Here is a 43,621-nt window from a genome sequence, read left to right on the forward strand (position 1 = left end):
GACCTCGCGTCTCCCACCCCGCCGCACCGAGCCCGTACTGGCTGTCGTTGGCAAGCTGTAGCGCCTGGTCTTCTGATGTGAAACGCGTGACCACCAGCACCGGGCCGAAAATCTCTTCGCGACTTAGAGACGCATTGGGCTCTACGTCGACAAAGATGGTCGGGCCGATGGCCGCAGTCAGTTCAGCGTTACGACCATCCAGCAGCAGTTGCCCTTTGCTTTCGCCTTCACGAATAAAGGTGTGTACCGAGTCGGCATGAGCGCAGTCGATTAAGGTGCCCATCGTGGTTGCAGGATCAAGTGGATGCCCCGGCTGCCAGTTTTGCGCCTGCTGTTTTAACAGGGCTAAAAACTCATCGGCGATGCTCTCTTCCAGCAATAAACGGGTTCCGGCGATGCACACCTGCCCCTGGTTGTAGAAGATGCCTGCGGCGGTCGCGCTTGCCGCCTGTTGCAAATCCGGGCAGTCAGCAAAAACGATGTTGGCGCTTTTACCACCTGCTTCCAGCCAGACGCGTTTCATGTTGCTGTCGCCTGCGTCTTTCAGCAGTTGTTTACCGGTACGCGTGGAGCCGGTAAAGGCGATGGCATCGATATCGTTATGACGAGAAAGCGCCTGCCCCGCCTCATGACCAAAACCAGTTACTACGTTCAGCACGCCATCCGGCAGACCTGCTTCTTTCGCCAGCCCCGCAAGGCGAATCGCACTGAGCGGTGATTTTTCAGACGGCTTCAGGACAACGCTGTTACCTGCCGCCAGCGCCGGGCCGAGTTTCCAGCAGGTCAGCAACAGCGGGAAGTTCCACGGGACGATGGCGGCAATTACGCCGACCGGTTCGCGCACAATCATCGCCAGCTCATGGCTACTGGTGGTCGCCACTTCGCCATACACTTTATCGATCGCTTCGGCGTACCAGCGAATGGCGCGCGCCGCGCCGGGAATATCATCACGCAGGCTGTGACGAATCGGTTTGCCGGTATCGAGCGTTTCCAGCAACGCCAGTTCTTCGGCGTTGGCTTCCATTAAATCGGCGAGTTTATTCAACACCGCTTTGCGTTTTGCCGGGACGGCCTGCGACCAGTCGCCGCGTTCAAATACGCTGCGTGCCGCACTCACTGCGCGGTCGATATCGGCGCTTTTACCGCGCGCAATATTCGCTAGCGGCGCCTGGGTGACCGGATCAACGGTTTCGAAGGTTTCGTTTTCCGCCGCAGCGGTATATTCACCGTTAATAAATAAGCGGGTTTCAATGGCGAGACTTAACGCTTTATCCTGCCAGTAAGCCAGATGATGAAAATTCATTATGACTCCTGTTTCACGTCTATCAGATATATGCAGTTTGTGAACGTCAGGGCGCAGAGATCCCCGGGCGATGAACCCGTTTATTTCCGGCGACATTCCTTATATACACTTCATCCTTCAAGCCGCCTCTGCCTTGGCTGCGTTCGCTCCCCCGAATTACTTACCTGAGTAAGCTCATCGGGATTCGCTCACTTGCCGCCTTGATGCAACTTGAATGATTTTGTGTATAGATTGCCGGGCGCATTGCGCTTACCCGGCTTACAGAGCTAAAAGATTAAAACGTGGTGGGTGTATGGGCGCTGATAATTCGGCAAATGCCTGCCGACGTATTGCTGAAACTGTGCGGGATGCCGGTATTAATGGCATAACTTTGCCCCGCGACGAGGTGGTAATCCTGACCATTAATCGTCAGAACAATTTCACCTTCCAGTACAGTGCCTATTTCCTCACCCTGATGCTTAATTCTTTCCCCAGTGGTTGTGCCCGGCTGGTAAGTTTCAAAGATCATCGCCAGCGTGCGATTCGGGTTACCGTTATGAACCAGCTTCATTGACACACCCTGACTGCCCATTTCAATTAAGTCGTCCTGATTAATGACGACCTGCGGCTCATCAGGTTTTTCCGGCTCGGAAAAGAATTCCGAGAGTGACAGTCCATACACCTTCAGCAGCTTTTGCAGCGTACTGATGGCAGGGCTGACTTTATCCTGTTCTATCGTACTGATAGCACTGTGAGTCAGCCCGGAGAGTTCGGCGGCACGACGTTGTGAAAGCCCCTGCTGCTGGCGGATTTCCGACAAGCGTTTTCCTGGCGCCAGTCCCTCATCACTCATATTTGCATTTCCTTAAACTGTAGTGGTCAGAGTCGCTGTTTTTCAGCGATATGATGCTGACAAGCGGTGATAAAGCCCTCGAACAATATACGCGAAAGCGCGTACTCGCTACTGTTCCATTCCGGGTGCCACTGTACGCCCAGCGCGAAAGGATGATTGATGACGCTAACCGCCTCAACTAAGCCATCCGGCGAGCGAGCTTCAACACGCAACCGTGGGCTAACAACCTTCGCCCCTTGTCCATGCAGAGAGTTTACCCAAAAGTTGCTACATTCAGGTAACAGCGCAGACAGTAATCCCCCCTCTTCAACCTGAACTTCATGCGACGGCGCATATTGCTGCTCCACCGGCAGTTCGGGATCTTCCCGATGTTCCAGCAATTCAGGCTGTTCGCACAGCTTGCGATGCAACGAACCTCCGGTTGCCACCACCAGTTCCTGTAAACCCCGGCAGATGGCGAAAATGGGGATGCGCCTTTCGAGTGCGGCATTAATTAACGCCATGCTCAGAAGATCACGCCCGGGATCGGCGTCAGGCTCATCGCCGTTTTCACCATATAGGTGCGGCTGCACATTGCTGGGACTACCAGGAAGATAAATGCCATCGAGTTTCGGCAAAAGTTCTTCAAGTAACGACGGTTCCGCCAGCGCATGTGGTAGCGCAATTGGCAAGCCGCCTGCGTGGATGATGGCATTCAGGTACTTTTCTTGCAGAGTCTGGGTCGCATGACCCTTAAGCCTGTTCCTGCACATTACGACACCGATAACCGGATTGTTCATTATATTTTCCATGCTCAATCTCACAAAGTGGACTAAATTATCGCCACTACTGCGCTTTAAATGACCTTTATGTTCAATATTTTTTCAATCTAGCAGTGAGTTTTCTTTTTTGCAAACTCAATTTAACATTTGACAAACATTTAGTTTGCATACAGATTCGAAGAGTGGTCATTATATTTTACGCTCTGATAACGAGTGGAAAACAAAACCAAAGGCGAAGAATCATGGAAACCAATATCGTTGAAGTAGAGAACTTTGTTCAGCAGTCAGAAGAGAGGCGGGGTAGCGCCTTTACGCAGGAAGTGAAACGCTATCTGGAACACTACCCGAATACGCAATATGTTGATGTTTTACTTACCGATCTTAATGGCTGTTTTCGTGGAAAACGCGTCCCCTTCTCCAGCCTGAAAAAACTGGAGAAAGGATGCTACTTCCCGGCTTCGGTGTTTGCGATGGATATTCTGGGCAATGTGGTAGAAGAAGCAGGGCTAGGTCAAGAAATGGGCGAGCCAGATCGTACCTGTGTCCCTATTCTCGGTTCTTTAACCCCTTCTGCCGCCGATCCTGAGTTTATTGGTCAAATGCTTCTGACCATGGTCGATGAAGATGGCGCTCCCTTTGACGTTGAGCCGAGGAATGTACTCAACCGCCTGTGGCAACAGCTACGCCAGCGCGGATTGTTCCCGGTCGTAGCGGTAGAGCTGGAGTTCTATTTACTGGATCGCCAGCGCGACGCCGAAGGGTATCTGCAACCGCCCTGTGCGCCAGGTACCGATGACCGCAATACCCAAAGCCAGGTCTACTCTGTCGATAACCTCAACCACTTCGCCGATGTGCTCAATGATATTGATGAACTGGCGCAATTACAGCTGATTCCGGCAGATGGTGCGGTCGCCGAGGCTTCGCCAGGCCAGTTTGAAATCAACCTTTACCATACCGATAACGTGCTGGAAGCCTGCGATGATGCATTAGCCCTTAAACGCCTGGTGCGCTTGATGGCGGAAAAGCATAAGATGCACGCCACTTTTATGGCGAAGCCGTATGAAGAACACGCGGGCAGCGGGATGCATATCCATATTAGTATGCAAAATAATCGTGGAGAGAACGTGCTAGCTGACGCGGAAGGCGAAGATTCGCCGCTACTGAAAAAGATGCTCGCCGGGATGATAGATCTGATGCCGTCATCAATGGCATTGCTGGCGCCGAACGTGAACTCATATCGCCGCTTCCAGCCGGGCATGTATGTGCCGACGCAGGCATCGTGGGGTCATAACAACCGTACCGTTGCCCTGCGTATTCCGTGTGGCGATCGTCATAACCACCGTGTGGAGTATCGCGTGGCGGGTGCCGATGCCAACCCGTATCTAGTGATGGCGGCGATTTTTGCCGGTATTCTGCACGGTCTTGATAATGAGCTGCCGTTGCAGGAAGAAGTCGAAGGTAACGGGCTGGAACAGGAAGGCTTACCCTTCCCGATTCGCCAGAGCGATGCCCTGTGGGAGTTTATCGAGAACGATCACCTGCGCCACTATTTAGGCGAGCGTTTCTGTCATGTGTATCACGCCTGTAAAAATGATGAGCTGTTGCAGTTTGAGCGCCTCATCACAGAAACAGAAATTGAGTGGATGTTGAAAAACGCATAGTGCCCCCTTGCGGGGGTTGCCTCATCGGCCTGAGCGGAGCCAGGCCTGACATTTGCTGGTAATCCAGACATTTCCCGGATGTCGCGTTATGGAGCGCAGGCGGCAACGGGCTTCCGTTAACGATTAAGACTGTGACGAGGAAATGAGATGATGCCGATGATGAAATTCCCGCATGGCGAGGGAGGCTGCGTATGCGCTCCCCCTGCGACTGACCGGACTCCGCCCCCTTTGCTTCCCCTGCTAAACAGGTTTGATTTCAGGTCGACGCGACCGCAAACCCGATTACGCAGTGGAGGCAACGATTATGGCTATTAATTCACCGCTGGACATTGCTGCACAACCGGGCAAAACCCGCCTGCGAAAATCACTGAAATTGTGGCAGGTGGTGATGATGGGTCTGGCCTATCTCACGCCGATGACCGTGTTCGATACCTTTGGCATTGTCTCCGGTATCAGCGACGGCCACGTTCCGGCGTCCTACCTGCTGGCGCTGGCTGGCGTGCTGTTTACCGCGATCAGCTACGGCAAACTGGTTCGCCAGTTCCCGGAAGCTGGCTCGGCCTATACCTACGCGCAAAAGTCGATTAACCCACACGTCGGTTTTATGGTCGGCTGGTCATCGCTGCTGGATTATCTTTTTTTACCGATGATCAACGTCTTGTTGGCGAAAATCTATCTCTCCGCCCTCTTCCCGGAAGTGCCGCCGTGGGTGTGGGTGGTAACCTTCGTCGCCATTTTAACCGCCGCGAATCTGAAGAGCGTCAACCTGGTCGCTAACTTCAATACCCTGTTTGTACTGGTGCAGATCTCCATCATGGTGGTGTTCATCTTCCTGGTGGTTCAGGGGCTACATAAAGGGGAAGGTGTCGGCACCGTCTGGTCGCTACAGCCGTTTATCAGTGAGAACGCGCATCTGATTCCGATTATTACCGGGGCGACGATCGTGTGCTTCTCGTTTCTTGGTTTTGATGCGGTGACCACGCTTTCAGAAGAGACGCCGGACGCCGCGCGCGTGATCCCGAAAGCCATCTTCCTGACGGCGGTTTACGGTGGCGTTATATTTATTGCCGCGTCGTTCTTTATGCAACTGTTCTTCCCGGATATCAGCCGCTTTAAAGACCCGGATGCCGCGCTGCCGGAGATTGCACTGTACGTCGGCGGCAAGCTGTTCCAGTCGATTTTCCTCTGCACCACGTTTGTGAACACATTAGCGTCTGGCCTGGCTTCACATGCCAGCGTGTCGCGTCTGCTGTATGTGATGGGGCGTGACAATGTGTTTCCAGAGCGCGTGTTTGGCTATGTGCACCCGAAATGGCGCACCCCGGCGCTGAACGTCATTATGGTCGGGATTGTCGCGTTGTCGGCGCTGTTCTTTGATTTAGTCACCGCTACAGCATTGATTAACTTCGGCGCGTTGGTGGCATTTACCTTCGTCAATTTGTCGGTGTTTAATCATTTCTGGCGGCGTAAAGGAATGAATAAAAGCTGGAAGGATCACTTTCACTATTTGCTGATGCCGCTGGTTGGCGCGCTGACGGTAGGCGTGTTGTGGGTTAACCTGGAGTCAACTTCACTGACGCTCGGTCTGGTTTGGGCCTCGTTAGGCGGCGCATATTTGTGGTATCTGATCCGCCGCTATCGCAAAGTGCCGTTGTATGAAGGTGACAGAACACCAGTGAGCGAGACGTAATGTGTTGGATGCGCTGCGTATTGCCCTGCCTGTTGGCAATACGCAGCGCCATTATCCATAAAAAGATGTATGACCCGGATCACGAGTGCTATCATCCGCCCCTGTGCTTAACGCATTAACCCCAGGGCAAATAATGAACCACGATATCCCACTAAAATATTTTGATATTGCCGATGAGTACGCGACCGAATGCGCAGAACCTGTCGCAGAAGCTGAACGCACGCCACTGGCTCACTACTTCCAGTTACTGCTCACCCGTTTGATGAATAATGAAGAGATCAGCGAAGAAGCTCAGCATGACATGGCCGCTGAAGCGGGGATCAATCCCGCACGCATTGATGAGATCGCAGAGTTTTTGAATCAATGGGGTAATGAGTAATCCTTTATTAAGGCCAGTTCGAGCTGGCTTCTTACGAGCAAGTCAAACGGCACCTCGCTAAGTAGTTCTGTGAGTTATAGTTATAAGAAATCACGGGTACGAATGTTGAACAGATGGCGACGCCACATGTGCAACAACCAACCATACTGCCCTCATTGCGACCCCTGAACACAAACGGTAATGGCAAATGTCATTAAATATTAGTAAGATAGCCTCTTTACATAAAATCCCTTAATATTATGCGCCAGGTATTATCGTCTCTTTTGGTGATTGCTGGACTTGTGAGTGGTCAGGCAATCGCCGCGCCTGAACCCACCCCGCACGCTGATATCCGCGACAGCGGTTTTGTCTATTGCGTCAGCGGACAGGTCAACACCTTTAACCCATCCAAAGCGAGCAGTGGGTTAATTGTCGATACCCTTGCCGCCCAGTTTTATGATCGACTACTGGATGTCGATCCTTATACTTATCGTCTGATGCCGGAACTTGCCGAAAGCTGGGAAGTGCTCGACAACGGCGCGACCTATCGCTTCCACCTGCGTCGCGATGTCCCGTTTCAAAAAACCGACTGGTTTACGCCTACTCGCAAAATGAATGCCGACGATGTGGTGTTTACCTTCCAGCGAATTTTTGACCGTAACAACCCGTGGCATAACGTCAACGGGAGCAACTTTCCCTATTTCGACAGCCTGCAATTTGCTGATAACGTGAAAAGCGTCCGCAAGCTGGATAATCATACCGTTGAGTTCCGTCTGGCCCAGCCGGATGCTTCTTTTTTATGGCATCTGGCGACCCATTATGCGTCAGTAATGTCTGCCGAATATGCGCAGAAATTAGAGAAAGAAGATCGTCAGGAACAACTCGACCGCCAACCCGTAGGCACCGGGCCGTATAAACTGTCGGAAAATCGCACGGGGCAATATATTCGCCTGCAACGTCATGATGAGTTCTGGCGAGGCAAACCGTTGATGCCGCAGGTGGTGGTGGATTTAGGCTCTGGTGGCACCGGACGTCTGTCGAAACTATTGACCGGTGAATGTGATGTTCTGGCCTGGCCTGCTGCCAGCCAGCTATCCATTTTGCGCGACGACCCGCGTTTGCGTTTAACGCTGCGTCCAGGGATGAACGTCGCCTATCTGGCATTTAACACCGCCAAACCGCCGCTAAATAATCCGGCTGTCCGTCATGCGCTGGCACTGGCGATTAATAACCAACGCCTGATGCAATCTATCTATTACGGTACGGCTGAAACGGCGGCCTCTATTTTACCGCGCGCCTCGTGGGCTTATGACAACGAGGCTAAAATTACCGAATACAATCCGGCGAAATCACGCGAACAGTTAAAGGCATTGGGGCTGGAAAACTTAACGCTGAAACTGTGGGTGCCAACACGTTCGCAGGCGTGGAACCCCAGTCCGCTGAAAACTGCCGAACTGATTCAGGCGGATATGGCACAGGTCGGCGTGAAAGTGGTGATTGTGCCGGTAGAAGGTCGTTTTCAGGAGGCGCGGTTGATGGATATGAGCCATGATCTGACGTTATCCGGTTGGGCGACGGACAGTAATGACCCGGACAGTTTCTTCCGTCCGCTACTGAGCTGCGCGGCAATTCATTCGCAGACCAACCTCGCCCACTGGTGCGACCCGAAATTCGACAACGTGTTGCGTAAGGCGCTCTCTTCGCAGCAACTGGCGGCGCGTATTGAAGCCTATGACGAAGCGCAAAGTATTCTGGCGCAGGAGTTACCCATTCTGCCGCTGGCCTCATCATTACGCTTGCAGGCCTATCGGTACGATATCAAAGGGCTGGTTCTTAGCCCATTTGGTAATGCCTCCTTCGCTGGTGTATACCGCGAAAAGCAAGAGGTGAAAAAACCATGATTATCTTCACCTTACGCCGCGTTTTATTATTGATCGTGACCCTGTTCCTGCTGACTTTTGTTGGCTTCAGTTTGAGCTATTTCACGCCACATGCGCCGTTACAAGGCGCTTCACTGGGGAATGCCTGGGTATTCTGGTTTAATGGCCTGATTCACTGGGATTTTGGCGTTTCCAGCATTAACGGACAGCCGATAGCCGAACAGTTAAAAGAGGTTTTTCCGGCAACGATTGAGCTATGCATCCTCGCTTTCGGCTTTGCGTTGATTGTCGGCATCCCGGTTGGCATGATTGCCGGGATTACGCGCCATAAGTGGCAAGATAACTTGATCAATGCCATCGCGTTGCTGGGCTTTTCAATCCCGGTTTTCTGGCTGGCGCTTCTGCTGACGCTGTTTTGTTCGCTGACGCTGGGCTGGCTGCCCGTTTCAGGGCGATTCGATTTGCTGTATGAAGTGAAACCTGTTACCGGCTTTGCGTTGATTGATGCCTGGCTTTCGGACTCTCCGTGGCGGGATGAAATGATCATGAGCGCAATACGCCATATGGTATTGCCGGTCATCACCCTGTCGGTTGCGCCAACAACTGAAGTGATCCGATTGATGCGTATCAGCACTATCGAAGTGTATGACCAGAACTATGTGAAAGCGGCGGCGACCCGTGGTTTGTCACGCTTTACTATTTTGCGTCGCCATGTGCTGCATAACGCGCTCCCCCCCGTCATCCCTCGTTTGGGCTTGCAATTTTCCACCATGCTGACGCTGGCGATGATCACCGAAATGGTCTTTAGCTGGCCTGGTTTGGGGCGCTGGTTAATTAACGCCATTCGCCAACAAGATTACGCAGCGATTTCCGCCGGTGTGATGGTGTGTGGCTCGCTGGTCATTATTATTAACGTGATTTCTGATATTTTGGGTGCTATGGCTAACCCTCTGAAACATAAGGAATGGTATGCCTTACGATAGCGTATACAGCGAGAAGCGCCCACCGGGCACGCTGCGTACCGCCTGGCGCAAATTCTATGGTGATGCCGCTGCAATGGTCGGCCTGTACGGCTGCGCGGGGCTGGCTGTGCTGTGTATTTTTGGCGGCTGGTTTGCGCCTTACGGCATTGACCAGCAATTTCTCGGTTATCAATTGTTGCCACCGTCATGGTCTCGCTATGGCGAAGTCTCTTTCTTCCTGGGGACTGACGACCTCGGACGCGACGTTTTAAGCCGTTTATTGAGCGGCGCTGCGCCTACCGTTGGCGGCGCATTTGTGGTGACACTTGCTGCTACCATCTGTGGTCTGGTGCTCGGCACCTTCGCCGGTGCGACGCATGGTCTACGGTCAGCGGTGCTTAATCATATTCTGGATACCTTACTGGCGATCCCGTCCCTGCTGCTGGCAATTATCGTTGTGGCATTTGCCGGGCCGAGTTTGTCTCACGCGATGTTTGCTGTCTGGCTGGCGCTGCTGCCGCGTATGGTGCGTTCGGTCTACAGCATGGTGCATGATGAACTGGAAAAAGAGTACGTTATCGCTGCTCGCCTGGATGGGGCAACGACGCTGAATATTCTCTGGTTTGCCGTACTGCCAAACATCACCGCTGGACTGGTCACTGAGATCACCCGCGCACTGTCAATGGCAATTCTTGATATTGCCGCGCTGGGCTTTCTTGATCTCGGCGCGCAACTCCCCTCTCCTGAATGGGGAGCGATGCTCGGCGATGCACTGGAACTGATTTATGTCGCCCCGTGGACCGTCATGCTTCCTGGGGCGGCAATTATGATCAGCGTGTTGTTGGTTAACCTCCTTGGTGATGGTGTGCGTCGTGCAATTATTGCGGGGGTGGAATAATGCCGTTACTGGATATTCGTAACCTGACCATTGAATTTAAAACCGGTGATGAGTGGGTTAAAGCCGTTGACCGCGTGAGTATGACCTTAACCGAAGGCGAAATCCGGGGCCTTGTTGGTGAATCCGGCTCCGGCAAAAGTTTGATTGCGAAAGCGATTTGTGGCGTCAATAAAGATAACTGGCGTGTTACCGCTGACCGTATGCGTTTTGATGACATTGATCTGCTGCGTCTTTCCGCGCGCGAACGGCGCAAGCTGGTTGGGCACAACGTGTCGATGATTTTTCAGGAACCACAATCGTGTCTCGACCCTTCTGAACGTGTGGGGCGTCAGTTAATGCAAAACATCCCGGCCTGGACCTATAAAGGCCGTTGGTGGCAGCGTTTTGGCTGGCGCAAACGCCGTGCCATTGAGCTGCTGCACCGCGTGGGGATTAAAGATCACAAAGATGCGATGCGCAGCTTTCCGTATGAGTTGACCGAAGGTGAGTGCCAGAAAGTGATGATTGCCATCGCGCTGGCGAATCAACCACGTCTGCTAATAGCTGACGAACCTACAAACTCAATGGAGCCAACAACACAGGCGCAAATCTTTCGCCTGCTGACGCGTCTCAACCAAAACAGCAATACTACTATTTTGCTTATCAGCCATGACTTACAAATGCTTAGCCAATGGGCGGATAAAATCAACGTGCTTTATTGTGGTCAGACAGTGGAAACCGCGCCAAGTAAGGAGCTGGTGACAATGCCGCATCATCCTTACACCCAGGCGCTGATCCGCGCGATACCGGATTTCGGCAGCGCGATGCCGCATAAAAGTCGCCTCAATACGCTGCCTGGTGCAATCCCGCTTCTGGAACAATTACCCATTGGTTGTCGTCTGGGGCCACGTTGCCCATATGCACAACGAGAATGTATAGTGACGCCGCGCCTGACGGGCGCGAAAAATCATCTCTATGCCTGTCATTTCCCGCTGAATATGGAGAAAGAGTGAGATGATCGAAACGCTGCTCGAAGTGCGTAATTTAAGCAAAACGTTCCGCTACCGAACTGGCTGGTTTCGTCGTCAGACCGTAGAAGCCGTAAAACCCTTGAGCTTTACGCTACGTGAACGCCAGACGCTGGCGATTATTGGTGAAAACGGCTCCGGTAAATCGACGCTGGCGAAAATGCTGGCAGGAATGATTGAGCCAACCAGCGGCGAGTTATTGATTGACGATCATCCGCTGCATTTTGGCGATTACTCCTTCCGCAGCCAGCGGATTCGCATGATTTTTCAGGATCCATCGACCTCGTTGAATCCGCGTCAGCGTATCTCGCAGATCCTTGATTTTCCTCTGCGTTTGAACACCGATCTGGAACCTGAACAGCGCCGCAAACAGATTATTGAAACAATGCGTATGGTCGGGCTGCTACCGGATCACGTCAGTTACTATCCGCATATGCTGGCACCAGGGCAAAAACAACGTCTGGGTCTGGCGCGCGCGCTGATATTGCGCCCAAAAGTTATTATCGCGGATGAAGCTCTCGCCTCGCTGGATATGTCGATGCGTTCGCAGTTGATTAATCTGATGCTGGAGCTACAAGAGAAACAGGGCATTTCTTATATTTATGTTACCCAACATATCGGGATGATGAAGCATATCAGCGACCAGGTTCTGGTCATGCATCAGGGTGAAGTGGTCGAGCGCGGTAGTACGGCTGACGTGCTGGCATCGCCGCTACATGAACTCACCAAACGGCTCATTTCCGGGCACTTTGGCGAAGCGTTGACGGCGGATGCGTGGCGCAAAGATCGTTGATTTTCTGAACCCGCCTTCCAGATAATTCACCTCATTCTGACAAGGGATTAAATCTTGTCAGAATGAGTGGATGGATAAAATAAAATCAAATGCGCGTTATTTAAGACGCAATCTCACCCCGCAGGAACGAAAGCTCTGGCGATATCTTCGCAGCCGACGTTTTGGTGATTTCAAATTTCGCCGTCAACATCCGGTGGGGAGCTACATTCTCGATTTTGCCTGCTGCTCGGCGCGTGTAGTAGTTGAGCTGGATGGTGGGCTGCATGATTCGACAGTTGCCTATGATACCAGGCGCACACGCTGGCTTGAGTCACAGGGCTGGACCGTGCTGCGTTTCTGGAATAACGAGATTGATTGTAATGAGGAGGCGGTGCTGGAGATTATTCTGCAGGAACTGAGTCGCCTGTCACCCTCACCCCAGCCCTCTCCCTGAAAGGGCGAGGGAGCCGACTGAGTCGGGTAGTTGCTGTGGTGAAAACATGGAGTCGGATGGTGAAGAATATTCGGCAAGGACTGAATCGCCGGTCACCCTCTCCCCAGCCCTCTCCCTGAAAGGGCGAGGAAGCCGACCGAGCCGGGTGGCTGTTGTGGTGAAAATATAGAGGCGGATGATAAAGAATATTCGGCCAGGACTGAACTGCCGGTCACCCTCTCCCTGAAAGGACTAGGGGGCTGTATGTGCCTGTTTGTTGCTGGGGTGACAATATTTGCACAATACGATCCCCTCGCCCCTCTGGGGAGAGGGTTAGGGTTAGGGTGAGGGGAAAAGCACCCACCCTGCCCGCGCCCTGCTCCGGTCGGACCTGGCAACTATAGCCACCCACAGCCAGGTTGATTATAATAACCGTTTATCTGTTCGTACTGTTTATTTAAACGACGAATCGCCTGATTTTCAGGCACAACAAGCATCAACAATAAGGATTAAAGCTATGGGTTTTCTTTCCGGTAAGCGCATTCTGGTAACCGGTGTTGCCAGCAAACTGTCCATCGCCTACGGTATCGCTCAGGCGATGCACCGCGAAGGAGCTGAACTGGCATTCACCTACCAGAACGACAAACTGAAAGGCCGCGTAGAAGAATTTGCCGCTCAATTAGGTTCTGACATCGTTCTGCAGTGCGATGTTGCCGAAGATGCCAGCATCGACACCATGTTCGCTGAACTGGGTAAAGTCTGGCCGAAATTTGACGGCTTCGTACACTCTATTGGTTTTGCACCTGGCGATCAGCTGGATGGTGACTATGTTAACGCCGTTACCCGTGAAGGCTTCAAAATTGCCCACGACATCAGCTCTTACAGCTTCGTTGCAATGGCAAAAGCTTGCCGTTCCATGCTGAATCCGGGTTCTGCCCTGCTGACCCTCTCCTACCTGGGCGCCGAACGCGCTATCCCGAACTACAACGTTATGGGTCTGGCAAAAGCGTCTCTGGAAGCGAACGTACGCTATATGGCTAACGCGATGGGTCCGGAAGGTGTGCGTGTTAACGCCATCTCTGCGGGTCCGATCCGTACTCTGGCGGCTTCCGGCATCAAAGACTTCCGTAAAATGCTGGCTCACTGCGAAGCGGTTACACCGATTCGTCGTACCGTTACCATTGAAGATGTAGGTAACTCTGCAGCGTTCCTGTGCTCCGACCTCTCCGCTGGTATCTCCGGTGAAGTCGTTCACGTTGATGGCGGTTTCAGCATCGCTGCCATGAACGAACTGGAACTGAAATAATCGTTCTGTTGGTAAAGATGGGCGGCGTTCTGCCGCCCGATTTCTCTGTTATACCTTTCTGATATTTGTTATCACCGATCCGTCTTTCTCCCCTCCAAACCTTGCGTCAGGATAACGATTTCCTTTACGACCAAGGAGTACCCATGGAACAACGCCACATTACCGGCAAAAGCCACTGGTATCATGAAACGCAATCCAGTACTTCGGAGTATGACGTTTTGCCACTGGTTCCGGGAGCCGCAAAGGTAACCGATCCTTTTCTGCTCGACGTGATCCTTGATGAAGAAACACTTGATCCCTTTCATTCGTGGCTGATCCCGGCGCGTGCTCTTGCTGTAGAGTTCTTCCCCGACCAGCTTGCAGTGACACGCTTACAAACATTCACCGCCTATGAACGCCTGACGACCGCCCTGACGGTTGCCCAGGTCTGCGGCGTCCAGCGGTTATGCAACTACTATTCCGCGCGTCTGACACCGCTTCCCGGGCCAGACTCCTCCAGGGAAAGCAATCATCGGCTGGCGCAAATCACGCAATATGCCCGTCAACTGGCTGGTTCTCCATCTATTATCGACGGTCAGTCCCGCCAGCATCTTAACGATGTCGGGCTTACCGCCTGGGACTGTGTAATTATCAATCAAATCATCGGCTTTGTTGGTTTTCAGGCGCGAGCGATCGCCACATTTCAGGCTTATCTTGAGCACCCGATACGCTGGCTACCCGGTCTGGAAGTGCAAAGCTACGCAGACGGTTCACTTTTTGCTGAAGCATCAACTGGCTGGCGTGCCTGCTACGAAGTGGAGAAATATCCGCAAGAGCGAGAGATGAATGCTCTCCGACAGCTACCATCCGAACTCCGCCAACTGATAGCAATATTGAATCTGCACCCTGCCTCACTTTCACTCTTTGTGACGTTGCTATCCAGTTCCTTGGTAACAACAAAATCCAGCCATCAACTTGCTGCCTTACTCAGTGCACGAATTAACGGGAGCGTTGCCTGTTTCACCTCTTTAATTCATTCAAATGTTGAATATAAAGAAGCAATATGCATTCTGCTTCAGGGCGAAAACGAAATAAACCAATGGGCTGACCGTCATTCTGTTGAGCGCGCTACCGTTCAGGCGATACAATGGCTGACACGAGCACCCGATCGCTTTAGCGCCGCCCAGTTTAGCCCATTACTCGAACATGAAATATCATCAGCTCAGGTTATCAATCTGCTGGTATGGAGCGGGTTTTGTGGTTGGATAAATCGCTTAAAAATCGCGTTGGGTGAAACACATTAACCTTGCTGCGTCAGGCAGAATCGCGTAAAACTGTCAGCCGCTCTAATGGCCACCAAAATAGACAATTATGTTTCAGGACAACCCGCTGCTAGCGCAGCTTAAACAGCAACTGCATTCCCAGACGCCCCGCGCTGAAGGGGTGGTAAAAGCCACTGAAAAAGGCTTTGGCTTCCTGGAAGTCGACGCACAGAAAAGTTATTTCATTCCGCCGCCGCAGATGAAAAAAGTCATGCATGGCGACCGAATTATCGCGGTGATCCACAGTGAAAAAGAACGTGAATCCGCAGAGCCAGAAGAACTGGTTGAACCGTTTCTGACTCGTTTTGTGGGGAAAGTTCAGGGCAAAAATGACCGTCTGGCCATCGTTCCTGATCATCCACTCTTAAAAGACGCCATTCCTTGTCGCGCGGCTCGTGGCCTGACCCATGAGTTTAAAGAAGGCGACTGGGCGGTTGCCGAAATGCGCCGCCATCCGTTGAAAGGCGATCGCTCATTCTATGCGGAACTGACACAATACATCACTTTTGGTGACGACCATTTCGTGCCGTGGTGGGTAACCCTGGCACGCCATAATCTGGAAAAAGAAGCGCCAGACGGTGTCGCTACCGAAATGCTCGATGAAGGTCTGGTACGTGAAGACCTGACTGCACTGGACTTTGTCACCATTGACAGCGCCAGCACGGAAGATATGGATGATGCCCTCTTCGCCAGGGCGCTGCCGGATGACAAACTACAGTTGATTGTGGCGATTGCCGACCCAACCGCGTGGATCGCAGAAGGCAGCAAGCTGGACAAAGCCGCGAAAATTCGTGCGTTCACCAACTATCTGCCAGGCTTCAATATCCCAATGCTGCCACGGGAACTTTCCGACGATCTCTGCTCCCTGCGTGCCAATGAAGTGCGTCCGGTGCTGGCATGTCGGATGACGCTATCCGCTGACGGCACCATTGAAGACGACATCGAATTTTTTGCTGCCACCATCGAATCCAAAGCGAAACTGGTTTATGACCAGGTTTCCGATTGGCTGGAAAACACCGGTGACTGGCAGCCAGAAAGTGATGCGATTGCGGAACAAATCCGCCTGTTAGCGCAAATTTGCCAGCGTCGCGGCGAATGGCGTAATAACCATGCGTTGGTGTTTAAAGATCGCCCGGATTACCGTTTTATTCTGGGTGAAAAAGGTGAAGTGTTGGATATCGTCGCTGAACCGCGTCGTATTGCCAACCGTATCGTCGAAGAAGCGATGATCGCCGCCAACATATGTGCGGCTCGCGTGCTGCGCGATAAGCTCGGTTTCGGTATCTATAACGTGCATATGGGCTTTGATCCGGCAAATGCCGACGCGCTGGCAGCATTACTGAAAACGCACGGCCTACATGTTGACGCCGAAGAAGTGCTCACACTGGACGGCTTCTGCAAACTGCGCCGTGAGCTGGATGCGCAACCGACAGGTTTCCTTGACAGCCGCATTCGCCGTTTTCAGTCTTTTGCAGAAATCAGCACCGAACCTGGCCCTCACTTTGGTCTCGGTCTGGAAGCGTATGCCACCTGGACTTCACCGATTCGTAAGTATGGCGACATGATCAACCATCGTCTGCTGAAAGCGATCATCAAAGGCGAAACAGCGACGCGTCCACAGGATGAGATCACCGTCCAAATGGCAGAGCGTCGCCGCCTCAACCGAATGGCAGAACGTGATGTCGGCGACTGGTTATACGCACGTTTCCTGAAAGATAAAGCCGGAACCGATACCCGTTTTGCGGCGGAAATCGTCGATATCAGCCGTGGCGGTATGCGTGTGCGGCTGGTCGATAACGGCGCAATCGCCTTTATCCCTGCACCATTCTTACACGCCGTGCGCGATGAACTGGTTTGCAGTCAGGAAAACGGCACCGTACAAATTAAAGGTGAAACGGTTTACAAGGTAACCGACGTTATCGACGTCACCATCGCAGAAGTACGCATGGAAACCCGTAGTATTATTGCGCGCCCGGTCGCGTAATCCCCTTTCACGGCCCGTTCATTACGGATGGGCCGTTTGCTTTTCCCCCTCCCTTCGCCTTCGTTTTATCTCAGCAGATTTTTTTTAATGACTTCCGTTTGAAAACTGGCGTTTTCCCAAAACTGGATTACAAATAAATATATAAATAAAACAATACGTTTAGCCGACATTAATTTCATGTAAGTCATGTTGAACCTTTCATTTAATGGTGAGCTTCGCCGTTAACCGTAGGGTATGCATCATGAAAACCGTTAGGGAGTCCACAACGTTGTACAACTTTCTCGGCTCGCACAACCCATACTGGCGGTTGTCGGAAAACAGTGATGTTTTGCGCTTTTCCACCACTGAAACAACAGAACCTGAACGTACTCTGCAGTTATCTGCCGAACAGGCTGCTCGTATCCGGGAAATGACGGTCATCACCTCCAGCCTGATGATGAGCCTGACAGTCGATGAGAGCGACCTTTCTGTCCATCTGGTGGGACGAAAAATCAATAAGCGCGAATGGGGTGGCAACGCGTCGGCATGGCATGACACACCAGCGGTTGCTCGTGATTTATCACACGGACTTTCCTTTGCTGAACAGGTGGTTTCTGAAGCACATTCCGCAATAGTGATTCTGGATAGCCGAGGGAATATCCAGCGTTTTAATCGGTTATGCGAAGAATACACAGGGCTGAAAGAACACGATGTCATTGGGCAAAGTGTGTTTAAATTATTTATGAGTCGCCGTGAAGCCGCGATCTCCCGGCGTAACAACAGCAGTTTTTTTCGTAGTGGCAACGCCTATGAAGTCGAGCGTTGGGTACAGACGCGCAAAGGTCAGCGACTGTTTCTGTTTCGCAACAAATTTGTCCACAGCGGTAGCGGCAAAAATGAGATCTATTTAATTTGTTCCGGCACCGATATCACCGAAGAACGTCACGCCCAGGAACGATTGCGAATCCTGGCTAACACTGACAGCATCACCGGGCTACCGAATCGTAACGCAATGCAGGAATTAATCGACTACGCCATTAATGAGGCCGACGAGGGTAAAGTCGGAGTGGTTTATCTCGATTTAGACAATTTTAAAAAAGTGAACGATGCCTACGGGCATTTGTTTGGCGACCAGCTGTTACGCGAGGTTTCACTGGCTATTTTAAGCTGTCTTGAGCAGGATCAGGTGTTAGCACGTCTTGGCGGCGATGAATTTCTGGTACTCGCACCAAACACCTCGCAAAGTGCCCTGGAAGCAATGGCATCGCGGATTTTGACCCGCCTGCGCCAACCCTTTCGCATCGGTTTAATCGAAGTTTATACCGGCTGTTCAATTGGTATTTCACTTTCACCGCAACATGGCTCAGACAGCGCGGCGATTATTCGCCATGCCGATACGGCAATGTACAGTGCCAAAGAAGGCGGACGAGGACAATTTTGCGTCTTTTCGCCGGAAATGAATCAACGGGTATTCGAATATCTGTGGTTGGATACCAACCTGCGTAAAGCTCTGGAAAACGATCAGTTAGTTATTCACTACCAGCCGAAAATCACCTGGCGGGGTGAAGTACGCAGTCTGGAAGCCCTGGTACGCTGGCAGTCTCCCGAACGTGGCTTAATTCCCCCTCTGGACTTTATTTCCTATGCCGAAGAGTCCGGTCTGATTGTGCCTCTAGGCCGTTGGGTTATTCTCGACGTCGTGCGCCAGGTAGCAAAATGGAGAGATAAAGGCATTAATCTTCGGGTTGCGGTGAATGTCTCAGCACGCCAACTTGCCGATCAAACCATTTTCACTGACCTGAAACAGGTACTCCAGGAACTTAAATTTGAGTATTGCCCTATTGATGTCGAGCTGACTGAAAGCTGTCTGATTGAAAACGATCAGTTGGCGCTTTCCGTTATTCAGCAATTCAGTCAATTAGGCGCACAGGTTCATCTGGATGATTTCGGCACGGGTTACTCTTCTCTTTCCCAACTGGCACGATTCCCCATCGATGCTATAAAACTCGACCAGGTTTTTGTCCGTGATATTCACAAACAGCCAGTCTCGCAGTCGCTGGTACGTGCGATCGTCGCCGTGGCTCAGGCGCTCAATCTTCAGGTGATTGCCGAAGGTGTAGAGAGTGCAAAAGAAGATGCCTTTTTGACCAAAAATGGCATCAATGAGAGACAAGGATTTTTGTTTGCTAAACCGATGCCTGCCGTGGCTTTTGAACGCTGGTATAAACGTTATCTAAAGCGCGCATAAAGAGACGAATATATAAATGTAACAGTATATAATTCCATTACATATCGTATTAATGAATGATAATTAGCCTTTGCCGTTAAACACTTCTCTTTTAGCGGCAATTTTTGCATTATTCATTTTCACTTTTTTGCCTTGAGGATACCCTGATGTCTGAATTTGATGCCCAACGCGTTGCCGAACGTATTGATATTGTGTTAGATATCCTTGTGGCGGGCGATTACCACTCTGCGATCCATAATCTCGAGATACTTAAAGCAGAACTGTTGCGCCAGGTTGCTGCATCTACGCCAGACATCCCGAAGGCACCGTGGGAGATTTAACAATCGTGCTTTCAGGTTTCACTATTTAAGGATGCCCGGCGCGTCAGCATTTTTTATTTAGTATTATAACGTTATAAGAATTACAGCGATGAATTCCCGACAACAAACTATTCTACAGATGGTCATTGAGCAGGGTCAGGTTAGTGTAACCGATCTGGCAAAAGCCACTGGAGTTTCCGAAGTTACCATTCGCCAGGATCTCAACACCCTCGAAAAACTTAGCTATCTACGCCGTGCACATGGCTTTGCTGTTTCGCTTGATAGTGATGACGTCGAAACCCGTATGATGAGTAATTATACGCTGAAGCGTGAACTCGCCGAGTTTGCCGCCTCACTGGTTCAACCGGGTGAAACCATCTTTATCGAGAATGGTAGCAGTAATGCCCTTCTGGCTCGCACATTAGGTGAGCAGAAGAAAAATGTCACCATCATTACGGTCAGCAGCTATATAGCGCATTTACTGAAAGACGCGCCTTGTGAAGTCATTTTACTTGGCGGCGTGTACCAGAAAAAAAGCGAAAGTATGGTTGGCCCACTGACACGTCAGTGCATCCAACAGGTGCATTTCAGTAAGGCATTTATTGGTATCGATGGCTGGCAACCTGAAACTGGATTTACAGGTCGCGACATGATGCGTACCGATGTGGTCAATGCCGTGTTGGAAAAAGAATGCGAAGTCATAGTCCTGACTGACAGTTCTAAGTTTGGTGCCATACACTCTTACTCCATCGGTCCTGTGGAGAGAATCAAGCGTGTTATAACCGATTCGAAGATTCGCGCCAGCGATACGATGCATTTAGAACACAGTAAATTAATCGTTCACGTCGTTGACATGTAATCATTTTCCTTCCCTACGGATGATTTACCCTGACGCAAATCATCCGCTCTAAGATGATTCCTGGTTGATAATTAAGACTATTTACCTGTTATTAACATCCTAAAGTTATAAACTTATTATCAGCGATATAACAGGAAGTCACTATCACCTGCGTGATATAACCCTGCGCGCGAGAGGATTTCACGGAATTATTTTAACGGATGTATTCTGAACTATTATAGTTATAGAGAGCTTACTTCCGTGAATCATAAATTCAGGAGAGAGTATTATGTTTGTAACGAGCAAAAAAATGACCGCAGCTGTTCTGGCAATTACACTGGCAATGTCTCTAAGCGCCTGTTCTAATTGGTCTAAACGAGATCGCAACACCGCAATCGGTGCGGGCGCAGGGGCTTTAGGTGGTGCAGTACTGACTGATGGCAGCACGTTGGGTACATTAGGTGGTGCAGCAGTTGGTGGTATTATCGGTCACCAGGTCGGTAAATAATCGTAAATAAATGTCGATAAGCGACTCGCAATTATAATACGCTTGACTCTGTTCATTACGAAATAACTGAATAGTACACACAGTAAAATAAACGAAAGCCACGGAATATTTCCGTGGCTTTTTTTGTTACCCGCCCGCGAGTTTTACTTTCATTCCTTTCGCTTCAAGGAGTGATTTTAATAAATCACGCTTATCTCCCTGGATTTCGATAATACCGTCTTTTACTGCTCCGCCGCAGCCGCATTTTTTCTTCAGTTCAGCCGCCAGTTTTGCCAGCTCGGTATCATCGAGATCGACTCCGGTGATCAGGCAAACGCCCTTTCCTTTACGTCCACTGGTTTGACGTTGAATGCGTACCACGCCGTCGCCTTTAGGGCGTACAGGGGCCGCTTTTGGCTCATCAATACGTCCGGTTTCCGTTGAGTAAACCAGACGGCTGTTGGAATCACTCATCATGCACTCCGTTGTAATGAGGCGTTGATCGCTTTCAGCGTTTGCGCTGGATCTGCCGATTGCGTTACCGGGCGACCAATCACCATATAATCAACTCCAGCCGCCAACGCCTGTTCTGGCGTCATAATGCGGCGCTGGTCACCAGCGTCACTCCCCTGCGGACGAATGCCCGGCGTAACCAGTTTGAACTCCTGACCGAATACCTGTTTAAAACGCACAGCTTCCTGAGCAGAACACACCACACCATCAAGGCCACATTTTTGCGTCAATGCCGCCAGACGTTCTGCATAATCCGCTGGTGACAGTGTCACGCCAAGATCGGCCAGGTCGCTGGCTTCCATGCTGGTCAATACAGTCACAGCAATTAATAGCGGTGCATCTTTACCAAACGGAACCAGCGCCTCACGTGCTGCGGTCATCATACGTGCCCCACCTGAGGCATGAACGTTCACCATCCACACGCCTAAGTCAGCCGCTGCTGCCACAGCGTGCGCTACGGTGTTGGGAATGTCGTGAAATTTCAGATCGAGGAAAATATCAAAACCGCGATGTTGCAATTCATGCACAAACTGCGGCCCAAACAGCGTAAACATCTCTTTGCCGACTTTCAGACGACAATCACGTGGGTCGATCTTGTCGACAAATGCCAGCGCGGCGTCACGATTATGGTAATCAAGGGCAACAACGACAGGAGAATTCGTAACAGCGCGGGAAGAAGATGAAGCAGTTAACGTCATGACCAGACCTTCTTGATGATGGGCACCGGAAGTGGCGCGAAACAGGTAAACGGCGAGCATTCTACCCGTGGAAATAAAAAATTAACAGTTGCGATTTCTCCCCTGTCAGGCTTTTTTACGCAGGAGTTGCCGAAGCAAAATGTGAGAGTAACAATAAGGATGTTGTAACTAAAGTTGGATTTTTTTTAGAAGTTACAGTCCATCAAGGCCGCGAATGGGTTTAATGGTTGACCAGGCCCGACATGACGGACAATGCCAGTAGAGCGTATATGCGGTAAAACCACACTTCTGGCAACGATAACGCGGCTTACTACGCACCTTCTCACCAACCATGTCACGCAGCACCATCAGGCTCTCTTTAGCGCGCCCTTCTTCTGCTTCATTCAGGTGGTAATCCATTAACTTGTGGAACACGCGCATGGTCGGGTGACGTTGTAGTTGGCGCGTAATATAGACCTGAGCGGCATCACTGCCCTCGCGCGCTTCGATGATGTCTGCAAGCATCAACTCAGCATCGGCACCGGTGTTCTCTTCCACCGCGCGCTGCAGGAACTCTGCCCATTCGGCAGTTTTACCCAGTTGCTGATAGCAGGTTTGCAGCATTTCCAGCGTTTCGCTGACCAGTTCTCTGTCCTGGGAAATGACGCGTTGCAGGCTTTCGACCGCTTTGGCGTATTCTCCTTTCGCCATAAACACACGTCCCATCATGATGGATACGCGGGCGCTGTTTTTATCTGCCGCCGCCCCTTTTCTCAACAAGGTCATAGCGCGATCAAGATCGTCGCTGGCCATATGCTGGAGCGCCAGTTCACAGTAGAAATGGGCAATCTCGACGCGTTGCTTATCTTTGCCCAGCTTCACCAGGCGTTCTGCAACATCAATTGCTTTCTGCCATTCACTGGTAGACTGATAGATTTGTAACAGCTGTTGCAATGCGCCAACACGGAAGTCAGTTTCATCGGTCAGTTGATTAAACATATCTTCCGCGCGATCGTATAAACCCGCCGCCATGTAATCACGCCCCAGTTGTTGAATTGCCAGCAAGCGTTGCTCATAAGTCAACGAGGCACTTTCCATTAAGGTTTGATGAATACGAATCGCGCGATCGACTTCGCCACGCGAACGGAACAGGTTTCCGAGCGTAAGGTGGGCTTCAACGGTGCCGGTGTCCTCTTTGAGCATATCGAGGAACAGATCAACCGCTTTATCCTGTTGATTACTAAGCAGGAAGTTAACACCTGCTACGTAATCGCGTGACAGGCGGTTGGCTTCATCTTGCTTGTTTTGTTGCGCACTTCTGCGGCCCATATACCAGCCATAGGCAGCGGCTACAGGCAAGAGCAGAAACAACAACTCCAGCATAGAAAGTTATTCCTTCGCCACTGACGAATCAGGCGCTACCGTCACGCCAGTCGCAGGTGAAAGCTGGTTTTCCAGTCGCTTTATTTTACGTTCAGCGCGCGCCAGAGAAACACGAACTCGCAGCCAGAACAGGCCACAAATCAACCAACCGATAGCAAAACCCGCAGCAAACAATACCGCCAGCAAAGTAGAGATACGATACTCCCCTTGCGCTAACAGATAATTAAATGTTACCTGTTGATCATTCTGCGCACCTAATGTGACGGAAATCACAAAAATCGCTAACACCAGTAAGAAAATGAGTAAATATTTCACATTACTTCCCGTTATGTGGTTAGAGCGAATAAATTATGGTCAACTTACCGCAATAGCCCTTTAAATTACCATTTTCACGACGTCTGCGAAATGGTAGCCACAATCATTGTTGATGATTTGAGGGTTAAATTCAGAAATTCAACCAGTATTAACTTTCTTGTTCTCGTTGCGCTATCTCACGATTTTCTTCCGGTGGTGGTGTTAATGGCCCACAAATACGTTGTGCAAGCCAGGTTGCTACCGCGACCAGCGCCCACGAAATCAACGTAGCCACCACCAGGTCGCGCGGCCAATGCATCCCAAGCAACAGGCGACTTCCCATGACTCCCGTTGCCCAAACCAGCAAGAGTGCAATGGTTACGGTTCGCCGACGCGGCCATAACAGCCCAATGGCCAGCAGAGCCCAACTGGCAGCAAACATTGTGTGACCAGAAGGAAAGGCAAAACCGGTCTCTTTCTGCCAATGAGTTCGCAAATATTGCGGGATATTTTTCTCTTCAGCCAACTGTTCTTTCACTAAATTTCCGCGCTCTGCACGCTTTAAAGTGTAGAACTCATCAACCGGAATATAATGTGTTTTTTCCAGCCAGATAACAAACGGGCGCGGTTCCTGAACTTTGTCTTTAATCCAGGATTTTACCGCTTGTCCGACCAGGATCGCCGTAGCCAGTATGGTAAACAACATAATTGCCGCTTTGATCCGAAAACGCAGGCACCAAAGGAACCAGCCGAATAAAATCAGATGCGTAATAACGCCCCAGGGCTGAGTGACAGTTTCAGTGACCCAAAAAGCCACCTTTAACACCCCATTCTGCTCTCCTGGTTGCCAACGCCAGCCAGAAATCCATACCGCTACAGGCATGATAAGTAATAGTGCAGCTCCAACTGCGGTACGTCTGGCAATCGAACGCATGGTCTCTCCTTTCTTATAAGTCTCACAATCATAACTGAAAATGCCCTGACCTGGAAAAATTGACAGATTTGTGCCATTCAGTGAACGATCGACGCGTCGTGATTAGGTGAACGCCTTCGCGTTATGGCAAAATAAGCCAATACAGAACCAGCATTATCTGGAGAATTTCATGCAGCTTAAACGTGTGGCAGAAGCCAAACTGCCAACCCCATGGGGCGATTTCCTGATGGTGGGATTTGAAGAACTGGCAACCGGACACGATCATGTCGCGCTAGTCTATGGCGATATTTCCGGGCATACCCCGGTACTTGCGCGCGTCCATTCCGAATGTCTGACCGGTGACGCCCTGTTCAGCTTGCGCTGCGATTGTGGCTTCCAGCTGGAAGCGGCGCTGACGCAAATCGCCGAAGAAGGCCGTGGTATTTTGCTGTATCACCGTCAGGAAGGTCGTAACATTGGCCTGCTGAATAAAATTCGCGCTTACGCATTACAGGATCAAGGTTACGACACCGTAGAGGCTAACCACCAGTTAGGCTTCGCTGCAGATGAGCGCGACTTCACTCTTTGCGCTGATATGTTCAAACTCCTTGGTGTCAATGAAGTCCGTTTGTTAACCAATAACCCGAAAAAAGTCGAAATTCTGTCCGAAGCCGGGATTAATATTGTTGAACGCGTGCCGTTGATTGTTGGTCGTAACCCCAATAACGAACATTATCTCGATACCAAAGCCGAGAAAATGGGGCATTTGCTGAACAAATAACCCACTTACGTTGTAAAGTTAATTTGCTTGCCGGTTATCTGACTTCCGGCAAGCAAATACTCGTTACTTCAACATATTACGAATAACGTAATGCAAAATACCGTCGTTCTGGTAATAGGTTAATTCCGTCGCGGTGTCGATACGACAACGGCACGGCACAACTTCCTGGCTACCATCAGCACGCTTCAGCGTCACCGGAACCGTCGCGCCCGGTTGTAGATTTTGCAGATCGACAATATCAATCTTCTCTTCCCCGGTCAGCCCTAATGTTTTACGCGTCACGCCTTGCGGAAATTCCAGCGGCAGAATGCCCATGCCAATTAAATTCGAGCGGTGAATTCGTTCAAACGATTCGGCAATAACCACCCGGATACCAAGCAGACGCGGACCTTTTGCCGCCCAGTCACGGCTGGAGCCAGAACCATATTCTTTACCGGCAATCACCGCCAGGGGCGTTTTCTCCTGCTTATAGCGCATCGCTGCATCATAAATAGAAACGACATCGCTGGCAGGTAAATGCCGCGTCATTCCACCTTCAACACCGGGCACCATTTCGTTACGAATGCGAATATTGGCGAATGTGCCGCGCATCATCACCTCATGGTTGCCGCGCCGCGAACCGTAGGAGTTAAAGTCTTTCCGCTCAACACCTCGACCTTGTAGATATCGACCCGCCGGACTGTCGGGCTTAATACTGCCCGCCGGAGAGATATGGTCAGTGGTGACTGAATCCCCCAGCATTGCGAGGATCCGCGCACCGTGAATATCTTCCACAAGTGCTGGTGTTGCCTGCATTTCATCAAAGAACGGCGATAAGCGAATATAGGTCGAATCATCCTGCCATCCGTAGGTATCGGATCGCGCAACGTTAATTTCTTTCCACTCAGCGGTCCCTTCGAAAACTTCTGCGTACTCTTTACGGAACATCTCTGTAGAGACCTGTTCTACTGCGCGGGCAATTTCTTGTGCCGATGGCCAGATATCTTTCAGATATACCGGGTCGCCTTTACGATCGTGGCCGATAGGCTCTGAAGCCAGGTTGATATTCATATTTCCCGCTAGCGCATAGGCAACCACCAACGGCGGCGACGCCAGCCAGTTCGTTTTAACCAGCGGATGAATACGACCTTCAAAGTTACGGTTGCCGGACAGTACCGCACCGACGGTTAAATCGCCTTTTTTGATTGCAGTTTCGATAGGATCGGGCAACGGACCAGAGTTACCAATACAGGTGGTACAGCCATATCCCACAAGGTTGAAGCCAAGTTCATCGAGATACGGAGTCAGTTTGGCTTTTGCCAGATAATCAGAAACCACTTTCGAACCCGGTGCCAGCGACGCTTTGACCCACGGTTGCCGCTTCAGGCCCAGAGTTACGGCTTTTTTAGCCAGCAAGCCTGCGGCCATCAGTACACTTGGATTAGAGGTGTTGGTACATGACGTGATGGCAGCAATAACCACTGCGCCATCAGGCAACTGATACTGATGTCCGTTCATAACATAATCGACCGGTTGGCGATCTTTATGCGTGGCATTCACTTCCAGTTCGTTACTGGCGGCAAAAGCTTTTGGTACATCGGGCAGTGCAACGCGATCCTGTGGGCGTTTTGGCCCCGCCAGACTCGCTTCAACGTCATTCATATCCAGTTCTAACGTACTGGTAAAAATCGGTTCATCGCCCGGGTTACGCCACATGCCCTGCGCTTTAGCATATTTTTCGACCAGCTCGACCTGATCTTCACTGCGCCCGCTTAAACGCATGTAATCGAGGGTGACCGCATCGATTGGGAAGAAGCCGCAGGTCGCGCCATATTCTGGCGACATATTGGCAATGGTGGCGCGATCTGCCAGCGGCAGCGAATCCAGCCCATCGCCGTAAAATTCGACGAATTTCCCCACCACGCCATGTTTACGCAGCATCTGAGTGACGGTAAGAACCAGGTCTGTGGCGGTGATACCTTCACGTAATTTTCCGCTGAGTTTAAAGCCCACTACATCCGGGATAAGCATGGAAACCGGCTGACCTAACATTGCGGCTTCCGCTTCGATCCCGCCAACGCCCCATCCCAGCACGCCAAGACCGTTGATCATCGTAGTGTGTGAGTCGGTGCCGACGAGCGTATCCGGATAAGCAATCCATTCACCATCCTGCAATTCGCTCCACACTGCTTTGCCGAGATATTCGAGGTTAACCTGATGGCAAATCCCTGTACCTGGCGGCACAACGCTAAAACGGCTGAAGGCCTGCTGTCCCCATTTCAGGAATACATAACGTTCGTGGTTTCGCTCCATTTCCAGACGCACGTTTTCCTCGAATGCCTCATCATCGCCAAAACGATCGACGGTCACCGAATGGTCAATTACCAGATCGACCGGTGAGAGTGGATTCACTTTCGCGGTATCGCCGCCGAGACGTTTTACCGCTTCTCGCATCGCCGCAAGATCCACGACAGCGGGCACGCCGGTAAAGTCCTGCATTAACACTCTTGCCGGGCGGTAGGCAATTTCACGGTCAGCATGGGCATTTTTCAACCAGCCCGCCAGCGCGTGGATATCCTCTTCGATAACCGAGTTACCATCCTGCCAGCGGAGCAGGTTTTCGAGCAGAACTTTGAGTGACTTAGGCAGACGGGTGATATCGCCCAGTGATTTAGCAGCAAGTGGCAGGCTGTAGTAATGGTAAGTTTTATCTTTGGCCTGCAACGTGTCCTTACTGGCTTCTCGTAGGGTTGACGACATAGCTCCTCCTTAATAACAGGGTTGCGATGCCCTGATTCTCTTCAGGGTGAATATTAAAGATAACACAAATATTGCGTAACGATTTGATAACAACCCAAATTGATAAAAGAGGAGAAATCTTGCGATAAGAAAAGAAAAACCTCGCCACAGCGAGGTCAGGGATTAGTGAGCAACTATCCAGATGAGTTCAACCCAGAAGAGCATCGACAGAGAAAATGCGCCCATCCAGGACCAATATTTCATATTTGTGGTGATCATAGGCTACACCCCTCACTTGTTATTACTTTCTGTTGAAATTATTCAACCTTTTATTGCTGTGGTGTATTAAAAACCGTTTAATTCACGAATATATCGGATAATAAGAATGATGATAATTATTGTTTCTGCTGCTCATCTTCAGCAAACATCTCTATAAACGCTTGCTGTTGCGACGTCAGTTTCCAGCCATCCGGAATAACGACTGAACATTCCCGTTTCGTTTCCGTTTCATTGTCACTATGCTGAGACAGTGGCAAAGCAATCTGATGCTGCTCCTGAACGACCATGCTTTACCCCCACACTTTCCAAATTAGCAGTGCGACAAGCACCCAGAAGAGCGCAGAACCAAGAAATACCGCAAGCCAGGCTTTGCGTTTCAATTCAGGGTCCCTGCGGGGTTCCTGATTTCCAGAAGGCATTGCTAACCTCATATAATCGCCATCACTTATCAGTAATGCGCTAAACGATTGGTATAATTAATCAACTGATGAGACAAATCCTAATGAAACTTTAGCCAAAAATCCAGCTAATTTACGAATCGTCTCCAGTGAATAATTCAATCTTTTGACCTGAACTAGATATTTGAAGGCTGGAGTTTGCGAGGCAGGTAATTAGACACTACTTTACGTCCGATTTACCATAAAGATTTCAGGGATAATAATATTGTGAGCGGTGTACAAATAAGAAAGAACAGAGAATATATTCCGGCACCCCGAAAATATAAAAGGTGCCGGAAATAATGCAGGTAATTATTTTTCCGGCAATTTGATATCTTTAAACATGATCTCAATTTCTTCATTGGAACGCAGTGCTACGGCGGCATCAACGACATCGCGGGTTAAATGCGGCGCAAAACGCTGAATGAAATCATACATATAACTGCGCAAAAACGTACTGCGACGAAAACCAATTTTGGTTGTGCTATGGCTGAAAATGTCATGCGCATCAACACGAACCAGGTCAGGGTCAGAAACCGGGTCCACCGCCATGCTGGCAATTACCCCAACACCCAGCCCTAAGCGAACGTAAGTTTTAATCACGTCAGCATCGGTAGCCGTGAAAACAATACGCGGCGTCAACCCTGCGCGGTTAAAGGCGGTATCCAGCTCGGAGCGTCCGGTAAAACCGAAGGTATACGTCACCAACGGATACTGCGCCAGTTCTTCAATGGTAATTGCTTTTTTGCCCGCCAGCGGATGGTCAGGTGTCACCACAATAGCCCGATTCCAGTGATAGCATGGCAGCATCACCAAATCTTCATACAAATGAAGTGCTTCCGTGGCGATAGCGAAATCGGCATTACCTTTAGAGACGGCATCGGCGATTTGTGTCGGCGATCCCTGATGCATATGCAAAGAAACGCGAGGATAACGCTCAATGAAACCTTTGATGACATTCGGTAATGCATAGCGCGCCTGAGTATGCGTGGTGGCGATATACAGCGAGCCTTTATCAGGCCAGGTATGCTCTCCGGCGACCGATTTAATAGCATCAACTTTCGACAGAACTTCACGAGCGATACGAATTATTTCCTGCCCGGCTGGAGTAACCTGCGTCAAATGCTTACCGCTACGGGAAAAAATTTGAATACCCAGCTCATCTTCCAGCATTCTGACTTGCTTACTGATCCCAGGTTGTGATGTGTAAAGTCCTTCAGCCGTTGATGAGACGTTCAGGTTATGATTGACGACCTCAACAATATAGCGAAGTTGTTGTAATTTCATGTTAAACCATCCAATTAGACGCCATCAGAACATCGTTTTTTCGTCACTCCTGACGGGTGACTAATACGATTTAATAATAAAAAAGGTGCTAACTATAACCACTATATCATTTATAGCTTTAGTGTATAGGTGTGGAGATAAAATAATATGCAATAAAAAAGGGTCGCTTTTGCGACCCTTTGTTTTAAAAACCAGAAAGAATTAAAGGTTATTTTTTCCCTTCAACCCATTTGCCATCAACATAAAATGCTGACCAGCCAGTTGCCTTTCCGTCTTTTTCCGAAGAGACATATTGCTGCCTGGTTTTCCGGCTAAAACGAACCATTGTCTTATTACCTTCTGGATCTTGCTGTGGCGCATCAGCCAGATAACGCAATTTTTCTGGTAAACGGTCGCGGAAGCGATAAAGCTCTTCCACCAGCGGCGCACGCGTTTCACGTGATTTCGGGAAAGTATTGGCCGCCAGGAACACGCCGGCAGCGCCGTCACGCAACACGAAATAAGCATCCGATTTTTCGCACGGTAATTCTGGCAGCGGAACCGGATCTTCTTTCGGCGGCGCGACTTCACCGTTACGTAAAATCTTACGTGTGTTTTTACACTCTTCATTGGTGCAAGCCATGTACTTACCGAAACGCCCCATTTTCAGGTGCATTTCAGAACCACATTTTTCACACTCAACGATCGGGCCGTCATAACCTTTAATACGGAATTCGCCCTCTTCGATCTCGTAACCGTCGCAGGTTGGATTATTACCACAGACATGCAACTTACGTTTTGGATCGATGAGATAGCTGTCCATCGCTGTACCGCATTTCGGGCAACGACGTTTGGCGCGCAGCGCGTTGGTTTCAGCGTCTTCGCCTTCCAGCACGTTAAGCACTTCGTTTTCCGGCACCAGGTTGATGGTGGTTTTGCAACGCTCTTTCGGCGACAGCGCATAACCGGAACAGCCCAGGAATACCCCGGTGCTGGCGGTGCGAATCCCCATTTTTCGACCACAGGTCGGGCAGTCAATGCTGGTCAGAACCATCTGGTTCGGGCGCATACCGCCCTCTTCCGGATCTTTTTCCGCTTTATCAAGCTGCTGAGTGAAATCAGAGAAGAAGTGATCCAGTACAGCTTTCCACTCTGCTTCGTGATTTGCCACCTGGTCGAGGCTGTTTTCCATCTGCGCGGTAAAGTCGTAATTCATTAACTCGCGGAAATTTTCTTCCAGGCGATCGGTAACGATCTCACCCATTTTTTCCGCATAGAAGCGACGGTTTTCCACACGCACATAGCCGCGATCCTGAATGGTCGAAATGATCGACGCATAGGTAGACGGACGACCGATCCCGCGTTTTTCCAGTTCTTTAACCAGTGAAGCTTCGCTAAAACGGGCTGGCGGCTTGGTAAAGTGCTGCGCAGGCGTCAGTTCAACAAGCGACAGGGAGTCACCTTTATCGACAGCCGGTAAAATACGATCTTCATCGCCTTTACGCAGCGCAGGCATAACTTTCGTCCAGCCGTCGAAACGCAGAATACGACCGCGCGCTTTCAGGCGGAAGTCACCCGCGCCAACGGTCAGCGTGGTGGAGTCATATTTCGCTGGGGTCATTTGACAGGCAACAAACTGACGCCAGATTAACTGGTACAGTTTCTGCGCATCTGCTTCCATATCTTTCAGCGATTCCGCCATCACATTGACATCTGAAGGACGAATCGCTTCGTGCGCTTCCTGTGAGTTTTCTTTGCTGGCGTATTGGTTCGGGCTTTCCGGCAGATATTTATTACCAAAATTATCGCTGATATAACCGCGAACCATGTTTACCGCGTCCTGACTCAGGTTAGTGGAGTCGGTACGCATGTAAGTGATATAGCCAGCTTCATACAGACGCTGCGCCATCATCATGGTTTTTTTCACACCAAAACCAAGACGGGTGCTGGCAGCTTGTTGCAGCGTAGAGGTAATAAAAGGAGCGCCTGGTTTACTGGTTGTCGGTTTGTCTTCACGTTCCAGCACGCTGTAGCGCGCTTTTTCAAGCAGACTTACCGCAGCCTGAGTTTGTTCTTTGTTGACCGGGCGGAACGGTTTATCGTTCTGATGAGTCACCTGCAAAGCCAACGCTTCACCAGACGGCGTAGTCGTACTGGCATCGACTTCCCAGAATTCTTCCGGCACGAACGCTTTAATTTCACGCTCACGCTCAACCACCAGGCGAACCGCTACGGATTGCACACGCCCGGCGGAAAGACCGCGAGCGATCTTTTTCCACAGCAGCGGAGAAACCATATAACCCACGACGCGATCCATAAAGCGACGCGCCTGCTGGGCATTAACACGATCAATATTCAGTTCGCCGGGTTTGTTGAACGCCTGGCGGATCGCGTTTTTAGTAATTTCGTTAAACACCACTCGGCTATAGCGAGCTTCATCACCCCCAATCACTTCCCGCAGGTGCCATGCAATGGCTTCCCCTTCGCGGTCAAGGTCGGTTGCGAGATAGATGTGGTCGGCTTTTTCAGCCAGTTGTTTCAGTTCAGAGACGACCTTCTCTTTACCAGGCAACACTTCATAGTGCGCCTCCCAATTGTGCCACGGGTCAACCCCCATACGGTTGACGAGAGCGCCACGTTCATCCTTTTTAGGCTTTTTAGCCGTTTTGGTGGAGGTAGAGTCGGCACTCTTTTTAGCAGCTGAGCCACTGGTCGGCAAATCGCGGATGTGACCGACACTGGATTTCACCACGTAGTCACTACCCAGATACTTGTTGATCGTTTTGGCTTTTGCCGGGGACTCAACGATGACAAGAGCTTTACCCATATTCACCTTACCTAATTTGATTCTTCCAGGAATGCGTCGCACATTGATAAACCTTCCACTGGCAACGAGTTACCGATATGGACTCGCTCTCTGCGGATATCAACCCCTTGTCGTGACTCTGTTCACGAAAATTCCGGTGACTGAGTTAACAGGTCTTGGCCTACAGGCGCTATAGCACGACGGAATTTTGGTCGAATGTCAAGCAAATCTATTGCCAGATTGACGAAAGCGTCACACTGTACCTGATAAAATCCGTTACGCAACTTTATTAGCATGCAAAATCCAAAGTTGCCAGTAAGGCGCTCCTGACGCCAGCGTGGTATATTTGTCTGCATGCCATGCCTGGCGTAGACTAATGTCCTTGTTTAAGGAGTAAATAATGAACAAAGAGACACAACCCATCGACCGCGAAACGCTGTTGAAAGAGGCCAACAAAATCATTCGTGAGCATGAGGACACACTCGCAGGAATTGAAGCCACCGGCGTCACGCAGCGTAATGGCGTGCTGGTGTTTACTGGCGATTACTTTTTAGATGAGCAAGGGCTGCCGACAGCGAAAAGCACTGCGGTGTTTAATATGTTCAAACACCTGGCACACGTGCTCTCGGAAAAATATCATCTGGTAGATTAAAGCAAAACGCGAGGCCTGAACCTCGCGTTTGTCTTTTACATCAAAGGCTTTTGCCCACGCTGCCACCAGCGTAGCAACAATCGATCGACGCTCTCTGCCGCACTGCCGGTAAACCGATCGATTAACCGTTTACGCTGCATATAACGCACATTGACCACTTCTCGACCGTCCATCAGATTAAGAATCACTTCATCACTGGTGTTGATTTCGTCAACCAGGCCTTTCTCTACCGCCTGTTGCCCGTACCAGTGTTCACCGGTAGCCACCTCTTCAATATCCAGAGACGGACGCATACGTTTTACAAAATCTTTAAATAGCTGATGTGTTTCGTTCAGTTCTTCGCGGAATTTTTCGCGCCCTTCTTCAGTATTTTCACCCAGCAATGTCAGCGTGCGCTTATATTGCCCGGCAGTATGCAGTTCAATATCAATATCTTTACTTTTCAGGAAGCGGTTAAAGTTGGGCATTTGCGCTACCACACCGATGGAACCAACAATGGCAAACGGCGCAGAAACAATTTTGTCCGCCACACAGGCCATCATGTACCCGCCGCTGGCAGCCACTTTGTCTACCGTAACGGTTAAAGGAATGTTTTTATCGCGCAGACGCCGCAATTGTGAGGCTGCCAGGCCATAACCATGAACCATACCGCCGGGGCTTTCCAGACGCAAAACAACCTGATCCCTTGGCTTAAATGCCGCGAGTACTGCGGTTATCTCTTCACGTAATGAGTTAACTTCATGCGCGTCCATGCTGCCTTTGAAATCCAGTACCCAGACGCGGGGTTTACTGTCAGTCACCACCTCACCCAGTTTGGCTTTTGCTTTCGCTGCTTTCGCTTCTTGCTTGTGCTTTTTCTTCTGCGCTTTGTGCCACTGCTTTTGCTGATGCGGATCCATCAGCGCTGCTGCCAGTTCTTCTTTCATCTCCTTATATTGTTCGCTGAGATTGTTAACCCGTAACTCGCCACGCTGGCGTTTATTACGTTGAGCAACATTGACAATAATGGCGGCAACAGCCGCAATCGCCACAACAACAGTGACAATTTTCGCCAAAAACAAACCATATTCAGACAACAATTCCACGAGTCCCACCTTGGTTAAACAACGCTTTGCCTCACAGTTTACAACAGGCACGTTAAGCCGTCTCGCAGAGATATTCTTGACGAGAAAGTATGACAAAGTATTCATTTTGCGGCGTTATCGCCCCTGGCTGATTGAAATGCGCCTCTGTTTAAGGCATAACCCCTCAAAGTCATAAAGTACACTGGCAGCGCGACTGATGATGTCGTTGAGGAGTAGCCATGCATTACCAACCAAAACAAGATTTACTCAATGATCGTATTATCCTGGTAACCGGCGCCAGCGACGGCATTGGTCGTGAAGCCGCTCAGACTTATGCGCGTTATGGCGCGACAGTGATTTTACTGGGACGTAATGAAGAAAAATTACGTCAGGTCGCCCAGCGTATATTCGAAGAGACCGGACGTCATCCACAGTGGTTTATTCTCGATTTACTGACCTGCACATCCGAAGATTGCCATCAACTGGCACAGCGCATTGCCGTTAATTATCCGCGTCTGGACGGCGTTCTGCATAATGCCGGATTGCTTGGCGAAGTTTGCCCGATGAGTGAACAAAATCCGCAGGTCTGGCAGGATGTCATGCAGGTCAACGTTAATGCCACCTTTATGCTGACCCAGGCACTGCTTCCTTTATTACTCAAATCGGACGCCGGTTCGCTGGTCTTTACCTCATCAAGCGTCGGGCGTCAGGGTCGGGCTAAGTGGGGTGCATACGCTGCCTCAAAATTTGCCACCGAAGGAATGATGCAGGTACTGGCCGATGAATATCAACAGCGCCTGCGCGTGAACTGCATTAACCCAGGCGGTACGCGCACCGCCATGCGTGCCAGCGCCTTCCCGACGGAAGATCCGCAGAAACTCAAAACCCCCGCTGATATCATGCCACTTTACCTCTGGCTGATGGGCGATGATAGCCGCCGTAAAACCGGCATGACCTTTGACGCCCAACCGGGCCGTAAACCAGGAATTTCCCAATGAGTGATGAACGCTACCAACAGCGTCAGCAGCGAGTTAAAGAAAAAGTGGATGCCCGTGTGGCGCAGGCCCAGGATGAACGCGGCATTATTATCGTTTTTACTGGCAATGGAAAAGGCAAAACCACAGCGGCATTTGGTACGGCAACACGCGCAGTAGGTCACGGAAAAAAAGTGGGCGTCGTGCAGTTTATTAAGGGCACCTGGCCTAATGGCGAACGAAATCTGCTGGAGCCGCACGGCGTTGAGTTTCAGGTAATGGCAACCGGCTTTACCTGGGATACACAAAACCGCGAGTCCGATACCGCCGCCTGCCGCGAAGTCTGGCAACATGCAAAAAGAATGCTGGCTGATTCCTCACTGGATATGGTTTTGCTCGATGAGCTGACGTATATGGTGGCGTATGACTATTTGCCACTGGAAGAAGTGGTGCAGGCGTTAAATGAACGTCCACATCAACAGACGGTGATTATCACGGGTCGTGGTTGTCATCGGGATATTCTTGAATTGGCGGATACGGTAAGTGAATTACGCCCCATCAAACATGCGTTTGATGCCGGTGTAAAAGCGCAGATAGGGATTGATTACTAATCTGTAAAAATGCCGGATATGACGTCCGGCATACTTTGATTAACCGTTATTATTACGTCCGCCAGAACGACGACCGCCGCTCACCTGACTGTGACGTTTCACCGCACGACGAATCTGATTCGCCTTCATGCGACGACGGTCTTTTTCTACAGCGACTTTAGAGCTAGTTTCTGGCGGTAGCTCCACCAGTTCGCGCAGATAGTTAGTCTGGGCGAGATCCAGCTCCGTCCAGCCACCGCGTGGCAGACCTTTTGGTAGTGGGATATCACCGTAACGCACACGAATCAGGCGGCTAACCTGGACGCCGACCGCTTCCCACAAACGACGAACTTCACGGTTACGGCCTTCGGTCAGAGTAACGTTGTACCACTGGTTGATCCCTTCGCCGCCGCTGAACTTAATGGTTTTAAAGGCTGCCGGACCATCTTCCAACTGCACGCCACGACTCAAATCACGCAGTTTCGCGTCGTCAACCTGACCAAATACACGCACGGCATATTCACGTTCAACTTCACGGCTTGGGTGCATTAAACGGTTTGCCAGCTCACCGTCGGTGGTGAACAGCAACAGACCACAGGTATTAACGTCGAGACGACCTACGGCAATCCAGCGTGCGCCACGCAGCTTCGGCAGACGGTCAAACACTGTTGGACGCCCTTCCGGGTCGTTACGGGTACATAACTCACCTTCCGGCTTGTAATAGGCCAGCACGCGACAAATTTGCTCAGCGGACTCACGCACCGAAATCAGGTGACCATCGATACGAATTTTCAGTCCAGGAGTAACTTCAACGCGATCGCCGAGTTTAGCAATTTTGCCATCAACACTCACACGGCCGGCTTCAATAATAGATTCGATTTCACGGCGAGAACCGTGGCCGGCACGCGCCAGCACTTTCTGTAGCTTTTCGCTCATAGAGCTTCCTTTTGGTGTCGCCTTCCCAGGCGTCTGATATGCTTTGTGCAACAGTGAGTCAGAACTTACATCTGACTCACTGATAGTAAAGTCTGTTCGAACTCTTCCGGCCTTAAGTCAACGACATGACGTTTTAACTGGCCTGGCTTTGAGGCGCAACATACTACACTATCTTTAGGGTTAAAGCTTGTTTCGATTAACATCAGCTTGATTACCAGCCACCACCGCCTCCGCCAACTGCGCCACCGCCACCGGCACTACTACCGGAATAACTTCGCCCCAACAAACTGGTATTAGCTCCCAGACTCAGGTGCATCTGTAATGAGAATAAAACGCCGCTACGGGCAATTTCCGGAGCGCGAATAGCCGCTGTAAGTGACGGAGTGATACGTGCTGCCCATTCTCTGCCAAGGTTTGCCGAGACCGCCCAACCTAACAAAGTGTAATCCAGTTTCCGTGTTTCCCCTTTCCGCCGCCGCCCACTGTGCGTTGCCGCCTCTTTACGCGCAAGATAGTTGACGATAGCCTCGCCGTGGGCATAACGTTGCTGCCCAGTTTGTGTAAACTGTGGCAGAAAAATATACCCCAGGGCGGTAAGATACCCCGTCAGGAAAACGGCACTAAAATAACCGGCTGGCATATACCAGTAAAAGAACACATCTCCGACATTGATGTAGAGAGAATAGAAAGCCACGCCTGAACAAATCAGTGGTAAAAACAAAGTGATGATTACACGATTAACGCAAGGCTTGTCATCATCGCGGGCAAACAAAAGCGCAAGGGAAGAAAACAAAAAAGGAAGAAGCCAGCAGGTCATGATAAACATATCAGCCACCAGACTCATACCTGCCCAGCCAACGGGACTCAGGTTTCCATAAAAAATGACTGCTAATATCGCCAGTCCGCCCCATTGCAAAAACGCATCCGGTCGGTAAAACGAAGACTTTTTACGCGGCAGATAAAATTTCTGCATCCGTAAAAATGCCCTGCGTAAGACTCTGTTGCGTCTCCCCGTAAGAACGACCTTATCGCCTTTACGAAATAACGCTTCCAGTAATAACTGCTCTGCGGGCAGTAGTACCTCATTATTTCTGGTCGCGCCTTCATTAACACGAATCAGGATTTGCTGGTTCTTGTCATACAGGTCTTCCAGATGAATTTTTCCTTTCACAATCAGATTTACGATATCGGCACAAAAACCTTTATCGTCGTAAACCAGCTTCGCATCGAGACGCAACATGCCAGGCGTGTAATCTGGGGGAATGATTTCAGTTTCACTCACATCTACCGGCGTAAATTGTGGCCTGCGCTTCCAGAGATATAACCATCCACACACCAGTAACAGACACGGTAACCAAATGATAAGAGACGATGTTGAGGGCAAAAAAAGATGGCTAAAAATATTCGTCGTGTGTTGTGCCGGGGCATTATCCAGCAAGGCATGAGGCCAACGGTAGAGTGCAGTGAAATCTTCACGGTAAAACGGATCGCGGGATTCAATTCTTCCGTCCTCAAGGATGCGGCCATTTCGATATGTGTCGCCCTCTTCTCCAGTAAAGAGATCGATTTCGCTAAATGGATTACCCGTAATATCAGGCAACTTGAGTGAAAATCGGGTCTTATAGATTTCAAACGGCCAGTTATTACCAGTTACGTTCCAGATAAGCAGGTCAGAATCACCCTCACGCAGTACAGCATTTTCAACCTGGTAATGAATTTGATAATGATAATCGCCTTGTGGCAAGAAACGCTGCTTATCGCCCACGACAATACTCATCAACCCGATATGCCAGTCAAGTTGCCAGGGTTCAGGAATACCATCACGAGTGACGCCAATAATGCGATAGTTTAGCAGCGCCGCATCACCATTAGGCTGCATCCATAATCGAGGCAAATCACGATAAAATCCATGCTTAATCTGCTGATTTCTCGCCTGAAAATGAATGTTCTCTTTAATGTCGAGCACCCCATCAGGTTGCATGGTGGCCTCAACATCAAAGAGCGAGATCCCTTCTTCATGATAAGGAATCTCCATGTTTTTCGCGTAACCCAGCGATGAGTAAAGCATCCCAGCTATCAACAGCAAAATGCAGCGAAATGTCCCTGCCATAATCTTCCATCCGTGGAACGCAATTTTTTATAAGAAAGGCTTCACATCACCTACGCCTTCACGCACCACGACTGGCGTATCATCGGTGAGGTCGATGACCGTTGTCGGTTTCTGGCCGAGATAACCGCCGTGAATGATCAAATCCACCTGTTTTTCCAGACGGTCTTTAATTTCTTCCGGATCGGATTCGGTAAATTCGCTGCCCGGCAGCATCAACGAAGTGGAAAGCATCGGTTCCCCCAGCACCTCAAGTAACGCCTGGGCGATGGGGTTTGACGGCACGCGCATCCCGATGGTTTTACGTTTTTCCTGTAACAGGCGGCGTGGCACTTCCTTCGTCCCCTTAAGGATGAAGGTATAGTTACCTGGCGTGTTGTTTTTCATCAGACGAAACGCAACGTTATCCACAAAGGAATAGGTCGAGAGTTCAGAAAGATCGCGACACATCAGGGTAAAGTTGTGACCGTCCGGCAGCTGGCGAATACGACAAATACGCTCCATCGCGTTTTTATCTTCAATTTTACAGCCGAGCGCATAGCCGGAATCAGTTGGATAAACAATCACCCCGCCTTTACGCACGATCTCCACCGCCTGGTTGATCAGACGTTGCTGCGGGTTATCAGGATGAATATAAAAAAACTGGCTCATAATTCCCTCTCTGTGGTGTTCTGCGGCTGTTCCCATAGCTGCCAGACGCCTTCAACGCCTGCGGGCAGCCAGAGTTTACGACCCAGTTCGATCCACGGGCATGGCTGATGAAAATCAGATCCTTGTGATGCCCATAAATGGTGCTGACGCGCAAGTGTCGCCAGTTGGGTGCGTTCATTGGGCGATTGCTGGCACTGCGCGACTTCCATCGCGTCGCCGTGGTGTTCGGCAAAATGCGCAACCAATCTTTTCAGCCATTTAGCACTAAGATTGTACCGCCCAGGATGAGCTAGTACCGCCTTACCGCCAGAATGATGAATGACATCAATAGCTTGTTCTATTGTACACCACTGTGGCGGAACGTATCCGGTTTTCCCGCGCGCCAGATACTTTTTAAAGACATCCGCCATTGAACTGGCTTTGCCGCACTCCACAAGGAAACGAGCAAAATGACCGCGCGTCACCGCGCCGCCCTGCGCCAGCCGTTGCGCGCCTTCCAGCGCACCAGGTATTTGCGCTTTTTCAAGTCTTTCGGCAATTAGCTGCGCCCGCTGATTGCGCCGTTCTGTCTGCTGCGCGAGGAACTCACACATTAGCGGATGAGTAATATCAATATTCAGCCCGACAATATGAATTTCATGATTTTCCCAGACCGTGGAAATTTCCACGCCGGGAATAAGATTCAGCGCCAACCCCGAACGTGAAATTTCCTCTCTTGCTGGCGCGATTGCGGCTGTGGTGTCATGGTCGGTGATCGCCAGGGTGCCGACGCGCATCTCGACTGCACGGTGCACCAATGCTTCTGGCGTCAGACAGCCATCGGAAGCTGTCGTATGGCTGTGCAGGTCGTAAATCACTGCGTAATTCGTGTCGCTCAAGGCGCACTCCCGTTCTGGATAATGTTTTTTGCGCCGACATCATAACGGTTCTGGCAAATATTCTGAAATGAGCTGTTGACAATTAATCATTGAACTAGTTAACTAGTACGCAAGTTCACGCAAAAAGGGTATCGACAATGAAAGCAATTTTCGTACTGAAAGGTTGGTGGCGCACTTCCTGAAACGGGCAGTGTATTCACCATGCGTAAAGCAATCAGATACCCAGCCCGCCTAATCAGCGGGCTTTTTTTTGAACAAAATTAGAGAATAACAATGCAAACACAAAAACCGAATCTCGAATTGCTAACCTGCGAAGGCGCTTATCGCGACAATCCCACCGCGCTTTTTCACCAGTTGTGTGGGGATCGTCCGGCAACGCTGCTGCTGGAATCCGCAGATATCGACAGCAAAGATGATTTAAAAAGCCTGCTGCTGGTAGACAGTGCGCTGCGCATTACAGCACTAGGTGACACTGTCACAATCCAGGCGCTTTCCGGCAATGGCGAAACCCTGCTGACACTACTGGATAACGCCCTGCCTGCGGGGGTGGAAAATGAACAATCACCAAACTGCCGTGTGCTGCGCTTCCCCCCTGTCAGTCCACTGCTGGATGAAGACGCCCGCTTATGCTCCCTTTCGGTTTTTGACGCTTTCCGCTTATTGCAGAATCTGTTGAATGTACCGAAGGAAGAACGGGAAGCGATGTTCTTTGGCGGCCTGTTCTCTTATGACCTGGTCGCGGGGTTTGAAGATTTACCGCAATTGTCAGCGGAAAATAACTGCCCTGATTTCTGTTTTTATCTCGCTGAAACGCTGATGGTAATTGACCATCAGAAAAAAAGCACCCGCATTCAGGCCAGCCTGTTTGCGCCGAATGAAGAAGAAAAACAGCGTCTCACTGCACGTCTGAACGAACTACGTCAGCAACTGACCGAAGCCGCGCCGCCGCTGCCAGTGGTTTCCGTACCGCATATGCGTTGTGAATGTAATCAGAGCGATGAAGAGTTCGGTGGCGTAGTGCGTTCGTTGCAAAAAGCGATTCGCGCCGGAGAAATTTTCCAGGTCGTCCCCTCTCGCCGTTTCTCACTGCCCTGCCCGTCACCGCTGGCAGCCTATTACGTGCTGAAAAAGAGTAACCCCAGCCCGTATATGTTTTTTATGCAGGATGATGATTTCACTCTGTTCGGTGCGTCGCCGGAAAGTTCGCTCAAGTATGACGCCACCAGCCGCCAGATTGAAATCTACCCGATTGCAGGAACACGCCCACGAGGTCGTCGCGCCGATGGTTCACTGGACAGAGACCTCGACAGCCGCATAGAACTGGAGATGCGTACCGACCATAAAGAGCTTTCGGAACATCTGATGTTGGTGGATCTCGCCCGTAATGATCTGGCACGCATTTGCACCCCCGGCAGCCGCTACGTTGCCGACCTCACCAAAGTTGACCGTTACTCTTACGTGATGCATCTCGTCTCCCGCGTTGTCGGTGAATTGCGCCACGATCTTGACGCCCTGCACGCTTATCGCGCCTGTATGAATATGGGCACATTAAGCGGTGCGCCGAAAGTGCGCGCCATGCAGTTAATTGCCGAAGCGGAAGGTCGTCGACGCGGCAGTTACGGCGGCGCGGTAGGTTATTTCACCGCACACGGCGATCTCGACACCTGCATTGTGATCCGCTCGGCACTGGTGGAAAACGGCATCGCCACCGTGCAGGCCGGTGCTGGCGTGGTTCTTGATTCTGTTCCGCAGTCGGAAGCCGACGAAACCCGTAATAAAGCCCGCGCTGTACTGCGCGCTATCGCCACCGCGCATCATGCACAGGAGACTTTCTGATGGCTGACATTCTGCTGCTCGATAATATCGACTCTTTTACTTACAACCTGGCAGATCAGTTGCGCAGCAATGGTCATAACGTGGTGATTTACCGCAACCATATTCCGGCGCAGACCTTAATTGAACGCCTGGCGACGATGAGCAATCCGGTGCTGATGCTTTCTCCTGGCCCCGGTGTGCCGAGCGAAGCGGGTTGCATGCCGGAACTGCTTACTCGTCTGCGCGGCAAGCTGCCGATTATTGGCATTTGCCTCGGTCATCAGGCGATTGTCGAAGCCTATGGGGGTTATGTCGGCCAGGCGGGCGAAATTCTGCACGGTAAAGCGTCGAGCATTGAACATGACGGTCAGGCGATGTTTGCCGGGTTAACAAACCCTCTGCCAGTGGCGCGTTATCACTCGCTGGTGGGCAGTAACATTCCGGCCGGTTTAACCATCAACGCCTATTTTAATGGCATGGTGATGGCGGTTCGTCATGATGCGGATCGCGTCTGTGGATTCCAGTTCCATCCGGAATCCATTCTCACCACCCAGGGCGCTCGCTTGCTGGAACAAACGCTGGCCTGGGCGCAGCAAAAGCTGGAACCCACCAACACGCTGCAACCGATTCTGGAAAAACTGTATCAGGCGCAGACCCTTAGCCAGCAGGAAAGCCACCAGCTATTTTCAGCAGTGGTACGTGGTGAACTGAAGCCGGAACAACTGGCGGCGGCGCTGGTGAGCATGAAAATTCGTGGCGAACACCCGAACGAAATCGCCGGAGCAGCAACTGCGCTTCTGGAAAACGCTGCGCCGTTCCCGCGCCCGGATTATCTGTTTGCCGATATTGTCGGCACCGGCGGGGGGGGGGCGCCACAGAACAAAAAAT

General features: G+C 50.7%; 45 protein-coding genes and 1 other annotated feature. Of the genes, 24 read left to right on the forward strand and 21 right to left on the reverse strand.

Annotation, left to right across the window (positions count from 1 at the left end; genetic code table 11):
- The 3 genes from puuC to puuD form a co-directional block, all read right to left on the reverse strand.
- Window positions 1-1,303: aldehyde dehydrogenase PuuC (puuC, locus tag EQY_RS0105010; protein ID WP_001009158.1), on the reverse strand; the 1,303-nt coding region annotated here is incomplete at its 3' end.
- A 274-nt stretch (window positions 1,304-1,577) separates the two neighbouring features.
- Window positions 1,578-2,135, reverse strand: coding sequence for an HTH-type transcriptional regulator PuuR (gene puuR / locus EQY_RS0105015; RefSeq protein ID WP_001278727.1), 558 nt, complete (start codon window positions 2,133-2,135; stop codon window positions 1,578-1,580).
- Between the two features lie 26 nt (window positions 2,136-2,161).
- Complete coding sequence (puuD, locus tag EQY_RS0105020) at window positions 2,162-2,926, reverse strand: gamma-glutamyl-gamma-aminobutyrate hydrolase (protein ID WP_024212411.1); 765 nt, start codon at window positions 2,924-2,926, stop codon at window positions 2,162-2,164.
- A 212-nt stretch (window positions 2,927-3,138) separates the two neighbouring features.
- Here puuD and puuA point away from each other — a divergent pair, with 212 nt between their 5' ends.
- From puuA to EQY_RS0105090, 13 genes are all read left to right on the forward strand, one after another.
- Window positions 3,139-4,557, forward strand: a complete 1,419-nt coding sequence (gene puuA, locus EQY_RS0105025; protein WP_000449624.1) for a glutamate-putrescine ligase — start codon at window positions 3,139-3,141, stop codon at window positions 4,555-4,557.
- A 150-nt stretch (window positions 4,558-4,707) separates the two neighbouring features.
- Window positions 4,708-4,872, forward strand: a complete 165-nt coding sequence (locus EQY_RS26065) for a YmjE family protein (protein WP_123058409.1) — start codon at window positions 4,708-4,710, stop codon at window positions 4,870-4,872.
- Complete coding sequence (gene puuP, locus EQY_RS0105030; RefSeq protein ID WP_024212412.1) at window positions 4,862-6,247, forward strand: putrescine/proton symporter PuuP; 1,386 nt, start codon at window positions 4,862-4,864, stop codon at window positions 6,245-6,247. Before EQY_RS26065 ends, puuP begins: the two co-directional genes overlap by 11 nt.
- Window positions 6,248-6,380: 133 nt before the next feature.
- Window positions 6,381-6,626, forward strand: a complete 246-nt coding sequence (locus EQY_RS0105035) for a YmjA family protein (protein ID WP_001015108.1) — start codon at window positions 6,381-6,383, stop codon at window positions 6,624-6,626.
- Window positions 6,627-6,865: 239 nt separating this feature from the next.
- Complete coding sequence (sapA, locus tag EQY_RS0105045; RefSeq protein WP_001250190.1) at window positions 6,866-8,506, forward strand: ABC transporter substrate-binding protein SapA; 1,641 nt, start codon at window positions 6,866-6,868, stop codon at window positions 8,504-8,506.
- Complete coding sequence (gene sapB / locus EQY_RS0105050; protein ID WP_000583301.1) at window positions 8,503-9,468, forward strand: putrescine export ABC transporter permease SapB; 966 nt, start codon at window positions 8,503-8,505, stop codon at window positions 9,466-9,468. The genes sapA and sapB overlap by 4 nt, the downstream gene beginning before the upstream one ends.
- Window positions 9,455-10,345 (forward strand): peptide ABC transporter permease SapC, encoded by an 891-nt coding sequence (gene sapC, locus EQY_RS0105055; RefSeq protein ID WP_001146145.1) that lies wholly within the window; start codon window positions 9,455-9,457, stop codon window positions 10,343-10,345. Before sapB ends, sapC begins: the two co-directional genes overlap by 14 nt.
- Window positions 10,345-11,337 (forward strand): peptide ABC transporter ATP-binding protein SapD, encoded by a 993-nt coding sequence (sapD, locus tag EQY_RS0105060; protein ID WP_001128858.1) that lies wholly within the window; start codon window positions 10,345-10,347, stop codon window positions 11,335-11,337. Before sapC ends, sapD begins: the two co-directional genes overlap by 1 nt.
- A 1-nt stretch (window position 11,338) precedes the next feature.
- Window positions 11,339-12,145: a peptide ABC transporter ATP-binding protein SapF gene (gene sapF / locus EQY_RS0105065; protein WP_000573415.1), complete on the forward strand. Its 807-nt coding sequence runs from the start codon at window positions 11,339-11,341 to the stop codon at window positions 12,143-12,145.
- A gap of 70 nt (window positions 12,146-12,215) precedes the next feature.
- Complete coding sequence (locus EQY_RS0105070) at window positions 12,216-12,578, forward strand: DUF559 domain-containing protein (RefSeq protein WP_000357907.1); 363 nt, start codon at window positions 12,216-12,218, stop codon at window positions 12,576-12,578.
- A 496-nt stretch (window positions 12,579-13,074) separates the two neighbouring features.
- On the forward strand, window positions 13,075-13,863 hold the full coding sequence (gene fabI, locus EQY_RS0105080; RefSeq protein ID WP_000506490.1) for an enoyl-ACP reductase FabI: 789 nt from the start codon (window positions 13,075-13,077) through the stop codon (window positions 13,861-13,863).
- 143 nt (window positions 13,864-14,006) lie between these two features.
- On the forward strand, window positions 14,007-15,146 hold the full coding sequence (locus EQY_RS0105085) for a CMD domain-containing protein (RefSeq protein WP_000437862.1): 1,140 nt from the start codon (window positions 14,007-14,009) through the stop codon (window positions 15,144-15,146).
- A 67-nt stretch (window positions 15,147-15,213) separates the two neighbouring features.
- Entirely contained in the window at window positions 15,214-17,148 is a 1,935-nt protein-coding gene (locus tag EQY_RS0105090; RefSeq protein WP_000485025.1) for an exoribonuclease II, read from the forward strand.
- Window positions 17,149-17,213: 65 nt separating this feature from the next.
- Here EQY_RS0105090 and EQY_RS0105095 read toward each other — a convergent pair whose 3' ends face one another.
- Window positions 17,214-17,336, reverse strand: a complete 123-nt coding sequence (locus EQY_RS0105095) for a hypothetical protein (protein WP_000221851.1) — start codon at window positions 17,334-17,336, stop codon at window positions 17,214-17,216.
- 53 nt (window positions 17,337-17,389) lie between these two features.
- Between EQY_RS0105095 and pdeR the strand changes: the two genes are divergently transcribed.
- Window positions 17,390-19,375 carry a cyclic di-GMP phosphodiesterase gene (pdeR, locus tag EQY_RS0105100; protein ID WP_000859925.1) on the forward strand — a complete coding sequence of 662 codons (1,986 nt, stop codon included), beginning with the start codon at window positions 17,390-17,392 and terminating at the stop codon, window positions 19,373-19,375.
- Here pdeR and EQY_RS27420 read toward each other — a convergent pair.
- On the reverse strand, window positions 19,357-19,485 hold the full coding sequence (locus tag EQY_RS27420; protein ID WP_225762567.1) for a hypothetical protein: 129 nt from the start codon (window positions 19,483-19,485) through the stop codon (window positions 19,357-19,359). The genes pdeR and EQY_RS27420 overlap by 19 nt on opposite strands.
- A gap of 36 nt (window positions 19,486-19,521) precedes the next feature.
- Between EQY_RS27420 and EQY_RS0105105 the strand changes: the two genes are divergently transcribed.
- The 3 genes from EQY_RS0105105 (at window position 19,522) to osmB (ending at window position 21,020) form a co-directional block, all read left to right on the forward strand.
- Window positions 19,522-19,695: a YciZ family protein gene (locus EQY_RS0105105; protein ID WP_001288366.1), complete on the forward strand. Its 174-nt coding sequence runs from the start codon at window positions 19,522-19,524 to the stop codon at window positions 19,693-19,695.
- 88 nt (window positions 19,696-19,783) lie between these two features.
- Window positions 19,784-20,533 carry a DNA-binding transcriptional regulator YciT gene (gene yciT / locus EQY_RS0105110; protein ID WP_001088636.1) on the forward strand — a complete coding sequence of 250 codons (750 nt, stop codon included), beginning with the start codon at window positions 19,784-19,786 and terminating at the stop codon, window positions 20,531-20,533.
- Between the two features lie 268 nt (window positions 20,534-20,801).
- A complete protein-coding gene (gene osmB / locus EQY_RS0105115) occupies window positions 20,802-21,020 on the forward strand; it encodes an osmotically-inducible lipoprotein OsmB (RefSeq protein ID WP_000498252.1) in 219 nt (72 codons plus the stop codon).
- A 126-nt stretch (window positions 21,021-21,146) separates the two neighbouring features.
- Here the strand turns inward: osmB and yciH are convergent, their stop codons facing one another.
- From yciH to pgpB, 5 genes are all read right to left on the reverse strand, one after another.
- The gene (yciH, locus tag EQY_RS0105120; protein ID WP_010344773.1) at window positions 21,147-21,473 is read right to left on the reverse strand and encodes a stress response translation initiation inhibitor YciH; all 327 of its coding nucleotides are present in this window, start codon (window positions 21,471-21,473) and stop codon (window positions 21,147-21,149) included.
- Window positions 21,473-22,210, reverse strand: a complete 738-nt coding sequence (pyrF, locus tag EQY_RS0105125) for an orotidine-5'-phosphate decarboxylase (RefSeq protein WP_000176261.1) — start codon at window positions 22,208-22,210, stop codon at window positions 21,473-21,475. The genes yciH and pyrF overlap by 1 nt, the downstream gene beginning before the upstream one ends.
- Before the next feature lie 192 nt (window positions 22,211-22,402).
- Entirely contained in the window at window positions 22,403-23,572 is a 1,170-nt protein-coding gene (gene lapB / locus EQY_RS0105130) for a lipopolysaccharide assembly protein LapB (protein ID WP_000891366.1), read from the reverse strand.
- A 6-nt stretch (window positions 23,573-23,578) separates the two neighbouring features.
- Complete coding sequence (gene lapA, locus EQY_RS0105135; protein WP_000876289.1) at window positions 23,579-23,887, reverse strand: lipopolysaccharide assembly protein LapA; 309 nt, start codon at window positions 23,885-23,887, stop codon at window positions 23,579-23,581.
- Window positions 23,888-24,035: 148 nt separating this feature from the next.
- Complete coding sequence (gene pgpB, locus EQY_RS0105140; protein WP_001256525.1) at window positions 24,036-24,800, reverse strand: phosphatidylglycerophosphatase B; 765 nt, start codon at window positions 24,798-24,800, stop codon at window positions 24,036-24,038.
- A gap of 169 nt (window positions 24,801-24,969) precedes the next feature.
- Here pgpB and ribA point away from each other — a divergent pair, with 169 nt between their 5' ends.
- The gene (ribA, locus tag EQY_RS0105145) at window positions 24,970-25,560 is read left to right on the forward strand and encodes a GTP cyclohydrolase II (protein ID WP_001176293.1); all 591 of its coding nucleotides are present in this window, start codon (window positions 24,970-24,972) and stop codon (window positions 25,558-25,560) included.
- A 63-nt stretch (window positions 25,561-25,623) separates the two neighbouring features.
- Here the strand turns inward: ribA and acnA are convergent, their stop codons facing one another.
- From acnA to topA, 6 genes are all read right to left on the reverse strand, one after another.
- Window positions 25,624-28,299 carry an aconitate hydratase AcnA gene (gene acnA, locus EQY_RS0105150; RefSeq protein WP_000099501.1) on the reverse strand — a complete coding sequence of 892 codons (2,676 nt, stop codon included), beginning with the start codon at window positions 28,297-28,299 and terminating at the stop codon, window positions 25,624-25,626.
- 162 nt (window positions 28,300-28,461) lie between these two features.
- A complete protein-coding gene (ymiC, locus tag EQY_RS26070) occupies window positions 28,462-28,557 on the reverse strand; it encodes a small membrane protein YmiC (RefSeq protein ID WP_016158389.1) in 96 nt (31 codons plus the stop codon).
- A 116-nt stretch (window positions 28,558-28,673) separates the two neighbouring features.
- Window positions 28,674-28,844 carry a YciX family protein gene (locus tag EQY_RS0105160; protein ID WP_000261429.1) on the reverse strand — a complete coding sequence of 57 codons (171 nt, stop codon included), beginning with the start codon at window positions 28,842-28,844 and terminating at the stop codon, window positions 28,674-28,676.
- A 3-nt stretch (window positions 28,845-28,847) separates the two neighbouring features.
- On the reverse strand, window positions 28,848-28,988 hold the full coding sequence (locus tag EQY_RS0105165; protein ID WP_001234284.1) for a YmiA family putative membrane protein: 141 nt from the start codon (window positions 28,986-28,988) through the stop codon (window positions 28,848-28,850).
- A gap of 318 nt (window positions 28,989-29,306) precedes the next feature.
- Window positions 29,307-30,281: an HTH-type transcriptional regulator CysB gene (gene cysB / locus EQY_RS0105170; RefSeq protein WP_000776255.1), complete on the reverse strand. Its 975-nt coding sequence runs from the start codon at window positions 30,279-30,281 to the stop codon at window positions 29,307-29,309.
- Between the two features lie 208 nt (window positions 30,282-30,489).
- Window positions 30,490-33,087, reverse strand: coding sequence for a type I DNA topoisomerase (topA, locus tag EQY_RS0105175; RefSeq protein ID WP_024212414.1), 2,598 nt, complete (start codon window positions 33,085-33,087; stop codon window positions 30,490-30,492).
- Between the two features lie 379 nt (window positions 33,088-33,466).
- Between topA and EQY_RS0105185 the strand changes: the two genes are divergently transcribed.
- The gene (locus EQY_RS0105185; RefSeq protein ID WP_001031530.1) at window positions 33,467-33,718 is read left to right on the forward strand and encodes a YciN family protein; all 252 of its coding nucleotides are present in this window, start codon (window positions 33,467-33,469) and stop codon (window positions 33,716-33,718) included.
- 35 nt (window positions 33,719-33,753) lie between these two features.
- Here EQY_RS0105185 and sohB read toward each other — a convergent pair whose 3' ends face one another.
- Window positions 33,754-34,803 carry a protease SohB gene (gene sohB / locus EQY_RS0105190; protein WP_000422074.1) on the reverse strand — a complete coding sequence of 350 codons (1,050 nt, stop codon included), beginning with the start codon at window positions 34,801-34,803 and terminating at the stop codon, window positions 33,754-33,756.
- 218 nt (window positions 34,804-35,021) lie between these two features.
- Here sohB and EQY_RS0105200 point away from each other — a divergent pair, with 218 nt between their 5' ends.
- Together EQY_RS0105200 and cobO are read left to right on the forward strand one after the other, a co-directional pair.
- Window positions 35,022-35,780: a YciK family oxidoreductase gene (locus tag EQY_RS0105200; protein ID WP_000559296.1), complete on the forward strand. Its 759-nt coding sequence runs from the start codon at window positions 35,022-35,024 to the stop codon at window positions 35,778-35,780.
- Entirely contained in the window at window positions 35,777-36,367 is a 591-nt protein-coding gene (gene cobO, locus EQY_RS0105205; protein ID WP_001278904.1) for a cob(I)yrinic acid a,c-diamide adenosyltransferase, read from the forward strand. The genes EQY_RS0105200 and cobO overlap by 4 nt, the downstream gene beginning before the upstream one ends.
- 39 nt (window positions 36,368-36,406) lie before the next feature.
- Here the strand turns inward: cobO and rluB are convergent, their stop codons facing one another.
- The 4 genes from rluB to rnm form a co-directional block, all read right to left on the reverse strand.
- Window positions 36,407-37,282 carry a 23S rRNA pseudouridine(2605) synthase RluB gene (gene rluB / locus EQY_RS0105210; RefSeq protein ID WP_001291217.1) on the reverse strand — a complete coding sequence of 292 codons (876 nt, stop codon included), beginning with the start codon at window positions 37,280-37,282 and terminating at the stop codon, window positions 36,407-36,409.
- Between the two features lie 211 nt (window positions 37,283-37,493).
- Window positions 37,494-39,392: a DUF2207 domain-containing protein gene (locus tag EQY_RS0105215; protein WP_024212415.1), complete on the reverse strand. Its 1,899-nt coding sequence runs from the start codon at window positions 39,390-39,392 to the stop codon at window positions 37,494-37,496.
- 27 nt (window positions 39,393-39,419) lie between these two features.
- Window positions 39,420-40,040, reverse strand: coding sequence for an L-threonylcarbamoyladenylate synthase (locus tag EQY_RS0105220; protein WP_001516499.1), 621 nt, complete (start codon window positions 40,038-40,040; stop codon window positions 39,420-39,422).
- The gene (gene rnm / locus EQY_RS0105225; protein WP_001285663.1) at window positions 40,037-40,918 is read right to left on the reverse strand and encodes an RNase RNM; all 882 of its coding nucleotides are present in this window, start codon (window positions 40,916-40,918) and stop codon (window positions 40,037-40,039) included. The genes EQY_RS0105220 and rnm overlap by 4 nt, the downstream gene beginning before the upstream one ends.
- Before the next feature lie 137 nt (window positions 40,919-41,055).
- Here rnm and trpL point away from each other — a divergent pair, with 137 nt between their 5' ends.
- The 3 genes from trpL to EQY_RS0105235 form a co-directional block, all read left to right on the forward strand.
- Window positions 41,056-41,100, forward strand: coding sequence for a trp operon leader peptide (gene trpL, locus EQY_RS24280; protein ID WP_001700591.1), 45 nt, complete (start codon window positions 41,056-41,058; stop codon window positions 41,098-41,100).
- Window positions 41,077-41,170, forward strand: a sequence feature (Trp leader region). It overlaps the preceding gene by 24 nt.
- Window positions 41,171-41,191: 21 nt before the next feature.
- Window positions 41,192-42,754: an anthranilate synthase component I gene (trpE, locus tag EQY_RS0105230; RefSeq protein WP_001194557.1), complete on the forward strand. Its 1,563-nt coding sequence runs from the start codon at window positions 41,192-41,194 to the stop codon at window positions 42,752-42,754.
- Window positions 42,754-43,621: glutamine amidotransferase-related protein (locus tag EQY_RS0105235; RefSeq protein WP_000763543.1), on the forward strand; the 868-nt coding region annotated here is incomplete at its 3' end. The genes trpE and EQY_RS0105235, both read left to right, overlap by 1 nt.

This window comes from Escherichia sp. TW14182 (assembly GCF_000208525.1).
Taxonomy (GTDB): Bacteria; Pseudomonadota; Gammaproteobacteria; order Enterobacterales; family Enterobacteriaceae; genus Escherichia; species Escherichia ruysiae.

Excerpts from the sequence above, each read along its gene's own strand:
- puuR (WP_001278727.1), bottom strand. The coding sequence starts at position 2,135 with ATGAGTGATGAGGGACTGGCGCCAGGAAAACGCTTGTCGGAAATCCGC.
- puuD (WP_024212411.1), bottom strand. The coding sequence starts at position 2,926 with ATGGAAAATATAATGAACAATCCGGTTATCGGTGTCGTAATGTGCAGG.
- puuA (WP_000449624.1), top strand. The coding sequence starts at position 3,139 with ATGGAAACCAATATCGTTGAAGTAGAGAACTTTGTTCAGCAGTCAGAA.
- EQY_RS26065 (WP_123058409.1), top strand. The coding sequence starts at position 4,708 with ATGCCGATGATGAAATTCCCGCATGGCGAGGGAGGCTGCGTATGCGCT.
- puuP (WP_024212412.1), top strand. The coding sequence starts at position 4,862 with ATGGCTATTAATTCACCGCTGGACATTGCTGCACAACCGGGCAAAACC.
- EQY_RS0105035 (WP_001015108.1), top strand. The coding sequence starts at position 6,381 with ATGAACCACGATATCCCACTAAAATATTTTGATATTGCCGATGAGTAC.
- sapA (WP_001250190.1), top strand. The coding sequence starts at position 6,866 with ATGCGCCAGGTATTATCGTCTCTTTTGGTGATTGCTGGACTTGTGAGT.
- sapB (WP_000583301.1), top strand. The coding sequence starts at position 8,503 with ATGATTATCTTCACCTTACGCCGCGTTTTATTATTGATCGTGACCCTG.
- sapC (WP_001146145.1), top strand. The coding sequence starts at position 9,455 with ATGCCTTACGATAGCGTATACAGCGAGAAGCGCCCACCGGGCACGCTG.
- sapD (WP_001128858.1), top strand. The coding sequence starts at position 10,345 with ATGCCGTTACTGGATATTCGTAACCTGACCATTGAATTTAAAACCGGT.
- sapF (WP_000573415.1), top strand. The coding sequence starts at position 11,339 with ATGATCGAAACGCTGCTCGAAGTGCGTAATTTAAGCAAAACGTTCCGC.
- EQY_RS0105070 (WP_000357907.1), top strand. The coding sequence starts at position 12,216 with ATGGATAAAATAAAATCAAATGCGCGTTATTTAAGACGCAATCTCACC.
- fabI (WP_000506490.1), top strand. The coding sequence starts at position 13,075 with ATGGGTTTTCTTTCCGGTAAGCGCATTCTGGTAACCGGTGTTGCCAGC.
- EQY_RS0105085 (WP_000437862.1), top strand. The coding sequence starts at position 14,007 with ATGGAACAACGCCACATTACCGGCAAAAGCCACTGGTATCATGAAACG.
- EQY_RS0105090 (WP_000485025.1), top strand. The coding sequence starts at position 15,214 with ATGTTTCAGGACAACCCGCTGCTAGCGCAGCTTAAACAGCAACTGCAT.
- EQY_RS0105095 (WP_000221851.1), bottom strand. The coding sequence starts at position 17,336 with ATGACTTACATGAAATTAATGTCGGCTAAACGTATTGTTTTATTTATA.
- pdeR (WP_000859925.1), top strand. The coding sequence starts at position 17,390 with ATGAAAACCGTTAGGGAGTCCACAACGTTGTACAACTTTCTCGGCTCG.
- EQY_RS27420 (WP_225762567.1), bottom strand. The coding sequence starts at position 19,485 with ATGCAAAAATTGCCGCTAAAAGAGAAGTGTTTAACGGCAAAGGCTAAT.
- EQY_RS0105105 (WP_001288366.1), top strand. The coding sequence starts at position 19,522 with ATGTCTGAATTTGATGCCCAACGCGTTGCCGAACGTATTGATATTGTG.
- yciT (WP_001088636.1), top strand. The coding sequence starts at position 19,784 with ATGAATTCCCGACAACAAACTATTCTACAGATGGTCATTGAGCAGGGT.
- osmB (WP_000498252.1), top strand. The coding sequence starts at position 20,802 with ATGTTTGTAACGAGCAAAAAAATGACCGCAGCTGTTCTGGCAATTACA.
- yciH (WP_010344773.1), bottom strand. The coding sequence starts at position 21,473 with ATGAGTGATTCCAACAGCCGTCTGGTTTACTCAACGGAAACCGGACGT.
- pyrF (WP_000176261.1), bottom strand. The coding sequence starts at position 22,210 with ATGACGTTAACTGCTTCATCTTCTTCCCGCGCTGTTACGAATTCTCCT.
- lapB (WP_000891366.1), bottom strand. The coding sequence starts at position 23,572 with ATGCTGGAGTTGTTGTTTCTGCTCTTGCCTGTAGCCGCTGCCTATGGC.
- pgpB (WP_001256525.1), bottom strand. The coding sequence starts at position 24,800 with ATGCGTTCGATTGCCAGACGTACCGCAGTTGGAGCTGCACTATTACTT.
- ribA (WP_001176293.1), top strand. The coding sequence starts at position 24,970 with ATGCAGCTTAAACGTGTGGCAGAAGCCAAACTGCCAACCCCATGGGGC.
- acnA (WP_000099501.1), bottom strand. The coding sequence starts at position 28,299 with ATGTCGTCAACCCTACGAGAAGCCAGTAAGGACACGTTGCAGGCCAAA.
- ymiC (WP_016158389.1), bottom strand. The coding sequence starts at position 28,557 with ATGATCACCACAAATATGAAATATTGGTCCTGGATGGGCGCATTTTCT.
- EQY_RS0105160 (WP_000261429.1), bottom strand. The coding sequence starts at position 28,844 with ATGGTCGTTCAGGAGCAGCATCAGATTGCTTTGCCACTGTCTCAGCAT.
- EQY_RS0105165 (WP_001234284.1), bottom strand. The coding sequence starts at position 28,988 with ATGAGGTTAGCAATGCCTTCTGGAAATCAGGAACCCCGCAGGGACCCT.
- cysB (WP_000776255.1), bottom strand. The coding sequence starts at position 30,281 with ATGAAATTACAACAACTTCGCTATATTGTTGAGGTCGTCAATCATAAC.
- topA (WP_024212414.1), bottom strand. The coding sequence starts at position 33,087 with ATGGGTAAAGCTCTTGTCATCGTTGAGTCCCCGGCAAAAGCCAAAACG.
- EQY_RS0105185 (WP_001031530.1), top strand. The coding sequence starts at position 33,467 with ATGAACAAAGAGACACAACCCATCGACCGCGAAACGCTGTTGAAAGAG.
- EQY_RS0105200 (WP_000559296.1), top strand. The coding sequence starts at position 35,022 with ATGCATTACCAACCAAAACAAGATTTACTCAATGATCGTATTATCCTG.
- cobO (WP_001278904.1), top strand. The coding sequence starts at position 35,777 with ATGAGTGATGAACGCTACCAACAGCGTCAGCAGCGAGTTAAAGAAAAA.
- rluB (WP_001291217.1), bottom strand. The coding sequence starts at position 37,282 with ATGAGCGAAAAGCTACAGAAAGTGCTGGCGCGTGCCGGCCACGGTTCT.
- EQY_RS0105215 (WP_024212415.1), bottom strand. The coding sequence starts at position 39,392 with ATGGCAGGGACATTTCGCTGCATTTTGCTGTTGATAGCTGGGATGCTT.
- EQY_RS0105220 (WP_001516499.1), bottom strand. The coding sequence starts at position 40,040 with ATGAGCCAGTTTTTTTATATTCATCCTGATAACCCGCAGCAACGTCTG.
- trpE (WP_001194557.1), top strand. The coding sequence starts at position 41,192 with ATGCAAACACAAAAACCGAATCTCGAATTGCTAACCTGCGAAGGCGCT.